Below are 53,649 nucleotides of genomic sequence, written 5' to 3'. Positions count from 1 at the left end.
CGGCGACGCGAGTCCCTCACATGCCGCATCGCTTCGTGACGCTCTGCCACCGCCGGAAGCGCGCGAACGCCGCCGTCCGGCCGCCGATGGTCACGGACCGCAGCCTGCCGTCTCACAATTCGGAAACATGCTGATCGGTTCGTCGAAATAGGCGAACAAGCACCCAGCGCGACCGTTCGGGCACGGTCCGCGACCCGGCCGACGAAAACATCAGGTCAACGCCGAATGGGCCCAACTCCGGCACTCGTCCGAATGGCCGCAGAGAGGCGTCCGAACGGCACTGAGAGTGATCAACTCGTCGGCCGTAGATACCTTGCCCGGTAGGGCCGTTCCGCCCTACGGGCTGGATAGAACGCGGGAGAGATGAAAGACTCCCGAGCGGTGCTAGAAAGAGTGCAGCCCCGGGGGATCTGCGACCTGGCCGGAGAAAGACCCCAGCAAGATCAGACTCGAGCGGGCATCGCGAGAGCCTCAGGCGCGGATGGTGGTGGTGGCGGTGAGTGGCACGGTATTCGTGCGCCCCGGCGCCCCGGCGCGGCCCGCGTTCACAGCCGGTGAAACCCCTTCGCGGATGCGCGCTCCGCGCCCGTGGGCGGCAGCGCTGCCCCGGCCCGCGGCCCGGATCCTGCTCGCCGGCGGGCTGACGCTGGCCGGCTGGCTGCTCGGCGCCGCACTGGCCGGCAACACCGCTTCCGCCGCCGAGACGACGACGTCGTCCTGCCCGCACTCTTCGGTGTCCCGCTCTTCGGAGTCCACTGTGGAGCACGGCAAGCACGGCCACCACCGCACGAGCCGCCGGGACAACGGCGCCGCCACCTGCGCGCAGCAGCCGAAGTCCGACGACGGCACGAAGACCGACGACACAACGCAGACGGACGAAACGCCGGCCGCGGAGACGAAGCAGTCGGTTCAGCAGCAGTCGGTCGAGAAGCAGTCGGTCAAGCAGCAGAGCCTGGCGAAGGTCAGCGCGAAGCAACAGTCCACGAAGGACGTCCAGACCGACGAAGCGCCTTCGGCCAAGAAGACCACGACGGCCACGTCCGGCGGCCTGCTCGGCGGGCTCGTCGGTGGCGTCCTCAACGTCGTCGGCGGGACGCTCACCACCGTCACGGACACCGTCGGCGCGGTCACGCACACCGTCGCCGCCGTCACCGACACGCTCAGCCACACGGTGCTCGCGCCGCTCACCCAGCCGTCTGCGAACAACCCGGACGCGCCAGTGCTGCTCCCGCTCGACGACATCCTGGACCCGGTCCTCAACGGCGGGTCGAACGCGGGTGGCGTCACGGCGACGGTGCCCGACGCCGTGAGCGGCGTCGTCACGCAGGTGACGACCCCCGCCACCGAGACCACGTCCGTCGCGACGCCGACGTCGACGCCGGTCGCCGCGACGGAAGAAACCCAGACCCGCACCGCGGTGGTTCACCTGGTCGAGGTGCAGAACACGCTGCCCGCCGTCCACCAGGAGCAGCCGCGCGACTCCGGCGTCCACGCCACGGGCGGCGGCGACTCCACCCCCGGTCTTCCCGGCCTCCCCGGCGGGACGTCGGCGCCGAGCGCGCCGGCCAGCAGCGCCGCCCCGGGCCACGACGGCCCCGGCGGCGCCCGCCCGCAGTTCGCGGTGCACTCCGACGACGTGACCACCACGCAGCTGAAGCTCATCGGAGCCAGCCGCGACCACGACGTCGACGGCGCGGGGCGCGAAGCCGCCCTGCCCACCACCTCCCCCGACTGACCCGACCGGGTAACCGGGGAGAACTGCGTCCAAAACAAGATCATCTTGCCGGACGTCCACGCTGATAACGCGTAGTGTTTTCCCTGCTCAAGTACGTAATCCGTGACTCTTTCACGTCTCGTGACGCGTAACCGCGTCCGACGTACCCCAGGGGCCTTCCATGCGCACCACCCACAGTCTTTCCGACCGGCCGACCGCGCCCGGCCGGGTCGGATCCCGGTCCCGGCGTCGCACTGCCCCTGCGACGCCGGGACCCACACCGGGCGTGCTCCGGGAGTTCCTGCTCACCGCGCCGAGCAGGGACTCGCTTTACCGAGAGCCCGCCTGAGCCGCCGGCTTCCCGGCACGTCGAGGGGCTGTGCCGGGAAGCCGCGGTACCCGCAGCGGAGTCACGTACCGCTGCGGGTGGTGGAAACAGACCGGTGCGCCGGATGCACACGAACGCCGCCCATCCCTGGGAGCAGGCTCGCATCCGGCGCACCGGTTTGTTCTTTCAGGAGATCGGGACGTCCAGGGAACGCGGGGTGCCCTGGACCGCGGCCGCCGCGGCGCTCAGCCGCCGGACGGCTTCGTCGATCCGCTCCGGCGGCAGTGAGAACGGCAGCCGGATCCAGCGCTCCAGGCCGCCGTGGACGCCGAAGCGCGAGCCCGGCGCGATCTGGATGCCGTGCCCCGCGGCCGCCACCGCCAGCCGGGAGCTCACCGGCTCCGGCATCCGGCACCACAGCGACAGCCCGCCATCGGGCAGGCTGAACGTCCACTCCGGCAGGTGCGTGTGCACCGCCGAAACCAGGGCGTCGCGGTTGCCGCGCAGCTCCGTGCGACGGCGGCCCAGCGCGGCCCAGCCCTCGTCGCCCAGCAGCTCCGTGAACACCACCTGCTCGAACACCGGCGACCCCAGGTCCACCGCGTAGCGCGCCGAAACCAGGCGGCCGAGCAGGTCCTCCGACGCGCGGATCCAGCCGATCCGCAGCCCGCCCCAGTGCGACTTCGACGCCGAGCCGACGCAGATCGCCAGGTCGCCGGCGAACGCGCCCAGCGGCGGCGGGCCGTCCAGCGGATCACCCTCGAGGTCCAGTTCCACCAGCGTCTCGTCCACCACCACCGGCGTCCGCGCGCGGGTGAGGACGGCGCCGAGCCGTTCGCGCCCTTCGGCGTCCAGGCGCAGGCCGGTCGGGTTCTGGAAGTCGACGACGAGGTAGGCGAACCGCGGGGCCGCCTGGCGCAGCGCCGCGTCGACGCCGGCGATGTCCCAGCCGCGCGCGCCGGTCGGGTCGAGCGCCACCGGCACCGGGATCGCGTGCGCGGCGCGGATCGCCTCCAGCGCGTTCGGGTACGTCGGCTGCTCGACCAGCACCCGGTCGCCCGGGCCCGCGAGCATGCGCAGGGCCAGCACGAACGCGTGGTGCGCGCCGTTGGTGACCATGACCTGCGCGGCCGTCGTCGGGAGCCCGCGCTCGGTGTAGCGCTGAGCGATCTTCTCGCGCAGGCCGAGCAGGCCACGCTCCTGGTAGCCGTGGTCCCCCAGGTGGCCGAGGAGCTCGCGGCGGGCCACGTCGACCGCGCCGATCATGCCCGGGATGGCCGGCGAGGACGCGTGGGTGAAGTCGATCAGGTCGTCGCCGGCCGCGGCGAGCGGCTCGCGGCGCCGCCGCCCCGGCGCGGCGATCCACGACCCCGCGCCCCGGCGGCTGGCGACGAACCCATTGTCCCGCAACCGGTCCAGCGCGCCGCCGATGAGCGTCCGGCTGGCGCCGAGCGCGTCGGCCAGCTCGCGCTCGGCTGGCAGCCGGGTGCCGAGCGGGAGCTGACCGTCGAGCACCTGCAGCTCGATGGCCGCGGCGAGGTCGGCCGCGCCCTGCCGGGAGCCTTGCCGCCACGAGCCCAGCATGACGGCCAGTCGCGGACCGGAGATGCGTCCACCCAGTGGGAGCGTGGGTTCCATCAGACCAATATCCTGGAATTGGCTATGGTTTACAAGGCCACTTGACGTCGATAGTGGTGACGTGGCTCAGATCGATCTCCGGCCCGTCCGGATCTCCCGTGACCCCGCCCGCCGCAGCTTCCAGCTGTTCGCGGGCCTCGCCCTCTACGGCGCCAGCGTCGCCCTGGTCACCCGGGCCCGCCTGGGCCTCGAACCGTGGAGCGTGCTGGCCGAAGGCGTCATGAAACGCACCGGTCTCACGTTCGGCACCGTGACCGGCGTGGTCTCGGTGGCCGTGCTCCTGCTGTGGATCCCGCTGCGCCAGCGGCCCGGGATCGGCACCATCGCGAACGTCGTGGTCATCTCGGTGGTGGTCGACCTGGTCCGGGCGGTGCTCCCGGACCAGCACGACCTCGGCTGGCAGATCGCGCTCCTGGTCGGCGGGGTCCTGCTGAACGCCGTCGCGACCGCCACCTACGTCGGCGCCCGGCTCGGCCCGGGCCCCCGCGACGGCCTGATGACCGGGCTCGCCGGGCGCACCGGCTGGTCGGTCCGGCTGGTCCGGACCGGCATCGAGATCACCGTGGTCGGCGCGGGGTTCCTGCTCGGCGGGACCGTCGGGGTCGGCACCGTGCTCTACGCCCTCGCGATCGGTCCGCTGACCCAGGTCCTGCTGCCCCTGGTCGTGTGGCGCGAACCGCAACGCGAAGAGCAGGAGCCCGTTCACTAGGCGCTCTTGCGCTGCTGCACGGTCCGCCGCAGCGTGATGTAGTCGGCGCCGCGGCGGGCGAGGACGTCGTCGGTGCCGCGCTGCTGGGCCAGCGCCAGCAGGATGTGCTCCTGCCCCAGGTGCTTGTCCCCCAGCCGGACGGCTTCCTTGAGACTCAGCTCGAGCGTCTTCTTCGACTGGGCGGTGAACGGGATGTGCCCGCGCCTGGCCTTGCCGAGCCGGCCGGCGAGGGCGCCCGCGCCGTAGGTCTGCTCGACGCGTTCCACGATCTGCTCGACGTCGATGCCGAACTCGGTGAGCGCTTCGGCGTCGGTGTCGCTGACCCCGCCGCGGCGCCGGGTGCGCTCCAGTTCCGCGGTGACGTCTTCGGTGGAGACGCCCAGCTCGGCGAGCAACGGGACGTCGGCCTTCAGCAGCCCGGCGAGCAGGTGCGGTGGCGCGATCTCCACCGACCCGGACTCCCGCGCCACGATCTGCGCCTCGATGACCGCCATCCGCGCGTCTTCGGTGAACCTCTCGAACATCAGTGCCTCCCGTACTTCTTGTGCACGGCCTGCCGGCTGACCCCCAGCTCGGCGGCGATCTCCTGCCACGACCACCCGTGCATCCGCGCACTGCGGACCTGCACGGTCTCCAGTTGTTCCACCAGCCGCCGGAGCGCGGCGACCGCTCGCAGTCCCACTCGGGGATCGCGGTCGCCGGCCCGGGCGGCCAGGTCCGTCGCTTCCGTCATGATGTCAACCTACGTTGACGTCTCGACCTTGTCAACCTGAGTTGACGTCGTCAGCGCGAGGAACCCGCCCTGGAGCCGTACAGTCGGGTGATGCCCGAGATCGTGATCGCCGAGCGGGCCGGGGTGGGCGCCGACGGCCACCCCCGCCCGACCGAAGACCACGTCGTCGTGCTGGACAACGCGGTTCTGCTCCTCGACGGCGCCACCTCGTCGGACCCCTCGCTGCCCCCGGGCGGCTGGTACGCGGAACGGCTGGCCCGGCGGCTCGCCGACGACCTGCGCACCACGCCCGAAGCCGACCTCACCGACGTCCTGACCACCGCGATCGCCGTCGTCACGGCGGAGAACGAGCTGCGCCCCCAGCGCTCGCCGTCGAGCACCGTCGCGGCCGTGCGCTGGCTCGACGACCGCGTCGACGCACTGGTGCTGGCCGACAGCCCGGTGATCGGCTTCGGCGACTCCAGGGACTTCGGCACCCAGGGCGTCGACGTCGTCTCGGACGACCGGCTCGCGGGCCTGCGGCGACGCGGGATGCTGCAGACCGGCGCCGACGTCCGGCGCCGGCGCAACGCCCACGACGGCTTCTGGGTCGCCGAAGCCGATCCGGGCGCCGCCGCGCACTCGGTCCGGCGCAGCTGGCCGCGGGCCGACGTCGACGCCGTCCTGCTCGCGAGCGACGGCGTGTCCATCGGCGTCGACCAGTACACGCTGTTCGACTGGCGCGAAGTCCTGGCGACCACCCGCGCCAAGGGGCCGGACGCGGTGCTCGACGCCGTCCGCACAGCGGAGAAGCAGGACCCGGACGGCGACCGCTGGCCGCGCCCGAAACGCCACGACGACCAGGCGCTCGTCCTCGTCGACTTCGCGGCCTGTTCCAGAGTCTGATTCCGGGGTCTGATCCAGGGGTCTGATCCAGGGGTTATTCAGGGTCTTCCCGGATCACCGCCGTCCGGTTCTTCGGGACCCTGGACGGCATGGGGACGGAACAGGGGAAACGCACCCGCCCGTGGCGGCTCGTCGCGGTGTGCGCGATCGGCTGGGGGCTGTTCACGGCCGTGGTGCTGCACATCATCAGCTCGCACGACCCGGTGTACGACACGTTGTCGAGCTACACCGTCACGGACCGGGGTGAGGGCATGCTCGCGGCGAGCGTGCTGTCGCTGGCCGTCGGCTCGCTGGCGGTGCTCGGCGCGCTGCACGTCGCGGGTGTGCCGCTGTCGCGGACCACGCGGCTGCTGCTCGCGCTCTGGTCGCTCGGGATGGCCGCCGCCGCGGTGTTCCCGGCGAGCTACCCGGAGGCGCCGAACCCGCTGAGCGGCGAGGTCCACCTCTACGCGTGCCTGGTCGCGTTCTGCAGCCTCCCGGGGGCGGCGTTCACGTTGCTGGAGCCGCTGAAGGGGCGGCCGGAGCGCGTCTTCGTCGTCCGCGCGCTCCGGCTGAGCGCGGTCGCGTTCGGCCTCTTCGCCCTGAGCTTCGTGTTCGTGCGGCTGAGCGAAGCCGGCGTCGAACCGTTCCACGCGGTATCGGACGTGGTGCCGATCGGCGTCACGCAGCGGGCGCTGCTGCTCGCGGACGTCGTGCTGCTGTTCACCTTGCTGCGGGTGGCGACCCGGCTGGAGTCAGCGTTCGACGGCCGCCGCGAATTCGGGCGCGTAGCCGTACAGGCCGGGCATGCCGCCGGTGTGCAGGAACACCACGTGGTCGTCCGGGGCGAAGTGCCCCGCCCACTCGATCAGCGCGGCGGCCACCTTGCCGGTGTAGACCGGGTCGAGCACGACACCTTCCGTGCGCCCGAACAGCCTTAGCGCGTCCCAGACCGCGTCGGTCGGGATGCCGTAGCCGGGGCCGAGCGTGGCGTCACCCAGCCGGACGTGGTCGAGCGACGGCGGTTCGACGCCGAGCAGCTTCGCCGCGCCGGAGGTGAGTTCGCGCAGGTTCTCGGTCGCCTCGTCGAGCGGGTGGCTGACGCAGGCGACGCCGACGCCGAGGCCGCCGAGCAGCCCGGCGGCCAGGGCCACGCCGGCCGCCGTGCCGCCGCTGGCGTGCGGGACGACGAGGTGGGCGCGCTCGATACCGCGTTCGGCGAGCTGGGTCGCGAGTTCGTGGGTGGCGCGGACGTAGCCGAGCGCGCCGAGGTCGTTCGAGCCGCCGACCGGGACCATGGCGATCTTCCGGCCTTCCTGCGCGGCTTCGGCGACGAGCCGGTCGTACGTCCGGCCGGTCTCCTCGCCGTCGGCGCAGACGTGGACGGTCGCGCCGAAGAGCCAGTCGAGCGGGATGTTGCCGGAGTGCTCGTACGCGTCGCCGTCGCGCGGGACCTTCGCGGTGAGGACGAGTTCGCAACGCAGGCCGAGCTTCGCGCAGGCCGCGGCGGTCTGGCGGCCGTGGTTGGTCTGCAGCGCGCCGAAGGTGATGACGGTGTCCGCGCCGGCCTCGAGGGCCGCGCCGAGGTGGTACTCCAGCTTGCGGAGTTTGTTGCCGCCCGCGCCGAGCGGGTGGACGTCGTCGCGCTTGAGCAGGAGGTTCGGCAGGCCGAGGGCTTCGCCGAGCCGGGGCGCTTCGTGCAGCGGCGTCGGCCAACCACCCAGGTCGACGCGGGGCACGGCGTCCAGCGCGGCGGTCGGGAATCGGTCGAAGTCGAACGTCATCGGCCCTCCAGGCTCGGTTGTCCGCCCACAGTAAAGCGGGAGTGGCCGGAGACCGTCGGTATCCGGTAACGTTCGTTCGAACGAACGAGAACCCCGGGGGCAGCCATGACCGCGACACCGAAGACCGGGCTCGACTTCACCGGGCTCGCCGCGCAGGCCGCCCAGCTCGCCGCGGGCGAGGTCACCGCGGCGGAACTGACCGCGGCCGCGCTCGGCCGGGCGCACGCGAGCCAGCCCACGCTCAACGCCTTCCGCTACCTCCGCGACGACGACGCCCGGGCCGACGCCGCCGCGGCCGACCGGCGGCTCGCGGCCGGTGAACGCGGGCCGCTGCTCGGGGTGCCCGTCGCGATCAAGGACGACGTCGACCTCGCCGGCCTGCCCACCGCGTTCGGCTGTGCCGGCACCTTCCCCGCCGCCACCCGGGACGCGCCCGCCGTCGCGCTCCTGCGCGAGGCCGGCGCCGTGATCATCGGCAAGACGAACACGCCCGAGCTGGGCCAATGGCCGTTCACCGAAGGGCCGGCCTTCGGGACCACACGCAACCCCTGGGACCTCGGGCACACGCCCGGCGGTTCCTCGGGCGGGAGCGCGGCCGCGGTGGCGTCGGGGGTCATCGCGGCCGCGCTCGGCTCGGACGGCGCCGGCTCGGTGCGGATCCCCGCCGCGTGGACCGGGCTCGTCGGCATCAAGCCCCAGCGCGGCCGCGTCCCCACCGACGGCGAGCTGTTCCACGGCCTGACCGTGCTCGGCCCGCTCGCCCGCACCGTCGAAGACGCCGCCCTGCTGCTCGACACCACCGCGGGCACCGGGCGGACGTTCCAGACGGCCGCGGCCCGCGAGCCCGGGCGGCTGCGGATCGGGCTGTCGACGCGGATCCCGTTCACCGCCACCAGGACCCGGCTCGACCCGGTCGTCGAAGCCGCCGTGCGCCGCCTCGCCGAGTCGCTCGCCGGGCTGGGTCACGAGATCGTCGAGATCGAGCCGGACTACGGGCTGATCGGCCTGACGTTCCTGCCGCGCTCGCTCACCGGCGTCCGCGACTGGACGCTGCGGGTGCCCGACCGCGCCGGGCTCGACCCGCGCACCCGCAGCAACGCCGGTCAGGGCCGACTGCTCGCCGGGCCCGCGCTGCGGCTCGCCCGCGCGCTCGAGCCGGGGCTGCACCGCCGGATCGGCTCGGTCTTCGGCCGCGTCGACGTCCTGCTGACGCCGACGACCGCGACCCCACCGCCGCCGATCGGCACCTTCGACGGCCTCTCCGCCTGGGAGACCGACCAGGCCATGATCGCCGCCTGCCCGTACGCTTGGCCGTGGAACGTGCTGGGCTGGCCGGGGGTCGGTGTCCCGGCCGGGCGCACGGCAGGCGGGCTCCCGCTCGGGGCCCAGCTGCTCGGCCCGTCGCACGCCGAGGAGCGGCTGATTTCGCTTGCCGCGCAACTGGAAGAGGTCGAGCGGTGGCCGGAGCGGCATCCCGAGACAAGCTGGTAAGCACCCGGGAAGCCATCCTGCGCGGCGCGCTGACCGTCGTCGGCGAGCACGGCGTCGGCGGCCTCACGAACCGCCGGATCGTCGCCGCGGCCGGGGTTTCGCTCGGCACGCTCACCTACCACTTCCCCAGCCAGACGGCGCTCCTGCGCGAGGCGATGCTGCTGTTCGTCGAGGAGGAGACCACCAAGCTCGGCGCGATCGTCGACGGCCACCGGTCGGACGGCCTCAGCCTCGAGCAGGCGGCGACGATCGTCGAGCACGTGATCGCGCAGCTGCCGTTCGGCGCCGACGAGCTCGGCGCGCACGAGCTGTACCTCCAGTCCGCGCGCGACCCGGAGCTGCGCGAAGCGTCTTCGCGCTGCTTCGCGGCGTACGACGAACTCGCCGTGACGATCCTCGAAGCGTTGGCCGTGCCGGATCCGCGCCGGCTGGCCGGGCCGGTCGTCGCGCTGATCGCCGGGCTGCAGCTGCGCCGCCTGGCCACCGGCGACACCGCGACGCCGATCGCCGAGCCGTTGATGATGCTGATCCGCGGCGCTTGATGGCCCGGCCGATCGTGCGCGGGACAGCCGCGTGGAAGTACTTCGGCGACTTCCGCGACGGGCTGCTGGCCGGGCAGGTCCTGGTGCTGCAGGTGGCGCACCCGGTCGTCGCGGCCGGCGTGCGCGATCACTCGAACTACACGGAAGACCCGTGGACGCGGCTGATGCGCACCGTCGCGTCGCTCGCGATCTACGTCTACGGCGGCGACGCGGGCGCGCGTGTCGAAGCCGAGCGGCTGCGTTCCCTGCACCGCGGCTTCACCGGCGTCTCCGACAGACATCGGTACAGCGCGCTGAACCCGGCCGCGTACGCCTGGGTGCACGCCACGCTCGTGAAGGCTCCCGTTGACGCGCAACGGTTCTTCGGCCGTCCACTGTCCACTTCGGAGCTGGACGAGTACTACGCGCAGATGTGCGACATCGGCCGGCTGCTCGGCGTACGCGAGCAGGACCTGCCGCCGGACTGGGCCGCGTTCGAGCGTTACTACGACGGGATGGTCGCGGGTTTCGAGCCGAACGCGACGCTCGAGACGCTCTTCGAGACGTTCCGGACGGTCCGGAAGCCGGTCTCGTGGCTGCCGGACTCGTGGTGGCGGCGGCACGTCCGCGGCCAGCTGTTCCTGATCAGCGCGACGCTGCCGCCGGCGGTCCGGGCCCGCCTCGGTCTACAGTGGACGGACCGCGACCAGCGACGGTTCACGTGGTTCGCGGGCCTCGTGCGGCTGGCCTGCACGCCGATCCCGGCGTGGCTGCGGACGGCGCCGATGCGCTGGGTCGGGAAGCTGAACGTCTGGTTCCGCGCCCACCCCCGCGCCTACCGGCTGCTGGTGCGCCACGACGACGGCCCCGGCGCGGTCGTGAGTGGTAATTAGGGTTCTAACCCTCTTTACCACTCACGACCCCTTGGTGACCCGGGCGTAGTGGGCGCGGGCTTTCGCGCGGTTTCCGCAGCGGGACATCGAGCACCACTGGCGGTTGCGTCGCGGCGAGGCGTCGCTGAAGCGCAGGCCGCAGTCGTCGGCCGCGCAGACGCGGACCGCGGCGTCGCCGGTCGCCAGATCGATCGCGTCCGCCGCCAGTGCCGCGAACGCCGTGGCCACCGGGTCCTTCGGCGGCGGGACCTCGCGCCGCGCGCGACCGTCGACGAAAGCCAGCCGCGGCGGGGGCGCCGGAGCCGCGGCGGCCGCGTTGTTCACCAGGTCGACGTCCATCTCCGCGGGCACCTCGGCGAGCAGCACGCGGTCGATCGCCTCGCGCAACGCCTTCGCCGCCAGGACGTTCCCGGCCGTGACCGCGCCCGCTGTGAAGCCGGCCAGGCCGAGCCACTCGGCCAGCGCGTCCGGACCGGTCAGCAGCTCGACGCCCTCGGTGTGCCGGGAGCGTCGCGTGTTGACGAGGTCGAGGCACGAGCGGCCGCCGTCGAAGACCCATTCCATGCCGCCATCCTAACCCTTGAATGCGGTTAGAACTCTGCGTACCGTCTAACCCCCTGAACCGGTTAGAGAGCATGGCGACAGTGAACGACCTGCGGATGCACTACCTGCGCGCCGGCGACGGCCCGCCGCTGTTCCTGCTGCACGGCTGGCCGCAGACGTCGCACTGCTGGCACCAGGTCATGGCACCGCTGGCCGAGACGCACACCGTGATCGCCCCCGACCTACGTGGTTACGGCCGCACCGACAAGCCGAAGTCGGGCTACGACAAGCGCACCATGGCCGCCGACGTCGCCGCGCTGGCCGAGCACCTCGGTTTCGAGCGGGTCGCCGTCGCCGGGCACGACCGCGGCGGCCGCGTCGCACATCGCTGGGCGCTGGACCGCCCGGACCAGGTCGAACGCCTCGCCGTGCTCGACATCGCGCCGACCCGCGCGATGTGGCAGCGCCTCGACACCGGCGTCGCGAAGGCCTACTGGCACTGGCTCTTCCACCTCCAGCCCGACCTGCCGGAGCTGCTGGCCGGCCAGAACATCGCCGGCTACCTCGGCTACTTCTACGAACGCTGGACCTACCAGCGCCACACCCTCGACCCGGACGCCGTCGCCGAGTACGTCCGCGCGTTCTCCCAGCCCGGCGCGCTGCGGGCCGGCTTCGACGACTACCGCGCGTCCTTCCCGGACGACGCCGGGCTCGACGACGCCGACTTCGCCGCCGGAAAGCGGCTCACCCAGCCGGTTCTCGCGCTCTGGGGCGCGAACGGCCTGCTCGGCACGCTGCCGACGCTGGAGATCTGGCGGGAGTACGCGACCGACGTCATCGGCGTCGCGCTCGCGGAGTGCGGCCACTTCCTGCCCGAGGAGCAGCCCGGCGAAGTCGTCTCCCACCTGCGGAAATTCCTGAACCCCTGAGACCTCCGGGGGTCCGGGTCCCCCGGGGAGGGGACCGAGGTTCCCTCGCCGCCGTGACGCCCGCCACCCCGCGGCGTCGCTAGGTTCAGACCACGATGGGGACCACACCTAAAGCGACTTTGCTGCTCCTGCTGGCCTTGCTGGGGATCACGCTCGGCACGGGGACCGCGCACGCCGACGGCGCACCGACCGGCGCCGACGTCCAGGTGGCGCAGACGCTCGGCGCGCGCGAGCTGACCGTGATCATCCGGCGGGTCGACACGACGCCGTCGCCGCTGCGGGTCGACGTCGTGACGCACCGGGGCACCGCGCCCGGCACGCTGCACCTGGCCGTCGCGGCCGACGGCGTCGTGACGTCGCGGGGTGACGTCGTCCTCGGCGCCGAGCCGGGCGTGTACCCGGGGACGCTGGAGGTCGGCAAGCCCGGGCCGTGGCTGCTTTCGCTGAGCGACGGCACCGGGCCGGCCGCGACGATCCCGTTCCTCGTGCCCGCGCGCGTCGTGCCGCCGTGGGAGAGGGCGACCTACGGCGGGTTCGTCGCGGCGGGGGTGTTCCTGCTGCTCGCGCTGGTCGTCGGGGTCCGGGCGCGGCGGACGGCGTTCGCGCTGATCCCGGCCGGCGGCATGGTCGCCGCCCTCGCCGTCGCGGTCACCGGCGCGCTGCTGTCGGCGAGCACTCCCCCGCCACCCGCGCCCGGCAGCCAGCTCGATCCGACGTTCGACAACGTCACCGACCCGTACGCGAACGCCCAGTTGTCCACAGTGGACTACTCACGGCCGCCGGTGAACCTCGCGGTGCGCGTCGAAGCCGGTGACCTGCGGCTGGCCTTCACCGACGGCGCCACCGGGCTGCCGGTCGACGATCTGCTCATCCACGACAACGCGCTGGTGCACCTGGTCGTCGTCTCGCCGTCGGGGCGGATGAGCCACCTGCACCCGGTGCGCGTCGGCCCCGGCGACTACCGCGTCCGGCTGGCCGATCCGGAGGCGGGCACGTACGCCGTGGCCGCGGAACTCGTCCGGCGCGGCGGCGGTGTCCAGCTGGCCCGGTCCACAGTGGACGTTCGGGGCACCGCCGCGCCCACGCCCGAACCACCCGGCGCCGGCCCGCGCACGGTCGACGGCACCCCGGTCGACCTCACGATCTCCCCCGGCACGCCGACCACCGTCACCGCGCACTTCCCCACCGGCGACCTCCAGCCGTGGCTGGGCATGCTGGGCCACCTCATCGTCGCCGGGCCGATCACCGGGCCGGACGTCGGCGCGGCCGCGGCGAAAGCCCCGACGTGGGCACACGTCCACGCCATGATCCCGCCGGTCGCGGGCCAGCTCGACCGGCCCGACGAGACGGTCGCGGCGTACGGCCCGGACGTCAGCTTCACCTACACCTTCGCCGCACCCGGCCGGTACCGGATCTGGCTGCAGGCCGAACGCGGCTACCGCGTGCTCACCATCCCCGCGGTGGTCGACGTCCCGACGACAGGAGCCGCCCGATGAAACGCCCGACGTTGCTGATCACCGTGGTCGCGCTGGTCGTCGCGGCCGGGGCCGCCTGGCTGCTGTGGGGTGGCAGCGGCGCGAAACCCACTACGCAGCAAGCGACTTCCGGCCCCTACACCGTGCAGTTCTCCGCGGACCAGCCGCGCATCGGCGGTAACACGTTCGCGGTGGCGGTGACCGGGCCGGCGCCCGAAGCCGTCACCGTCGCGCCGGTCATGGCGCAGATGGGGCACGCGCTCGCACCCGTGGCCGCCGGGCCGGACGGGCCCGGCCGCTTCCGCGCCGCGGACGTCGGGCTGCCGATGTCCGGGCAGTGGGAGATCACCGTTTCGCTGCGCGGCCCCGGCGGGCCCGCGCAGGTCGTCTTTCCGTTGCTGGTCAAATAAGAAAGGTCGGGGGAAATGGATCTCACCGCATCCGGCGTGCACACCACGTCGGTGGCGAAACAGGCGCGAACGGGGTTGCTGCCGGCGAACGTCGTGCTCGGCGGTTCGCTGTTGTCGCTGGTCGGGCTGACCTGGGACATCCAGTGGCACAGCGACGTCGGGCCGGACACGTTCTTCACGCTGCCGCACCTGTTCCTGTACGCGGGCAGCGCGGTCGTCGGCCTGGCGAGCCTCGCCGTCGTGCTGCTGACGACGGCGGCGCGGCGCGCGGGCCGGCCGGTCGACCCGCGGGTCGGCGGGCGCGTGGTCAACGTGTTCGGCAGGACCTTCGCGGCCCCGATCGGTTACCTGGTCTCGGGCGTCGGCGCCGCGACGTTCCTGGTGTACGGCCTCTGGGACCAGTGGTGGCACGGCCTCTACGGCTTCGACGCGGTGATCGACTCGCCGCCGCACATCGGCCTGCTGCTGTCGATCACGGTGTCGCTGATCGGCACGACCGCGGTGTTCGCCGCGGCCCGCGAACACCGCTGGGGCCGGGTCGGCACGCTGGCGTCGCTCACCGTGCTGCTCACCTTCGGGCCGGTGCTGGCGCTGGGGTTGCAGCAGGTGCCGGACGACTACGCCGACGCCGTCTCGATCGGCTGCTCGATGATGGCGGTGCTGCTGGTCGCGGTCGGCGCGGGATTCCTGCGCCGACCGGGTGGGGCGCTCGGCACCGCGGCGATGGTCGCGGTCGTGCAGGCGGTCTTCTGGTGGTTCTCGCCGTGGGCGGCGCAGGCTTACGCCGACCTCGTCGGCCTGCCGATGCGGGACGCGATCTCCGGCGTGCCGGAGATGCCGGCGCTGACGCCGATGGCGTTGCTGCCGGTCGCCGCGCTGATGGAGCTGGGTTACCTGCTCGGCCGGCGTCGCGGCTGGCCCGTGGGCCGCGTTTCGGTGGTCGTCGGCGGGGTCGCCGGGCTGCTGATCGGCCTGAGCCTGCCGCTGCAGCGCGCGATGCTCTACACCGGCGCGCACGTGCCGCCGGTCTGGTACCTGACGACGACCGCCGTGCTCAGCGCGGCACTGGGGCTGCTCGGCGGGTTCGCCGGGTGGCGGTTCGGCGGGATGCTCTGCCTGCTGGCGCCCGCGAAGAAGGGGGAAACCGCTGATGCGTAAGGCACTTCTGGCCTTGGCCGCCGTGGCCGGGCTGCTGTTCGCCACCGAGGCACCGGCGAACGCGTACGAGCCCGTCAACATCGTGCACACCGAGCACGTGCAGGCCGGCCCGTACGGGATGACCATCGGCTTCAGCACCTGGCCGCTGCGCGCGGAACAGTCGCTGGACTTCACCTTCATCCCCGACGGCGGGATCGCGGACAAGTCCGGCACGCTCACGATGATCAACCCGGAGGGCGGGAAGAACCGGATCCAGGCGCTGGTCCGGCACCCACGCAAGCGCGAGGTCTGGGGGCTCGACGTCCGCTCGATGCCGCGGCCGGGCGACTGGACGTTCCGCTTCGTGGTGAACGGGCCGGCCGGGCCCGGCACCGGCGACCTGCGCGCGCTGCCGGTGCTCGAACAGCCGGGGCCGCCGATGGGCCTGAGCTGGGCGATCAGCACGCTCCCGCTGATCGGGCTCGTGGTGATCGTCGTGCTGGCGTGGCGCCGGACCCGTGGCCGGTTGCGGGGAGGGGAGCTCCCGGCAATCGGGTGAGATATCGGTCACATACGGCAGTCACCCGTATCCACGCCGTCGCGAAGGCCTCCTTCTCCGTAGAGGGGAAGGGGGCCTTCGTCACTTTCTTACACGGTCGGGTGATCATCATCACCCAGTCAAGGGATACGTCAGGCGGGCAGGTCGAACTGCCCCGCCTTCACGGCGACGAGGAACGCTTCCCACTCGGCGGAGTCGAACACGAAGACCGGACTGGTCGAGAGCTTGGTGTCCCGGACCCCGATCAGGCCTTCCCGACCCAGGTTGACCTCGACACAGCTGCCGCCGTTGGGCTCGCTGGCGAACGACTTCTCCCACGCGGCCTCTTCGAACAGGGACACGGCCGTGCTCGGATCGTAATCCGCGAACGACGGATAATCCGCCATGGGTCGTACCTCCGTGGATCGATGGGGGGCGCGGCCGCAACCTGGTCGAAGGTACCCGCTCCCGGCTACTCAGTGTCTCAATGGAGCAGAGTGCAGGGCCAAGCGGGTGATCAACTAGCTCCGGCCTCGACATGAAGATTATTCCAGGAGTAGGATTAATCGCATCGGCCGGGGGCGGCGCTGTCGGTGAACGACAACCCGCATGCGGCGGGCGGCACGATCGCCGCGCCGGCCGCGCACAGCACACCATCCACCATCGCAGTACCTCATGGGGGAGGACCAGCGTGATCGTCGAGGACAGTGCGCCACCAGGCGTCGTCGTCGTGGGCAGGCTCGCCAAGGGAACCGCCGGTGAAGCCCGCCGGGTGGTCCACGTCTTCGGCGTGGAGGCCACCGCGGCCACGAGTGCGCTGGTCCGTACCAAGTGCGGGGAAGCGCTTTCCCGCACCGATGTCGAATGGCTGACCCCCGGGGTCGGCATGCCTTGTGAACCCTGTCTCGGACTGACCGCCGGCGAACCCGCCAGGTCACCGCGACGAGAGCTGGGGGTGTAGACGATGGCCGTCCGGTTGAACTCGCTCTTACGACGTGAAGAAGAACACCGCGGCCGCCGCGGGATCGCGGCCGAACTGCGGAACCGCTTCGGTTTCAGCCTGATCCAGGCGCCGCTGCGCAAGACCACCACCTGGGCCACGGACCTCGACGTCCCGGCCCGGCACTCCGACGGCGTGCGCACGACGCGCCCGCTGGAGACCGCGATCGACCTGGCCCCGCTGCTGCGCGGCCGGATCGGCTCGCGCGCCTGACTGCGCTCCACCACCACATCATGAAGGAGCCCCGGTTCACGACGAACCGGGGCTCTCGCCGTTCCCGGGCCTGAAAGCCGTGAAGGCCTCCTTCCCGGCCATAAGAGCCGGTAAGGAGGCCTTCACGGCTTTTCGCCGTTGCGGGCCTACGGTTTCCGCAGCAGAAGGGCGCCGCGGCGGAACCGCTCGCCTTCGCCGGGCACGCGGTAGACGCGACCCGTTTCGACAAGGCCCGCGTCCCGGGCCAGCCCGGCCAGTTCGTCCAGGGGCCACCGGTAGGCCGGGGTGACCGCGTGGTCGAACACCGTCAGCGGCTCGCCGTCGGATTCGAAGCAGCCCAACAGAACGTGACCACCCGGCGCCAACGTCCGGGTGAATTCGGCGAAGTACCCCGGCACCTCTTCGGGCGGCGTGTGGATCATCGAGTACCACGTCAGGATCCCGGCGAGCGAGGCGTCCGGGACGTCCAGCGCCGCCATCGACCCGACCTCGAACCGCAGATCGGGCGCGGCCGCCCGGGCCAGCTCGATCATCGCCGGCGACAGGTCGACGCCGAAGACGTCCACGCCGCTGTCCCGGAGGTGCGCCGTGAGGTGGCCGGGCCCGCAGCCGAGGTCGGCGACGAGCCCGGCGCCACGCACGTGGTCGACGAACGCGGCCAGGGCGGCGTTGTCCAACGGCGAAGCGTCCCAGACCTCACGGACGAACTCGGCGTACCGGACGGCCATCGCGTCGTAGGCGGCGGCCGTCACGCTCACGGCTTGCGGCCGAGGCCGCAGATGTGACCGCTGAACGCCGGGTCGTTCGCGAGCTTCTTCGTCGCCCGGGACTCGATCTCCTCCGGGTGCCACTCCGGCAGGTAGACGATGCCCGGCTCGACGAGCTCCAAGCCGTCGAAGAACGTCGTGAACTCCGCCTTGCTGCGCAGGTACAGCGGGGTGCTCGACTTGTTGTACTGCTCCACGATCGACGCCCGGCTGTCCGAGTCAGCCAGCGCGTCGAGGCCTTCGGTGGTCAGGTGCGAGGACAGGAAGTACGAGCCGGACGGCAGCAGCGACAGGTACTTCTGGATGGTCTCGGCCACCGGCTCGTCCTTGCCGAGGAAGTACAGGACGCCGACGATGATCAGCCCGATCGGCCGGTTCGGGTCGAGGACGCCGGTGTCGAGCGCGCGCTTCCAGATGTCGGCCGGGTCGCGCAGGTCGCCCTGCAGCACCGCGTGCCGGCTCGCGACGCCTTCCTTCTCCAGCAGGATCTGCGAGTGGGCGACGGCGACCGGCTCGTTGTCGACGTACACGCACCGCGCGTCCGGGTTCACCTCGGCCGCGACCTCGTGCACGTTGCCGACCGTCGGGACGCCGGAGCCGAGGTCGAGGAACTGGTCGATCCCGTTGCGCGCCAGGTAGCGCACGCCGCGGCCGAGGAAGTCCCGGCCGACGCGGGCGACCGTCCGGATCATCGGGAAGGTCTTGACCGCCTGCTCACCGAACTGCCGGTCGATGGCCCAGTTGGCGTCGCCGCCGAGGAACCAGTCGTAGATCCGGGCCGCGTTCGGCCGGTCGAGGTCGACGCCTTCGGGGGCTTCGGGATCCTGCGTCGTCATGCGTTCCGTCCTCCAGGCTTGCGGCCGACACCGCCGACCACGCTCGCGAGGGGGACCGTGGCGGCGCCGGGGTCAGGGCGCCACTCTCCCACAGGCACGATTCCCGGCTCGACCACGTCGAAGGTACCGAAGAACGCGGCGATCTCGTCGAGCGAGCGGGAAACCGCGGGCGAGCTCGACCGCTCCGACAGCTTCACGAGCCGCCTGATCTGTTCCAGCTCCGTGCCGCCGACGCCGGATTCGGTCGCGTGCGACAGCACGTACGCCGATCCCGGCGCGAGCAGCCTCCGGTAGTCGCGGATCGCCTCGCGCACGCCGCCGGCGTCGGGCAGGAAGTGCAGCACGGCCACGCTGAGCAGGCAGATCGGCTCGTCCGGGTCGAGCACGCCGGTGGCCAGCGCGGCCGCCCAGACGTCCTGCGCGTCCCGCAGGTCGGCGTGCAGGACGGCGTGGCGGCCGACGTCACCGGCCTCCTCCAGCAGGATCCGCCCGTGCGCGACGGCCACCGGCTCGTTGTCGACGTACACGCACCGGCTGTCGTCGACGTGGTCGTCGGCCACCTCGTGCACGTTGCCCGCGGTCGGGATGCCGGAGCCGAGGTCCAGGAACTGCGTGATGCCCCGGGAAAGGCAGTAGCGGACGGCGCGGCCGAGGAAGTCGCGGTTGCCCCGCGCGAGGGCGCGCGCCAGCGGGAACGCCTGCAGGGCCAGCTCGCCGTACTGCCGGTCGACCGCCCAGTTGGCGGTGCCGCCGAGCGCCCAGTCGTAGATCCTCGCCACGTTCGGCCGTTCCAGGTCGACGGCGTCGGGGAGGAAGTCGGGGTCCACGATGTCCCCTTCGGATGACGCAGCCGGTGGTGGGTTCGGGCGCAACAGCAGCACTCTACCGAAAGTTGTTCACCACTTGGCCGCCTCGCGGGGCCGTTCGCCCTATTGGCTCTGCTGCATCTGCGCGCGGTAACCCTCAGCGAGCTCCTTGAGGAACTGCCTGGTCTCCTGCCGCTCCAGCGCGGCTCCGCGCAGCCTGTCCCACGAGTCGACGAAGATGTTGAAGTCCTTGACGTCGTCGAGGTACAGCCCGCCCGCGGAGTGCTCGATGTAGACGAAGTCCCGGGTGCGGTCCGGGAAGCGCATGATCGTGAAGTCGTTGGGCACCGCGGCCAGCCGCGCGCCGAAGGGCAGCACGTGGACGTAGACCCGCGGGTGCCGCTCGAGCGAGAGCAGGTGCTCGACCTGGTCCAGCATCACCGCGGGCGCGGACCCGCCGGGCGCCCGGCGCAGCGCGCCTTCGCTGATGATGAACCGGTAGTACGGCGGCTGCTGCTGTTCGAACACGGCTTTGCGGTCGAGCCGGTTGCGCACCAGCGACGTCACGTCGGTGGCGCCGAACTCGGTGAACTGCTTGAGCATGTAGTGCTCGGACTGCAGCGGGCCGGGGATGCGCTCGCCGTGCCAGGTGAGGATCTCCGCGGCGGCGGGTTCCAGGTCCGTGAAGGTGCGGAACCAGTGCGGCACCACGGAGCGGTAGCCGGACCAGTGGCCGCGCTGCCCGGCGGCCGCACGCGCCAGGTTCATCAGCGTGTCGGCCTCTTCGCCGTTGATCCCGAACGCGTTCAGCATCGATCGCACATCCCCGAGCTTGACCCCGACGGCACCGGACTCGATCTTGTTGACCTTGCCCTGGGTGCAGCCGAGAACCTCGGCAACCTGCTGCTGTGTCATCCGCGCCGCGGTGCGGGCGTGCCGGAGCTCGTTCCCGAGCTGCTTCCGGCGCGAGGTGACGGTGCTGGCCATCGCCCTGCTCTCCCGGACCACTATCAAGCGATGACGGCCCGTATCCGGAGCCGTCATCACACGCGAACTATCGAACCCACCCAGGTTAGTGCTTGCCCTGCGGATCTCGATGATGACATCGCGCAGCGTTCCAGGAAATGTCGCGGAACGCCAGCCACCTGGGTTGTCACTCGCCTGGACCAGTGAAATTCCGAATTATTCCGCCAACCGGCGGAGCCGGGTCTCGGGCAGACTGGTGCGCGTGACCGATCGTTCTCCCGCCGCTGCCGCCGTCACCCGGCTGGCCGACCAGGTCCACGGGTACGTCCAGCCGGACGGCTCCTGGTACATCAACAACTGCGGGTTCGTCGCGGCCGGTGACCACACCGTGCTGATCGACACCTGCTCGACCGAGCGCCGCACGCGCGCGCTGCTCGCCGCCGTCGAGGACGCCACCGGCCGCCCGGTGACGACGCTGGTGAACACCCACCACCACGGCGACCACACCAACGGCAACTACCTGGTCGAGGGCGCCACGGTCATCGGGCACCGCAAGACCCGCGAGCTGATGGTCGCCGAGGGCATCCAGACGTTCGACGGCATCTTCACCGGCAACGACTGGGGCGAGCTGCGGTCGCGCCCGCCCGAGGTCGTGTTCGACGACCGGCTGACCGTGCACGCCGGCGACGTCACGATCGAGCTGATCCACCCCGGCCACGCGGCCCACACGACGAACGACGTGCTCGTCTGGCTGCCCGAGCAGCGCGTGCTCTACGCCGGTGACCTGGTGTTCAACGGCGGCAGCCCGTTCGCGCTGATGGGCTCGGTGGCCGGCTGGCGCAAGGCCCTCGACGTCATCCGCGAGCTGGAACCCGAAGTGATCCTGCCCGGCCACGGCCCGGCGTGCGGCCTGGACGTCGTGGACACAGTGGACGGCTACCTGGCCTTCGTCCAGCGGACGGCCGAGCGCGGGAAGGCCGCCGGGCTGGGGCCGCTGGAGCTGGCCAAGGACACCGACCTCGGCGAGTTCGCGTCGCTGACCGAGCAGGAGCGGCTGCCGGGCAACCTGCACCGGGCGTACGCCGAGCTGGACGGCGCCGAGTGGGGCGCGCAGATCGACCTCGTCGCGGCCGTGATGGACATGGTCGCGTTCAACGGCGAGCCGATCCGGTGTTTTTCCTGAACTGAGTGAGCTGCTCCTCCGTGGCCTTCCTTGAGCGCACGTTCGGACTAGGGTCTGAATCGAGAGAGTCTTCGGAAGGATGCGGATGAGCAAGAAGGCGAGCATCGGGGTCACCGGCCTGGCGGTCATGGGCCGCAACCTGGCCCGGAACCTGGCGCGGCACGGCCACACGGTGGCCCTGCACAACCGGTCCGAGGAGCGGACCCGCACGCTGGTGGACCAGTTCGGCGACGAGGGCGACTTCATCCCGGCGTACTCCGCGCAGGAGTTCGTCGACGCGCTGGAGCGGCCCCGGCAGGTCGTGATCATGGTCAAGGCGGGCGGCCCGACCGACGCCGTCATCGACGAGTTCGCGCCGCTGCTGGAAGACGGCGACGTGATCATCGACGCCGGCAACGCGCACTTCGCCGACACCCGACGTCGTGAGAAGGCCCTGCGCGAGCGCGGGCTGCACTTCGTCGGCAGCGGCGTCTCCGGCGGCGAAGAAGGCGCGCTGCACGGGCCGAGCATCATGCCCGGCGGCTCGAAGGAGTCCTACGAGTCCCTCGGCCCGCTGTTCGAGGACATCTCGGCGAAGGTCGACGGCGAGCCGTGCTGCACGCACATCGGTGCCGACGGCGCCGGCCACTTCGTGAAGATGGTGCACAACGGCATCGAGTACGCCGACATGCAGCTGATCGCGGAGTCGTTCGAACTGCTGCGCGGCGCTGGCGGCTACTCCCCCGCGGAGATCGCCGACGTGTTCCGGACCTGGAACACCGGCCGGCTCGACTCGTACCTGATCGAGATCACCGCCCAGGTGCTGGCGCACGTCGACAAGTCGTCCGGCAAGCCGTTCGTCGACGTCGTCGCGGACGCCGCCGAGCAGAAGGGCACCGGCCGCTGGACCGTGCAGATCGGCCTCGACCTGGGCGTCCCGATCTCGGGCATCGCCGAAGCCGTCTTCGCGCGTTCGCTGTCCGGCTCGACGTCGCTGCGCTCGGCCGCTCGCGGCCTGGGCGGCCCGGCGCGATCGCCGCTGACCGGCTCGTCGCTGGAGCGCTTCGCCGACGACGTCGAGCAGGCGCTGTACGCGTCGAAGGTCGTCGCGTACGCGCAGGGCTTCAACCAGATCCAGGCCGGCGCGACCGAGTACGGCTGGGACATCGACCTCGGCAAGGTCGCCTCGATCTGGCGCGGCGGCTGCATCATCCGCGCGAAGTTCCTCAACGACATCACCGCGGCCTACGCCGAAGAGCCGGGCCTGCCGACCCTGCTGACCTCCGGCGGCTTCCGCAAGGCCGTCGAGGACGCGCAGGACTCGTGGCGCTCGGTGATCTCGACGGCGGTCAAGCTGGGTATCCCGACGCCGGGCTTCTCGACGGCGCTGGCGTACTACGACGGCCTGCGCGCCGACCGCCTCCCGGCGGCCCTGGTGCAGGGCCAGCGCGACTTCTTCGGGGCGCACACGTACCGCCGCGTCGACCGCGACGGCTCGTTCCACACCGCGTGGGCCGAGGACGGCCGCCCGGAGTCAGACGCCTGAGTTCAAGTCCGTGAATGCCACATTGAGGGACGCTATGTCCCTCAATGTGGCATTCACGGACTTTCGGGGTGCCTGAGCGGGAAGACCCCCTGGTCCATCCCGATCAGAGCAGCGTCACCAAGGCCAGCGCGAGCAGTGCGGCCAGCACGAGCAGCGTCACTGGCCTCGCGCGGCGAGGATCTCCGTCAGGACTGCGACGATCTTCGCCTCCGCCTTGTCCTTCTTGATCCCCAGGCCGTCGAGCACCTGGAAGCCGACGCCTTCGCCCTGCTCCAGCAGCGCCAGCAGGATGTGCTCGGTGCCGATGTAGTTGTGCCCCAGCCGCAGCCCTTCGCGCAGGGTCAGTTCCAGGGCCTTCTTCCCGCCGGGGCTGAACGGCATCGGGCTGGGCACCTCGCCGGCCGGCTCGGGCAGCTGGGCTTCGGCCGTCTCCTGGACGGTCTCCAGCGTGACGCCCTGGGCGAGGATCGCGCCCGCCGCGAGCGCCGCGGGCTCGGTGAGCAGGCCCAGCACGAGGTGCACGGTGTCGATCGCCGGGCTGCGGTGGTCGATGGCCGCCTTCTGCGCGGCGACGATCACGTGCCGCGCGCGGTCGGTGTAGCGGCCGTAGACGCGCTCGATCGCGCCGGAGACGTCACCACCCGGGTCCACCTTCGGCACGAACCGCTTCTGCGCGGCCTGCTTGGTGACGCCCATGCTCTTGCCGATCTCGGTCCAGGACGCGCCGGAGCGGCGGGCCTGGTCGACGAAGTGGCCGATGAGGTGGTCGGCGACGTCGCCGAGGTGCTCGCCCATGTAGACGGCGTCGGAGAGCTGGGCGAGGGCGTCCTGGTCGTTGTTGCTCTTGATGGCGGTGATGAGGTCGTCGAGTTTGACGGAGTAGTCAGGCAGGTTCATGCCGTCAACTGTAGGTTGACGCACTGGGTGCGTCAACCACGAGTTGACGATCTCAGGCGACGCGCGCCTTCAGGTGCACCTTCAGGTCGAACCCGCTCGCTTCGAGGTCCGCGTACGCCGGGCGCGGGTCGGCGGTGAACAGCCGTCGCGCGGCGATGTGGTCCGCCGGGCGGTTCACCGACTCGACCGCGATGAGGACGTCGTCGCGGAAGGACAGCACCGAGAACTTGCCCGCCTCGCGATCACCCGCGACCACCGTCCGGTCGGCGCGGTCGAGGATCCCGGCGATCTGCAGCTTCGCGCCCGACTGGTCGGTCCAGAACCACGGCAGGCTCGCGTACGGCTCGTCGGTGCCGGTCAGCGCCGCGGCCACGCACCGGGCCTGGTCGACGGCGTTCTGCACCGACTCCAGCCGGGTCGCTGCGCCCGCCTGCACGCACGGGAAGTTCGCGCAGTCGCCGATCGCGAAGATCCGCGGGTCGGCCGTGCGCAGGTGCGCGTCGACGACCACGCCGTTCGCGATGTCCAGCCCGGCGGCCTCGGCGAGCGCGGTTTCCGGCACGACACCGACGGCGATCACGACGAGGTCGGCGGGCAGCCGCGTGCCGTCGGACAGCTCGACCTCACGCACCCGCGAGTCGCCGTGCAGCGCGGAAACCCCTTGGCCGAGCAGGACCGTGTGCCCGGCCTCGCGGTGCAGTTCGGCGAAGTACCCGGAGATCTCGGGCGACGCGACGCGGTTGAGCAGCCGGTCCTGCGCCTCGACGACCGTCACCGGCCGGCCGGCGTGGGACGCGAACTCGAGCCCGATGAAGCCACCGCCGACCACGACGACGTCCTGCGCGTCGGACAGCGACGCGCGGAGCCGGTCAGCGTCGTCGCGCGTGCGCAGGGCCAGCACGCCCGGCAGGTCCGCGCCGGGCACCGGCAAGGCCCGGTTGCGCGCGCCGGTGGCCAGGACGAGGTGGTCGTAGGCCAGCTCCTCGTCGTCGTCGAAGTGGACGCGGTTCGCGGCCCGGTCGATCGACTTGACGCGCGCGTCGACGAGTTCGATGCCCTTCTCGGCGAAGAAGTCCTCGCCGCGCAGGTGCAGCTGCTCGAGCCCGGCGGTCCCGGCCAGGTAGGCCTTCGACAGCGGCGGCCGCTGGTACGGCACGCCGGGTTCGTCCCCGACCAGCACGACCCGGCCGTCGAAGCCCCGGTCGCGCAGCGACGCCGCGGCCTGGAACCCGCTCTGCCCGGCGCCGACGACCAGAACCGTGCCCACTCCCTGCTCACCCATGGTTTCATCTGAGCACAACCCGCTCGGCTCGTCGAGGAGTCGATCAGTGGGGTTCGCCGCTGGTCCGCAGCGCGCGCGGGGCACCGAGGACCCGCGAGATCCCCCGCGCCGCCGCGCGCACCGCCGGGACCAGCGTTCTCGGGTCGGTGCCCTCCGCCGGCACGACCACCGAAATCGCCGCCGCCACCTCGTCGTCGGCGCCGAAGACCGGGGCCGCCACCGAGAGGGCGATCAGCTCGATCTGGCCGTCGCTGATGGCGTACCCGTTGCGCCGGACGTCCGCGAGCACGCGACGCAGCTCACCTTCCGAGCTGATCGTCTTGGGCGTGAACACCTTCAGCGGACTCTCGACGACCTCTGCCTGGACGTCGGCCGGCGCGTGCGCGAGCAGCACCTGCCCGACGCCGGTCGCGTGCGCCGGCAGCCGCCCGCCGACCCGAGTCAGGACGTTGACCGCGCCGCGGCCGGAGATGCGTTCGACGTAGACGACCTCCGGCCCGTCGAGCACCGCGAGCTGCACGTTCTGGTGCGTGGCCTCGTAAAGGTCCTCCAGGAACGGCATCGCGCTCTCGCGGAGTTCGGCCCCGTGCGGCGCGAGGGAGGCGACCTCCCACAGCCAAAGCCCGACGCGGTACGCCCCGGCGTCATCCCGGACGAGCGCACCACGCCGGGTCAGCTCCCCGGCCAGCCGATGCGTGGTGGACAACGGCAGTCCGACGCGGCGGCTCAGCTCGGACAGCGTGAGTTGCGGCCGCTCGGCGGAGAACGCGCCGAGCAGGTCGAGAACACGATCAACCACCGACGGCGGCCGCTGCGCGCTGTGTCGCACGTCAGAGGTCGTCGTCCGGGAGCAGTGGCCGCATGAACGATCGGCGGTACCGCACCACGCAACCGCTTTCCTCGCGGATCTTGTCCGCCTCGATGAAGTCCGGGTCGACGCCGAACAGCGTTCGGTACTGTTCGTACGCGGCGAAGCTCTCGAAGCTGAACAACGCGCGCGCTTCGTCGCTCGCGCCTTCCGACGGCAGGAAGTAGCCGTGGTGGACGCCGCCTTCTCGCTGTACCAACCGCATCCAGGCGGCGGCGAACCGTTCGAAGTCGGGCAGTTTCGCGGGGTCGATGACGTAGTCGACGACGCAGGTGATCATCAGTGGCCACCCCAGACGCGGTCGGCCGTCTTCACGATCAGCTCCAGCTTCCGCAGCTGGTCGTCCACGGTGAGGTCGTTGCCCTCCTCCGTCGAAGAGAACCCGCACTGTCCCGACAGGCAGAGCCGGTCGACGTCGACGTACCGCGACGCCTCCTCGATCCGCCGCACCAGGACGTCCGGGTCCTCCAGCTCCGGCCGTTTGGTGGTGACCAGGCCGAGCACGACCTTCTTGTCCTTCGGCACGAACCGCAGCGGCTCGAAACCACCGGAGCGTTCGTCGTCGTACTCCAGGAAGAACCCGTCGACGGCCAGCTCGCCGAACACGGCTTCCGCGACGAACTCGTAGCTCCCGGAAGCGGCCCACGAGGAGCGGAAGTTCCCGCGGCACAAGTGAGTTGTCACCGCCAGGTCGTCCGGCCGGCCCTCCAGCGCCGCGTTGATCGTCGCGATGTTGCGCAGGTGCTGGGTGTCCGGGTCACCGCCCATCCGCTGGACGAGCTCGCGCTGCGCCGGGTCGTTCAGGTACGCGAGGCTCGTGTCGTCGAGCTGCAGGTAGCGGCAGCCGAGACCGGCCATCGCGGTGACCTGCGCGGAGTACGCCGCGCTGAGGTCGGTGAAGAACTCTTCCAGCTCCGGGTAGACGGTCTCGCTGACCGCCGCCCGGCCGCCGCGGTAGTAGACCATGCTCGGCGACGGGATGGTCAGCTTCGGCGTCACGCCGGCGTCCACATGGGACTGCAGGAACCGGAAGTGGTCGGCGAAGATCGGCTCCTCGAGCCGGACCTTGCCGTCGACCTGCAGGCCCGGCGGGCTGAACTCGAGGTCGCCCGCCAGGTTGTGGAACTTGACGTGCAGCCGTTCGTCGCTCTTGGAGATGCCGCCGAGTGCGTAGATGAAGTCCATGTGCCACGAGGCCCGGCGGAACTCGCCGTCGGTGGCCGAGCTCAGCCCGGCCGCTCGCTGCATCTTGATCACGTCACGGATCGCGTCGTCTTCGACCGCGCGGAGCTGCTCCGCACCGATCTCACCGCTTTCGTGCCGCCGTCGCGCGTCGCGCAGCACCGGGGGCCGCAGGAGGCTCCCGACGTGATCGGCGCGAAACGGCGGGCCCACCTGGGAAATACCGCCCGATGTCATGCACCGATGGTCACACATCGCGGCCCGATCCGCCGCACCCCGGAAACACGATCATCACGGCGGCGTCTTGCTACCGTCATCCGAAGCGCGTTGGCTGGCACGGCGAAAAGGGGGCTGTTGATGACGAAACCCGAGGTCCACCCGGTAGACCAGGGCCTGCCCGCCGGCCGCTTGGCGCTGCTCGGCCTGCAGCACATGTCGATCATGTACGCCGGCGCCGTCGCGGTGCCGCTGATCGTCGGCAGCGCGCTCAAGCTCGACGCGGCGACGATCGGGCTGCTGGTGAACGCCGACCTGCTGGTCGCGGGCATCGCCACGCTGATCCAGTCGATCGGCATCGGGAAGCTCCTCGGCATCCGGCTGCCGGTGGTGGCGGGCGCGACGTTCAGCGTCGTCAACCCGATGATCCTCATCGCGTCGCAGTACGGCCTGCCCGCGGTCTACGGCGCCATGATGGCGTCCGGCGTGTTCGGACTGCTCATCGCGAAACCGTTCGCGAAGCTGATCCGGTTCTTCCCGCCGCTGGTCACCGGGACGCTGCTGCTCGTCATCGGCGTCTCGCTGCTCGGCCCGGGCGCCGGGCTGATCGCGGGCAACGACCCGACCGCGCCGGACTACGCGGCCCTGTCGCACATCCTGCTCGCGTTCGGCGTGCTCGCGCTGCTCGTGCTGTTCACGCGCGTGCTGCGCGGCTTCGCCAACCAGATCGGGCCACTGCTGGCCCTGGCGATCGGACTGGTCGTCGCGATCCCGCTGGGGCTGGTGCACTGGGACGGGCTGAGCGCGGCCGGCTGGTTCGGGCTCGCGGCGCCGTTCCACTTCGGCGCGCCGACGTTCCCGGTCGCCGCGGTCCTGTCGATGTGCGTGGTCATGCTGGTGACGTTCACCGAGTCGACGGCCGACATGATCGCCGTCGGCGAGATCACCGGGCGGCCGCCGACGGACTCCGACCTCGCCCGCGGCCTGGCCACCGACGGCTTCTCGGCCGTGCTCGGCGGCGTGATGAACTCCTTCCCCGACACGGCTTTCGCGCAGAACGTCGGGCTGGTGCGGATGACCGGCGTGCGCAGCCGCTGGGTGGTCGCGGTGACCGGCGGGATCCTGGTGCTGATGGGCCTGGTCCCGAAGATCGGCGCGTTCATCGCGGCGATCCCGCAGCCGGTGGTCGGCGGGGTCGCGGTGGTGATGTTCGCGATGGTCGCCGCGGTCGGCGCGCAGAACCTCCGCACGGTGGAGTTCTCCGGCAACCACAACACTTTCGTCGTGGCGGTGGCGCTGGGCGTCGGCCTGCTGCCGGCGTTCGCGCCGAAGATCTTCCAGCACTTCCCGGCCTGGCTGCAGACGATCGGCGGCAGCTCGATCACGGTGACGGCGGTGCTGGCCTTCGTGTTGAACCTGCTCTTCAACCACCTCGGCCGGCGCGAGGAACCTGGTAACCTCCCCGACGTCGGATAACCCAGAGTGCCCGGTCGGAGACACTGTGAAGTCAGAGGAGCCGGACGCGGTCACGTACGGCGGCTTGCTCGAGGACCTCAACCCGCTCGGCACCGGCGGCGGGTTCGAGTATTCCGTCGAAACCCTGCATGACCTGGCCGGACAGTGGCGGCAACTGGCCCAGGACTACCGGGACGACCGGCTCGACGCGGAGCGCATCGCGCAGACCGAGGGACCCGGGCTCGAATACGCGAGCCAGGGCAACGCCGAGCTGATCCAAGCATCCGGCCAGGCTTTGATGCAGTCGCTTTCAGCGCGCGCGAACCACTGCGACGCGATGGCCGACAAGTTCCTCGCGGCTCTCGGCAAATACGCCACAACCGAAGAACAACATGCTGCAGAGCTCGAGAAACCGGAAGGCCTCGCCTGATGCGCCGCGTTCTGCCCATCGCCGGCGTCGCGGTACTCATGCTCACCGGATGCACCGGTACCACTCGCGGCAACCCGCGGCCGTCGAGCGAATCACCAGGTCAGACCGCGACCCCGGACACCGCGGATCAGGTGCCCGGTCCCGGAGTACCGAAGGTCGAGACGCCGGTCGACCTCACGCGATTCCGCCAGTTTCCCTGCGAAGCACTCTCGGAGAGTCAAGCGGGAGAACTGATCGGACCCGAAGTGCAGACAAGGCCGGACCTCGAATCGCCGGCCGGACCCGCTTGCTCGTGGAATCCGCCCGATGCCAGCCGCCCGCTGGTCCGCGTGATTTTCGACAGGGCCGCTACGGCCGGCCTGACCAGCTTCTACAAGGACAAAAGCGTCAAGTACGCGCTGTTCACGCCGTTGCAGCCCATCAACGGCTATCCCGTTGTCGCGTATGGCGTCTACGACGCGAGGGACACCGAAGGCGTTTGTTCTGTCGCCGTCGGAACCAGTGATCAGGAGGTGTTCGACGTCGGCTTGACGCTGTCGCAAGCCAATGTCGGCAAGAAAGACCCGTGCGATGTAGCTCGCGAAGGGGCGATCAGAGCACTGACCACCATCCGAGGCACCAGCTGAGGCCTGCTCACAGGGTCTTGAGCAACCGTTCGACGAATTCGGCGCCGACGCCCGGCTCGACCGGGAGCCGGAACAGGACGCGTAGGTACAGCGGGGCCAGGACGTGGTCGAGGACGTCCTGCACCGACGGCACCGCCTCGCCGCGTGCGGCGGCCGCGTCGAGGGCCTGCTGCAGGTCGTCGCCGCGGGCCCGGAGGTACTCGATCGGCTCCCGTTCCGGGGCCATCGTCGCGACGAGCGCACGCAGCAGGATCTGGCCGTGCCGGTCGCGCATCGCGCGTTCGACACCGGCCGCCCAGCCCGTCAAGTCTCCGTGCAGCGAGCCGGTGTCCGGGATCGGCGACGTCTCGCGCAGGCGCGTCACGGCGGCGTCGAGGAGCAGGTTGTCGAGGTTGCCCCAGCGGCGGTAGATGCTGGTCGGGTTGACGCCCGCCCGCTCGGCGATCTTCGGGACCGTGGCGTCGGTCTCCCCCGCGGCGAGCAGCTCGACGACGGCGTCGTGCACCGCGTCGCGGACGCGGGCGCTGCGGCCGCCGGGTCGGGTCATGATCTCACTCTAAAGCAAAGGTACTTGCTTTAGCGAGTCGCGTCTGCGTACCTTTAAGGCAAATCGAATCGCCTTAAGGAGCGAGACCATGGCCCGCAAGATGACCCGTGAAGAGCGGGAAGCGTTCCTCGCCGAGCCGCGCGTCGGCGTGCTGAGCGTCGCCGCCGAACCCGGACGCGCGCCGCTGACCACGCCGATCTGGTACCGCTACGAGCCGGGCGGCGACGTCATGGTGATGACGTCACCCGGACTGCGCAAGACCCGGCTGATCGAGGAAGCCGGCCGGTTCGCGCTGTGCGTGCAGGAGCAGGACGGCGTCTACAAGTACGTCTCGGTCGAGGGCCCGGTCGTCAAGACGTGGCCGATGACCAAGGCGGAACGGCACGGGGTGGCGGCCCGCTACCTGCCGCCCGGCATGAGCGAGGCGTACACGGACGCGACCGACGCCAGCCACGGCAACAACATCGCCATCGTGATGCGCCCGGAACGCTGGAACACGTCCGACTTCAGCGACCTCGGCGAGCAGCTCGGCTGATCACCAGCAGATGATCAGGATGCACGTGACCTGGTGCGGCGGCGAAGTCGACGTCGTGGGCGGTGGCGGCGGCTGCTGACCACCGGCCGGGGTCGTCGTCGTGGCCGGGGCGGTCGTGGAGCCCGGCGCGCCGGCGGTCGGCACGGTGGTCGCCGTCGCGGATTCGGTGCTGCTCTCGGCGTCCGACGGCCGGCCCGGCACCTCGGTGACGGTGCCCTCGTGCGTGCCGGGGATGACGACGTCGCCGCCGGTGCCGCCGCCGACCCCGCCGTCGTTCGGCGAGTCCGTCGCCTGGCCCGCACCGCCGAGGCCGGTGGTGCGCTGCGGCATCGGGACGACCTGGATCTGGTCGACCGGCGCGGCGTCCTGGCGCACCTGACCGCTGCTGAACGCGACCAGCACCGCGGCGGCCCCGCAGCCGATGACGACGGCGAGCATCACCGCGACCACCCGCCACCGAGACTGCACCGGCCGGTCGCCCCAGCCCTCGCGCACGAGCAGCTCGGCGACCGATACCTCGTCGTTCACGGCCGTATTTTTACCGCACAAAGCACCCGAACGGGTGAGGTACCGGCAAAAATTCGTTACGTGCTGTGTGATCTGACGGTCAGTGACTATCCACAGGGGTTTCACAGCTGCGGTTGGGGAGAATCCCAGCATGCCCGGCGAAGCTGAAACCATGCTGCTGAAAGCCGAACCGCGGGTCCTCGACCTCGCGGGTCCGGCACGGCGCAACTGGCGGCAGTTCGTCCGGTTCATCCCGAACCCGCGAGCGACGCCGTTCACCTTCGGCTATCTCGTCCTCCTGCTCGGCACGACCCTGCTGCTGCGGTTCGCCGACACGGACCTGACCGACCGGCTCCTCCGGCTGTCCAGCACCGACGCCCACAACCTGTGGCGGCGGCCGCTGACCTCGCTGCTGACCAGCGCGCTCTGGCTGGCGGACGAAGGCTGGCTCGTCTACGTCCTCATCTTCGCGATCGCCGTCGCGCCACTGGAACGCCGGTTCGGCATCCGCCGCGTGGCCACCGTGTTCTTCTCCGGCCACGTGCTCGCCACGCTCGTCACCGAGCTGCCGGTGATGGCTTTGATCAGCGCGCACGTCCTGCCGAGCTCGGCCGGGCACTGGCTCGACATCGGCGTCAGCTACGGCTTCTTCACCACGGCCGGCGCCCTGGTTTTCCTGCTCCGCGGCCGCACCCGGCTCCTCGCGCTGGCCGCGATGGAGGCGTTCGTCGCGGTGATCTACCTCAGCGACGACCCCACGACCCTCGACTCGGTCGTCACGCTGCTCGGCCACGCCGTCGCCGCGCACTTCGGGCTGCTGTTCTGGGGCCCGCGGTTACGCCGCGCATCCGCAGGCCGGACGCGTATTCCGGCGGGTATGCACGGGCCGGAGTCGGTGGTGTAATCGACGGGCCACAGCCGAGCAGCATGGGGGACGGACGCACATGGAGGCAGACTCCCTCGCCGAGCTGGTCGAGCTGAGTCCGGACGCGATCTGCGTCCACGAGAACGGCGTCGTCACCTACGCCAACCGTGCCGCTCTGGACGCGTTCGCCGCCTGCTCCGCCGACGAGGTCGTCGGCCGTCCGTTCACGGACTTCGTCGCCGAGGACTCCCGGCCGGTGCTGCTGGAGAAACTCGCGTTGCTGAGCGGGCCCGGCGCCGCCACCGAGCCCGTCGAAGCCCTGATGTCCCGGCTGGACGGCAGCAAGTTCGCCGTCGAGGCGCAGACCGTGCGCACGGCCGGGCCCGGCTACCAGGTCGTCATGCGTGACATCACCGCGAAGAAGGCGGCCGCCGACGCCCTCCGCTACCAGGCCGCGCTCGTGTCGCACGTCAGCGACGCCTTGATCGCGACCACCGGCGAAGGTGTCGTGACCAGCTGGAACCCGGCCGCCGAGACGGTGTACGGGTGGACCGCGGCCGAAGCCGTCGGACGCCGGGCGAGCGAGCTGGTCGGCGCGCCGCTGGAGCTGCGCCGCGGTGGCGTCGCCGAAGCCGTCCACCGGCGACGCGACGGAGCGCCGCTGACGGTTCGCGTTTCGGCAGCTGAGATGAACGACGGCTGGGTGCTCGTCTGCGCCGACGAAACCGCGCGGCGGCGGGCCGAGCAGAACTACCGCACGGTCGTCGCGTCGCTCGACGAAGGCGTGCTGCTCATGGGGCCGACCGGGCTCGTCGAAGCGGCGAACCCGGCGGCGTGCCGGATCCTCGGCGCCGCCGAAGCCGACCTCATCGGCGTCCCGTGCCACTCGCTCGTGCTGTTCACCGAGTCCGGGCAGTGGATCCCGCCGGACGAGATGCCGTCGGTGCGGACCCGGCGGACCGGGGTCAGCTACAACGGCCTCGTCGTGCGCCTGCGCCGGCCGGACGGCCGCGACGTCTGGGTGTCGCTGACCTCCCGGCTGCTCGACCCGGACGACCCGACGGCGGCCGCAGTCGTCACGTCGTTCACCGACATCAGCGAGACCCGCGCGATCAGCGCCCGGCTCGCGCACGACGCCACCCACGACCCGCTGACCCGGCTGGCGAACCGGACGCTGGTGCTCGACCGCCTCGACGTCCGGGGCCGCCGCGGCCCGGCGACCGTGCTGTTCCTCGACCTGGACAAGTTCAAGGTCATCAACGACTCCCTCGGGCACTCGGTCGGCGACCAGGTGCTGCGGATCGTCGGCGAGCGGCTGCGGCGCTCGTCGGGCCGCGCCGACCTGGTCGGGCGGCTCGGCGGCGACGAGTTCGTCATCGTGACCGACGAGGTCACCGAACCCGGCGAGGTCCGCGCGCTGGCCGAGCACCTGCGAGCCGCGCTGGCCGAGCCGATCGGCGTGCTCGGCCGGCAGCTGCACCTCGACGCCAGCATCGGCGTCGTGCTCGTCGACGGCGCCGACCAGCGCAGCGCCGAGGACCTGCTGCGCGACGCGGATGTCGCGATGTACCAAGCGAAAACGCTCGGCCGGGGCCGGCACCACTTCTTCGACGTCGGCCTGCGCGAGCGGATGCAACGCCGGCTGCGGATGGAACAGGACCTGCGCGACGCGGTCCACGAAGGTCAGCTCTGGCCCGCCTACCAGCCGGTGGTCGACCTGAAGACCGGCGAAATGGTGGCGGTAGAAGCGTTGCTGCGCTGGACACATCCCCGGCTCGGCCCGATCTCCCCGGCGGAGTTCATCCCGCTGGCCGAGGAGAGCGACCTGATCAACGTGATCGGCAAGGAGATGCTGCGCGCCACCACCCGCGAGCTCGCCTGGCGCCGCACCAACCAGGGCTTGGACCTGACGCTGAAGGTGAACCTTTCGACGCGGCAGCTCGACGACCCGCACCTGGTGCCCGCGGTCCAGGACGCGCTCGCGAGCACCGGGCTGCCCGCGGGCGCGCTCTGCCTGGAAGTCACCGAAAGCGCGTTGATGCGCGACCAGGAAGCGGCCGGGGAAGTGTTGGCAGCACTGCGATCCCTGGGCGTGCTGCTGGCGATCGACGACTTCGGCACCGGCTATTCGTCGCTCGCGCAGCTGCGCCGGCTGACGCTGGACACGCTCAAGATCGACCGCTCGTTCATCACCGGCATCGCCGAGTCACACGACGCCGAGGCGATCGTCACGAGCATCATCGCGATGGCCCACGCGGTCGACCTGACCGTGATCGCCGAAGGCGTCGAAACCGCGGAGCAGCTGGAGCTGCTCCGCCGCCTCGGCTGCGACCAGGCGCAGGGATTCCACCTGGGCCGGCCGATCCCGGCGGACGAACTGTTCGGCAGCCGGTAGCCGCTAGAGGTCAACCCTCGTGGATCACCTCGCGCACCTCGACGGCGGTGTACTGCGCGTCCGGGATCTTCCCGGCCAGCTCGACAGCCCGCTCCTCACTCTCGACGTCGACGACGTAGTAGCCGCAGAGGAAGGAGGCGGACTCGACGAAGGTGCCGTTCTCGACGCGCGGCACACCGTTCTCGACCCGGACGGTCCTGGTACCGGCGGGATCGACGAGCGCCTTGGTCTCGACCATCTCACCGGAGTCGGTGACGAGCTTGATGAAGTCGCCGTGGCCTGCGTAGACGCCGTTCTTCTGGTCGTCGCTCAAGGTGCTCCAGAGGGCGGGGTTCATGTGCAGCGTGAGCAGGTATCGCATATCGGCTCCCCGTAATGGGTGGCGGCCCGTTCTCGGGCTGCCTTCGCCGATGGGTCGACGCCGTTCGCCGCGTCCGGACATGGACGTTCGGGGTTCACTCGTTCGGCCCAAGCCGCCATCCCGGGTTCTTCGGCTTGATCAACGATCTGAGCCGAGCCGGTCGGCTCACCTCGGAGCAGGAAGAGTTCCGCCGCACCAACCACGCTTGGTACGAAGCGCACTACACGAACCCCACGACCGTCGATCCGACCGTGTACGACCCCGCGGTCAACCCGGGTGCGACCGCCTGGTTCAAGCAGTCGGCCCGGCAACTGGTCGATCGGGCCGCCGGCTACCTCGGAATCCTCGACACCCACGGCGTCCGGTGCGAACGACTGGTTTCCCGGCAACCGCCGGGGCGGATCGTCTACGAGGACGCTGATCAGATCGTGGTCGTGCCGCGCTGATCGTCTCCGGCAGAATCGGGCCGTGGACACCGCTCCGTTCCCGTTCCGCGGCCGCGTCGTGTGGCTGACGCCCGAGCAAGGCGGGCGCACCTCCGGCCCGCCGCGCGCCGATGGCCGGTACGCCGCGAACGCCTTCGTGCCGCCGGAAACTGCTGACACCGGGCTCGCGTCGTTCGTGGTGCGAGGCGTCCCCACCGGCGAACTGACCTGGGCGGCCGAGGGACGCTGGCTGATCGTCGAGAACACCGGGCCCCAGCGGATCCGGCCAGGCACGGTGGTCGTGATCACCGAAGGGCCCAAGCCCGTCGGGTACTTCCACGTGGAGGAAGCCGGGTAACGAAAAAACCGCCTCGACTGAGTCGAGACGGTCTTCGTGAGCGGTGGCCAGGGCCGGGGTCGAACCGGCGACCTTCCGCTTTTCAGTTCTACGCATGCCCGTTCACGACCGGTCACGGGCGTGTGAATTGCCCGGTCTACATGCATCTACGTTCGGGTCCGAACGGGCCTGAACAGCGGTGGACTGAGACGGCGATTGAGACGGCCGACCGCGTCGACAGCTGTCGCACATACCCCGCCGCCAAAGCGAATGTGACGCCTGCTACATTTGGTTCGACGGTGTCCGGTAGTGACCGGCCGCGGCCCACGCTCGCGTGGGTGTAAGTGACTCCAGCCGCTGGTTTGGGGAGCTTCAAGCGCGGTTCAGTACTCTCGGCCCGCCACGAAGGAACTCGACCCGCTGGGTCGGGACCTGAAGGGCGTCGACTCCAACGTGTCGGCCCCTCAACGGGCCGACAGCTCCATCCCCCGTGTTGAAGCGGTGGAGCAAGCTTGGAGTACGAGATGACTTTTCCTGAAGTTCCCCCGGAGTTCGAAGACCTCGGCATCAAGCCGCTGGTCCACGGCATCCCGGAACTGCCCAAGGCCACCCAGACCACGGCCCTGGCCCGCAAGATCAAGCGCGACGGCATCACCGCGCACGACGGCACCGAGGTCGCCCAGTTCGACGACGCGGGCGCTGAACTGCTCGCGTACCCCTGGGCCTACCCGGCCCAGATCATGGGACAGCTGGCCGCCCCGCAGTCGGTGTCGGTGCAGGCCGGCACCCTGTACTTCGTCACCGGGCTCGCCCTGGTCACCCGCACGATGCCGGCCTACCACAACTCCCGGGTCCGGTCGAAGCTGCCGATCCCGGCCGCCGACGGCGACGGGCACGTCGACGTCCCCTGGCTCGTGCGGGACGTGCAGCCGGACCCCAAGCGGGAGCACCAGCTGCTGATCACCGCCCAGGACATCGACGCCCTCACCACCGCGGCCGACAACACCGCCACCCAGGTCGAGGCCATGCAGAAGACCCTCAAGGAAGCCCTCGGCCGCGAGGGCATCGAAGAGCAGATCCTACTGACCCCGGCCCGCTTCCGCCTGGTCAACGGCGGCCTCACGACCGACACCTCGTGGATCGCCTCCGACGGCGGCAGCCGCGTCACCATCGCCCAGGGCTACCTGGCCGACGCGGTCGACCACATCCTGCAGTACAAGAGCCTGTCCCCGAAGCGGCGCGCCGGGCTGGAAAGCCTCGGCGTGTACCTGCGCGGCCGGGTCGCCGGGCTGCTGGTCCGCGACTCGGTCGCCGAGCGGGACCTGCGCGACGAGCTCGTGCGCCTCCTCGACGAACCCGCCGCGAAGCTGATCTCCAGCAACATCTACGCCGGCCAGCGCAACCTGGCGGTCCCCGCGCGCGCCCTGGTGGCGTTCAAGCCGCACCGCGGGACGGTGCTGGATGCGACCCAGCAGCTGATCGGCAACGCGCACAAGCGCGGCCCCAAGCAGTGGGACACCGCCGCCACCGCCGTCGACACGCGCGATGAAGTGCTGCGCAAGCTCGACGACGACGGGCTGCTGGCCGAGGAAGAGAAGTACCTGCTCGGCCCGGCCTACGAGGAGGCCTACCGCCGCTTCGATGTCCCCTCCAACCCGGACTACCGGATCGGTGAGCTGGTCCGGTTCTTCCACGAAGGGCACCCCGAGAGCGACGCGGTCCGCAAGGCCACCCGTGAGGTGCTGCGCCTGGGCCGGCTGATGCCCACGCAGCGTGCGAAGGTCATCAGCGGCGCCATCCTGGAGCAGGTGCACGAAGCCGACCCCAAGCGGCGCCAGAGCATCGAGAGCGCCCTCGACGAGCTGCTCGCGCACCAGCCGTTCTACAACGCCCCCGTGGCGTGGCCCAGCCGCGACCCCGAGGTCGACGAGCTGCTCGCCGAAACGCGGAAGGAGCTGGACGGCGAAGACGGCGAGCCCGGGCCGGCGACGGTCGAGCTGATGATCAAGGGCGGCATCGCGCTCGCGATCCTCGGGCCGCTGCAGCGGATCTATGGCGAGAAGGACGCCGCCCAGCGCACCTACAACCTCCTGACGCGGATGGTCGAGGAGCCCCTCGGCCAGGAGCTGCTGGCCGAGGCCATCCGCACGCTGCGCGAGGGCGGGGACCACATCGCCGAACGCGACCCCGAGACGCACGAGCCGGTGTGGACAGGCAAGGGCGTCTCCGCGCCCATGGACACGGAGAACCTGCGCGCGCTGTTCCCCACGACGGCCAGCAAGGCCCGCGAGCGCCAGCGGACCGAGCCGAAGATCGTCGAGTCGATCGTCGGCCGGCTCAGGAACGTCTCCGACGACCTCGAAATGCTGGAAGATCTGCCGAAGGTCCGCCAGCAGGGCACCACGCCCACCGAGAAGCTGCAGGAAGCCGCCGAGCTGCTCGGCAGCCACCGCGACCGCCTCATGTTCCTGCAGCGCAAGCACGAGGAGTACTACCGCGAGCTGGCTGAGATCCCGGAGGACGACGGCGAGCCCGAGGACGTGGCCGAGGACGGGGAAGGCCTGACCTGGTGAACCCCAACCTCTACATGGCGGCCTGGGGAGCCACGGGACGGCACGCGGCGGCCCCGGTCGCCCGCGCGTTCCACCTCTCCCGCGGCCTCCAGACCATCCTGCCCCCGGCCCGCAACGCGATCTACGTCGCCTGCACCCGCGACGGCGTGATCGACTACGTCGGGAGCACCAGGCGCACCGCGCACACCCGGGCGGGTGAGCACGTCCGCAAGCCCGCCCGCGGCAAGACCTGGGACACCCTCTGGGTCATCCCGCTGCGGGAGAGCACGCCGGAGGGCATCGTCCGGCAGCTCGAAGGCCGCGTCGGCAGGCTGCTCCGCCCGGTGAACAACCGCCGGCTCCCGCGCAGCTGAACCCCAGCCACTCTGGCGCCCGCGGCATGGCGTTACGCCGTGCCGCGGGCGCTACCGGGGAGGTGACTTGGGCTATCCCGTGCAGGTCTAGCAGCCCTTGAGCCACAGCTTCCCCGAAACTTCTTCGATCGCCTCCTCGCTAGGGAAGTGGAACTCGCCGAAGTGCTCGGCACGTTCCATGGTCAGCTCGACGAAGCTGAACTCGGAGTTCGGGAAGAGCTTCTCAACCGCGGTCTTCCGGCCCTGCTGGCGCCGCTCCGCGCGCTGCTGGTCAGCGACCTTGTACTTGGGGTTGATCACGAAGATGCTGAGGATGTTCTGGCCGGCCCAGCCGTCGGTACGGAAGTTGGCATCCGCCAGCGGGTGCACCTTGACGTTCACCCCGCGCTCGCGGAGGGCGACGGCGGTGTACATCTCCCTCATGAACCCGTAGTACGCGTTGCCGACCCGCCAGTCGAGCGAGGCCTTCGCAAGGCGCCTCGCCTCGGACTCCGGGTCCTTCCCGGCCGGGGGCCTTGCCCTCAGCCGTCTTAGCTCTGCGGTGAAGATCCGGTTCTCCAGCTCCTCGCGCTCGGTCCCGAACATGTTCATCCCCGTCTCCGTCTCGCAGACGAAGCGGTCGAACTCGCTCCACAGCGGCGGCCGGTTCAGGTGTTCGAGCAGCAGATGGAACAGGTGGACGAACGCGAACCGCGGGTTCCAATCGCGTGCCCAGGCGATGTGCTCGATGTCCTTTTTCCTGACGGTGCCCAGCGGGTGAGTGTGGTGGGCTTTGATCCATTTGAAGTCGTCTAGGGTGCAGTCGTAGATTGCCTTGGTGGTGTGATCGCGCATCGTTGACACCACCTCCGCCCGCCTCGGGTTGTTCTCCCACCGGTAGTAGGTGTCCTTGGCTTCCTGTGTCACCAGGAAGGTGCTGCGTACCTCGTCCGCGCTGGTCTCCATCGCTACCGCCCCTCGCCGCTGCGAAGCCAGTCGTGCGGCAAAGTAACGCGGTCCACCGACAAAATCTTCCGATTTACCGGGAGAAGGACCTACCAGAGTCACCGCCGCGCAGGTCAACCAGCCGGCCTCGCCCCGGGCACCTGCGGTGCCGGCTGGACGCGATCCAGCGAGCGGTTACGCCTGTGAGCCGGCGCGCTGCTCGACGAGGTCGCGCAGCTCGGCGGGGGTCAGCCACTGGCTGCCGCGGTGGATCACGCGGTGGCAGTTCGCGCAGAGCACGGCGAGATCGGCGAGACGGGTGGTGGTCGGCCCGGTGACGTGCAGCGGGACGACGTGATGGACTTCCGCGTACCGGGCGCCGCGCTCGCCGTAGGTCTGCTCGAAGTCGAACCCGCAGACCTCGCAGGCCAGGCACCCGCGGGCAGTGAGGACCTGGTCGAGCTTCTTTGCCCGCAGCTTCGGGTTCCGTTCCCGCCGCAGGTGCAGCAGGACCAGGGCCCGGCCTTCGGCAATCGCTTCCTCTTCGTCGAGGTCGAAAGCGGCGGGAAGTGTGGTCAGCGTGCCGGAGGTGATGCTGGCACGGATCGCGTCGGCCTGAGCGTGCATCTCGTCAGGGCGATCGAGGAACGCCTTCAGGATCTCTCTGTCGAGCTTGCCGCCCCGGGTGGGTTTCCCCTGGTAGCCCGGGTGCTGGGTAGCGATGTCTGCGATCTTGCGATGCACGCTGTTGATGTTGCGGAAGGTCATCCCGCGGGTCTCTGGCGGGTGCAGCGGCAGGAGCTGCAGCAGCCGGGACACCTCGGCGACGTGAGGGTCGTGGGTGCGCAGCACACGCCAGCCGTTGCCGGCAACGAGGTCGCAGGCCAGCACGAGCTCGGCTTCGAGCCAAGCGGGACTGCGCTGGGCACGGACCTCGAACTCGCGGTCGCGCAGCAGCTTGACCACGGTTTCCAGCCCGCCGGAGAAGTCGGCAGCCGTGAGCGCGTCCCTGCCGTCGAGGTAGCCGTGGGCGACTCCGACGATCGCTTTGGAGTCGTACTCCTGGCCCTCATGGACCAGCATGTAGGTGCGGGCCGGGCCGAATCCGTGGTCCTGGAGAAACGTCTCGGGGTTGCGGTCGTGCTCGGCGATGGCCTGCAGGATGGCGTCGCGGGTGACGTCGCTGATACTCACAGCTGATGACGCTAACCGGCGAGGACGCCGCCGGACTAAGCCGTAGACCAAGACGAGCTGCGACACGTCAACTACGAACGGATTCGCCACTTGCCGACCTTGAACACGGAACTCTGACCTACACGTCCACGGCCCAAGAAGTCCATGTACCTCTGAGCTCAACGGAAGACGTAGTGTCTGCGACAGTCCGCCGCTTTGTGCTCGACTCCAATGCCATTGACCCGATAGCCGACACGGCAGGGGCTTACGAGACCACCGGGTTATCAAATGTCACATTTCGTAGCACCGAACCGACTATGGTGGTGTGCACGAGACGCAACCTTCACCCATGCTGACCGATCTGACGGAGTTTGAGCGACAGGTGGTCAACACCGCCCGCCGTGGAGCAGTTGCCGTTGCCGCCACGACGATGACGGTAGAGGAGTTGGCGGCCACGGACGAACCCGAACTGCGGATACGAGCCGATCTGCTACGCGATCTGCTCCGCGGCCTGCACGGCGACCTCGACCCCCGCGGAATCCAGATAGCGGGCGTACGGGTCGCCGGAAAGCTCGACCTCGATTACGTCACCGCTGTCACCGGTCTGGCCCTGTACCAGTGTGCGCTGCCGGACGGCATCGTTTGCCGAGAAACGCACCTTCGCTACCTGCACCTGAGCGGTTGCCTGCTCACCTACCTGCATGCAGACGGCCTCCGCACCGACGACAGCCTTGTCCTGCTGGACGCCACCATTACTAGCGCCGACCTAGACGGAGCGATCCGGCTGCTCGGCGCCCACATCGGCGGCCAACTTATCCTCGATCGAGCCACCATCGCCAACACCACCGGCCCTGCACTGAATGCCGACGCACTCCGCACCGACAGCAGCCTTTTCCTACGGGACGCCACCATTACCGGTACCGGAGGAGACGGAGCAATCCGGCTGCTCGGCGCCCACATCGGCGGCCAACTTATCCTCAATCGAGCCACCATCGCCAACACCACCGGCCCTGCACTGAGCGCTGACGACCTCCGCACCGACGGCCACCTTTTCCTGCAGGACGCCACCATTACCGGTACCGGAGAAGGCGGAACGATCCGGCTGCTCGGTGCCCACATCGGCGGCCAAGCCGTGCTGCCGACGTTCAGGCTGGACAACGGTTCAGGTCCGCTCTTGGTATTGCATGAGGCGCAGATCAACGGCGCTTTGCTGCTCCCGCCGACAGTGGTGTGCTCAGCCGGCCGAGAGGGGATGAGCCGCCGTGGCTGCCCTGACAGCGACCGCACCATCACCGCTCACGGATTGACCTACCCCATGCTGCGCGAGATCTCGTGGCGTCAATGGCTGCACCTGCTAGTCCACCACACCGAGACCTACTGGCCGCAGCCCTTCCAGCAACTCGCTGCGACCGAACGCGCCGCCGGCCACGACAACAACGCCCGCGAAATACTGATCACCCAGCAACACGACCTCCGCCGCCGCACCCCTCAGGCTCTGGGCAACCGGCTCGCACGCGCGCGACATTCGCTGTGGGGCTGGCTCGGCCGCTACGGCTACCGCGCCCACCGCCTCGTCACCGCCCTCGCCGTCGTCCTCACCCTCGCCGCCGCACTCAGCCTGCTCGCCGGACACGTCACCACCCACCCCGGCCACCATGCCGCCGAACGCGTCCCGCCCACCACCGCGAAACCGGACGCTCCCGGCACACCCTGCTCCCCCGTGGAACTCATCGGCCTCGGCATCGACCGCGGCCTCCCCCTCGGCACCACCGGCATTCGCGCCCACTGCGACCTCGACACCACCACCGGCTGGGGCCAAACCTTTACCGCCATCCTCTGGGCACTCCAAGCTCTCCTCTGGGGCCTGGCCACCCTCGCCATCGCCGCCTACACCGGCCTCGTCCGCAGACTCACCTAACCACCGCCGCCTGACTAAAACGAGATCTCAACGCGGCGGTCTCCAATGCACACAGCGTCCGAGGACAGACTGTAAACCAGTTGGCTTATGCCTACGGGGGTTCGAATCCCTCACCCGCCACCCAGCGGAAAAGCCCCGTGACCTCGACGCAAGTCGGGCACGGGGCTTCTTCGTGTGTGCAGCTAGATGCGACGGTATGCGGCCATGTTCGGGCGTCCGTGGGCTATCCGTGGGCAGCGTGGGCCGTGCCAGGAGTACGTCTGGTGGCGAGAGGAAGCGGCTGAAACAGCGGTGGGTAGGAGCGGGTCCCCCCTGCTGTTCCAGCCGCTTTCGCTGCTTAGAGACTAGAGAGACATAGGATTAGAGTGGAAGACGAGCTGTCACCGTTGGTGTCACTCACCTGTCACAGCTAAACCCGCAGGTCAGAGCAGGGTGAGTGACAGAGTGACAGGTGTGACACCTTCAACACCCCGCCCGTGTCACACTCCGCTCGTCCCGACGGCCGGGCCAACATGCACGGGCCCAACGTCCACTCTCACGCCAAGTAGGCCAGCAGCTGCTAGCACCAGCGCTACCATGACACCAACGAAGATCAGGGCCTGAATCAAGGCCCCCGGGGCCGACAGGACCCGGCCAGCGAAGTCGAGCAGCATGTGCCGCTCGTCTACCGCTTGTCCACTAGAGCTGACGACCTCGTTGTGTCGCCCGCTCCGCGACTGCCGTCCGGCGTCTCCCGGGGGCTGGTCGTCGTCCGGTCGTGGCGACTGGTCGAGATCACGCCTTATGGTCATGGTGTTGCCCTTCGGTGACAGATAGGGCCGCCGCCGGGCGACTGCTGATCAGGTCAATGCTCGGCTGGCGGTTCGATTGCTAGGCATGGAGCCGAAGGGCGACCGCTGGTGCATCCGCGACGTGCGCGGAAGGACCGGCGTACCGGGCGGTGCGTTAACGTGCGCCGAGACCGGCTTGGGCGGCCTCCTCATGCCAGAGAAGGCCGCCCAAGTTCGTTCTTCAGTCCTCTGCCTCAGCTCACGCTAGACAGCCCGAGCCTGTAGTGGCACGCCTCTGAGCAGCCGTTCGGCCACGTGTCCTCGTTCGACGGTAAGCGCACCGAGGTACTTCGGCCGGACCGATTTCGCGCATCCCGCTTGGCGACAACCAGGCTAGATGAGCCACTGGCCACCCTGTGGCCAGTCGCGCACTTTTTTGACCAGTCTGTGGCCAGTTCCAACTTCCTCACATCGCGACAAGCTACGCAGACAGCGACTGGGCCTTGATCTTCGCCACGCAGGCAGGGCAGAGGATCCCGCCAGGGCCGGCGGGCGCCTCGCCACACTTCGAACAGATCTTGGTCTCGCTCATGCCCCAATCGAATCATCTCGTCGAGCCCCTTTGCGCCAACTCGGGGATTGCGTGTCTCGAACGCATGTTCTAGCGTGTGTCGCGTCGGGCGAGACGGGGAAGGTCCCGCCCGACGCGACCAGCGGGCATGCCGCACCGGTCGCGCGCAGGAACTATCGAACACGCCTACCTCTTGCGCGCGGCCGGGCGGCGTTCGCCTCGCCTAGGGAGTTCGCTGTCGACCCGCAATGCGTCGCCCGCCACCGCGTCACTCGCGAGAAACGCGTCTGGCGCGACCGCGACACGTGCGTCCATTGGTTCCAGTTCGGCAAGCACGGCCTCAACATCGCCGACTGGGACCTCGCGGATGAGTGGATTCCCTTCTGGGGCAGCGGCATGCCCCACCCGAAGGAAGACGGCACGGACGGGCTCGGGCCGCTCTACGACACCGCGGACCATCAGCCCGCCGACGGCAGCACCAGGCCGGCTCGACGGTAGCCGCCGGGGTCGGCGAAACCGCTCGACGACATCCGCGACATATATCATACTTGTCCTATGAAGATGACTCACGCGCTGGTGCAACTCGCCGCCGTGCTGATGAGCGCACCCCGCGACAAACACTGGGGCTATGGCCTCTCGAAGAAGTCCGGCGTCCGCTCCGGCGCCATGTACCCCCGACTCAAGCAGATGCTCGACGAAGGCTGGCTCACCGACGGCTGGGAAATTGGCGTCGAAGGCCGGCCACCACGCCGGTACTACGAAGTCACCGACGACGGGCTTCGCGAACTCGGCGCGCTCCTGAACCGTGCCGCGCTCGACAGCCGCTTCCAAGGCCTGAACCTGGGACTCGCGTGATGGGCGACGTGCTCGCGGACGTCGCGACCTACGGCTTCAGTAGCCTGCTCCTCACGGCCGTGCTGTGCGGATTCTTCCCCGTGTTCGTCCTGCGACTCCTGCTGCTCCTGTACCCGGCCGCGCACGAGCGCCGGACGGAGTGGCTGACGGAGATCGCACATGTGCCGTACCGCGAGCGGCTCATCTGGGTGATGGCACTCATCCCAACAGCGTTCTTCGAAGCAATTCCTGAGAGAGTGCGACAGCGGCGAACAGCTAAGCAAAACAACAACCTTGATGCGGATCGGATAGAGCTAGAGGCGGCCATTGCCGACCTGGACGAAGTCACTCGTCAATACGTGCAGGAAGTGGAGTCGAATAAGCGCGCTTACATGCAGTGGTCCGAGGTGGACGAAGACAAGTCCACTAACGCGCTTCTCACGTTTTTCGTCCTGGGGTCAAAGGGCTTGAAAGACAAAACAAACTGGTGGTGGTCCTGAGGTTACTTCTTCGATCGCTGCTTCCCGCGCAGCTTCCCGGTTCGCCTTGAGGCGCTTGTCCCGCGTGCCACTCTTCTTCGGCTTGCCGACCATCAGAAGTCACCGGTGTCACGACCTTCGAGCACCCGAATATGGGTCTCTGAGTTCCAGCCCGGCTCGCCGCTGACCCGGGAGACTGGTGCTCAAGCAGCACGAACAGCGGAACGCGCCGCCGATGCGAGTTTAGTTTGCTTCACCATCAGCGTTTCCGCGTTCAGCTGCGTACGGTGCTCTCAGTCTGTGAGTTCCAAGCCATTGCGACGGCTGAGAGCCCCACGACCACGTCAGCTACAACCGCGCAAGGTTACTACCGCGAGCCTTGCGCGTGAGCGCCACCGGACGTTTAGAGTTGCACTATGGTGCAGCAACCGCCTCCCACGACCATCGTCGTCAGCCCCACTTCCCCTGACGTGGTCGTCAATCTTCCTTCGTCGCCGTCGACTATCCAGACGATCGTCACACTCGTCCTTCCAGTCGTCGCGGCCATTCTCGCTGCTCTGGCGACGCACTTCTTCGCCCAGCAGAGAGCCAAGGCCGACACGATCGAGGCGCGCCGAAGAGACGAACTCGGTCACGCGGCCACAATGCTTGCAGCTGCGATTCCATGGGTTAGGTCCGCTGAGTACTATATCCGGTACTCTGGGTTGGCAATCCCGGACAAAGAATTATCGGAACTTCTGGACCGCACCGCTGAAAAGCTCAACGCCGCGGATAAGGATTTTCTCTTCGCGCGAACGGCCGCAAATCTGATCGTTCGCGATCCCGTGGTCAAGGACTACATCAAGCAGGTCAAGGACAGCTACGACAGCTTCCCTGAGCGGTTCGAAAAGGCACGCAACAAACTCGCCATAGAGGAGAGCGTCGCCGAGTGCAGACGCTTTCGCGAACTGACCGACGCGATGAACGACGCAGTCGTGGTCGCCTACACCTCCCTGCCGAATGACGTCGTCAACGTCAAGGCCGAGTAACAAGTCCGCCCCCCTTTCAAACGGCTGGCCAGACAGCCCTACAGGCACTTCGTGAACCCGGTGGCCTGGTAGCCGCCACCCCCACCCGCTGCAAGTTCGAGCTGGAAGATCCCCAGCGAGGCCGGTCCTGCGGTCGGTGGGTCGATCGCGAGCGTGCACGCGTCCACCCGGAGCCACTTCCCGCTCGGGCCGTACTCGGTGGCCGAACCAGGCAGCGACAGCAGCGCGGCGTTCTCGTACGCAACCCAGTTGGGCACCTGCCGGGACAGCGCGTCCACGGCGTGCTCGCACGTGTCGACCCCGTGCGCGGCGGCGAAGTCGCGCCCGGCCGGCGGGGTGAGGATCCCGCACGCGATGGTCGGCTGGCGCTCTGCAATGGACTTGATCATTGCTTGGACGAACGAGCCGCTGCTGTGCGGCATGATCCGGCTGAACGCCTCCTGGTGCGCCTGGTCCAGCTCCGCCTGCCGGCGGTCAGCGAGTTCCGCAGCCGCCAGCTGCTGCCCCACGATCCCCGCCGCCAGCACCAGCGCGCCGACCGCGGCGGCGCTCACCGCGTGAAAGCGGCGGACTGGCCGGCCACGCCACCCGGGCAGGCCCGGACGGGACGTGATCCGGGGAATGGGCATGGTCTGCTCCCCCGGTCCCGCCGTCGGCACCCGCGCGAGCGGCTGAGCCGGCCGCAGAGCAGGCAAGCTGCCCTCCGCAGCCAGGCCGAACGGGCGGCCGCGGTAGCGCATCCACGTCCACCACGCGGCCAAAGCGAGCAGCGCCCCGCCCATGACCAGGCACCAACCCCACCAGGGCACCGACAACAGCCACCACACATCCGCCGCCGCCAAGCCGGCGGCCAGCGCCCCCGGCCGTCGCGCGCCGACGAGCGCGGACAGCAGCAGTACCCCCAGCGCAAGCAGCCACGGCCAAGGGCTGTCCAGCAGCTGCCACAGCAGCAGCGCGAGTCCACCAGCCATGACGACGGCCAGCCATTCCATCCGCCGCCCGTTGACCGATGGCCTAGCCGCGGGTCCCCTCCCCGTGATCATCATGCATCCACGGTAACCCCAGTTTGCGCAGGTCAACCGAAGTTCGGGGCAGTCGGGCCGGGGTCAGCCGTGCTCGACGGCGTTCGGCGGCCGTTCCCCCCTCAGGAACGCGGCGATCTGCTGCGCCGCAACCTTGTAGCAGAGCCGGTTGGTCCCAGGCACCGTACGGGCAGAATGCGGGCTAATCACCGCTCCCTTTTGCGACCACAGCGGGTGATCGATCGGAAGAGGTTCAGGGTCGGTCACGTCGAGCGCCGCACGCAAACGGCCTGACGCCAACTCAGGAAGCAAGGCTTCCGTGTCGACGATCTGGCCACGGCCGGCGTTGACCAGGATGGCGTTGTCATCCATCCGTTTCAGAAACTCTGAGCCGACCAAACCCCGCGTCTTCTCCGTTAGCGGGGCCGTAATGACCACAATAGAATGACCCGACACAATTTCGGTCAGCGCGTCCGGTCCAAAAACATCATCTCGGGCGCGCGACGCGACCAGCGTGGAGTACGCACCAAAAACGTCGAGACGCCGCGCAACCTCTCTGCCAATCGCGCCAGCGCCGACAATAAGGGCACGTTTGCCCGCCAAGGTGTCTGCTTCAAACTTACGGTGCGCCCACACGCCTTTGTCCTGAAATCGCACCAATGTCGGCCACTGACGAAGCTGCGTTAGCACCGCCGACAGAACCCATTCGGAGACGGGTCCGGCATGCGCACCCCGTGCAGTAGCCAGGGTAATTGCACTAGGCACATCCGCTGCCCACTCGTCCGCCCCCGCAGACAGGAGTTGCACCATTCCAAGCGATCCGAGTTGCTCAAGCAGTCGAATAGGTCGGTGACTACTGCGGTATGGCGGCAGCAAAACGGCGGCGGCCGATTGATGCGCGGTCAACTCCTCAACGTCCGGGTCATACGGGACCACCTCGACGTTCCGGAGATCGTTAAGCACGTCATGGCCGACGAGGTCGTCAGCCTCACTACTTACAAGAATCTTCACCACAGCAGCAGTCATTATTTCCCTTTGCCGTCTGATGTAAGCCGGTCAATAAGTTGCCGCGCCTGCCCTGACATAACATCACCAGAAACAGAGTTGTCGATTACAACATGCGAGACCGGCGGACGAAAGTCGACATTGACACCCTTTACGTATTGCTCCCAGTCGGCAAGCTTAGTGGCATCGCGCGGCGCATCTCGGTGGCGCACGTACGTATGCATCGTATCCGCGTCACAGTAAACCCAGACGATCGTCAGGTGGGCACCCAGGTTGCGACACAGCAATTCGCGCTGCCTGATCCAACTTTCGTCCGCAAATTCCCGAATGAATGGAGCCGTAACGATCGCATTGTTTCCACATTGCAGGTTCTCGGCCATAGCCTCAAGTAGCGAGTCGTACTCGGCAGGCCTGATTTTCGCCAGATACGTCTCCGACTCGCGGTCATTTCGCGACAGTCCTTGCATCTCAAGGGCAGCCTCGACCACGAAGCGAGTCAGGGTGTCCTTATCAAGCATCGGCCACCCCGTCTCGCGCGCCAGGATGCGCCCCAACTCCGTCTTTCCACTGCCGGCATAGCCGCCGATCATGACCACCTGCGGAGCCACGGGGCGAATCTCGCCGCGGGCATCCTGATCTGGGGCATTCACAGTGCGAGCCGCCCTCGGCTTGCTCACCACCAGCCCCTTCTTGACGAGCAGATCCATAGCTTCGTTGATCGTAAAGACGCTCACGTCCCACTCTCGCGCCAGCTCCCGGGACGACGGCAGGCGCTGGCCGTGCCGAAGACGTCCCGCTTGGATGTCGTTCTCGACGTTCCGCGCGATCTGCTGCGCTAGCGGCTCCGACCTGGCCACAGGCGACCTCGGGCGCGACATGCGGACTCCTCGCCGGGCTCTCGCCCATCGGTTCAACTGAACGGTCACCGTATCAGAACCTATCAGTTGATTTCGATGTTCCCGCAGGTCGTGACACGTATTTGACCGATCTTCCGCCTAGCAGTTGACCTGCTGACCATTCAACTGTTAGCTTCTTGGTGGTCCGGGTCACACGGGTCGGACCGCGAGGACTCACCACCAGACGGGGAGGCAGTGATGGCGAAGAAGCAGCAGGGATTTCCGGTCTTGAAGGCCGGAACGGGGTTCGGACGGAAGGTCGTCGGGCTGGTGCTGCTGGCCGCGGCGCTGGTGTTCGTCGTGTCGTCGCCACTGGAGGCGGCCGGGCACGTCCGGCACGTCGTGCACAGCCTGACGACGTTCTTCAGCTCGCTCTGATCACCCGCTGACCAGCAAATTTTCTCGAAGGGACCTCAGATGGACACCAACGTCTACCGCCGCCAGATCGATGCTGCCGCGCTGAACACCGACGAGTACGCCGGCGAAGCCGTCTACCCGGACGGCCTGACCGAATCGGCGATCGACGCGCTGCTGGAGGACGTGGACCGCGAGCTGGCCGCTGACGCGTCCGCCGCGGAAGCCGCATACCGCTACGACTTCAACGACCAGCGCCGGGTGAGCCGATCCCGGCGCCGCGCCGGCCGCGAGCTGTTGCGCTCGCACTTTCTGATCGCCGGCGTTCAGAGCCAGGGCGCCGCGGCGCTGTCGCTGCTGCTCGATGACGAGGCCGCGTGATGGCCGCCCGGACGGTGCGCGGGCTGGCGTTGTTCGCCGCGTTGCAGGCGACGTTCGCCGACATTCACCCCCTGTGCGACCAGTGGTTGCAGTCCAGCGACGACGCCGCAGGCAAGGGCAAGCCGGGCCGCGAAGGCGCGAAGCACTGCGCCCGCCACGTCGCGAGCTACACCGCCGGCCAGGTCACCGCCGCGGTCGCGGTGACGCAAGTTCTCGGGTTCCGGGTGCCGCTACGGGCGCTGGTCGCCGGCGCTGCGGTGAACGCGGTGACGCACTTCGTGATCGACCGCCGGGAGCCGCTCAAGGCCATGGCGCGGTTGACCGGCCACCAGGGCTACATCGAGCACGCCACGGTCCAGCGCCGGGACGGCGTGGTCGACATCGCTGGACCGGGGACGGCGCTGACCGAGCTGGACCAGGCCGCGCACCGCGCGATCGGCGTGCTGGCCTCGCTCACCACCACCTTGCTTGCGCTGCGGGCCGGTGGTTCCCGATGACCATTCGCCTGAAGTTTCACCCCGACGCGGCGGCCCCTTCCGGCAAGAACGCGCCGACCGCGCCGGGTTCCACCGACCAGTCACATAACCGCACGGAGGAACCCCGAATGGTAGACACCACCAGCCCGGTCCGCGAGGTCTCCGCCGTGGCCTACACCCCGGCGCAGCTGAATCGCCTGATCTCTCGCGAGATCGCCGGCCGCCTGCACGAGGTCGGCGAGACGCTGCTGACCAACGTCGCGTTCCTGATGGCCAACGACGCCGTGCCGGCCGCCGCCAAGCAGGTCCGCACCCGCACCTACCTCGACGTCGTCGCGCAGCTGTGGCTGCTGGCCGCCGGCGAGCTGGACAGCGTGACCGGCGAGCAGGTGACCCGGTGAACCCCCGTAACCGCCGCCAGACGGTGACCACGGTGTTCGACGGCCGTACCCACCACGTCGCCCTGTGCCGCGGGGAGCAGGACGGGCTGCCGGTGTTCGGGTGGGGCGAGGCCCCCTCGACCCTGCTCACCCGCTCGCAGCTGCGAGCGGTCGGACTCCGCCCGAACGGGCAGGACCCGGTGGCGTTGCTGGTGTTCCGGCACGTCAAGCCCTACGCCCGGGAGACCACCGCCGAGCTGTTCTCGGTCGAGCTGGCCGCGGCCTACCGGCCGCCGACGCCGGCGCAGCTGACCGCGCTGGACCGCGCGATGGAAGCCCGCCGGACCTGCGTCGACTGCGCCGGGATCCAGGACTACTGCGTGCCGACCAGCACCCGGCAGTGCTGGACCTGCTTCGACCTGGACCAGGCCGACCGGACGGGGGTGGCCGCGTGAGCAGCAACGACTCCGGCGCCTGGCACCGGGAACTGCAGCGCCAGCAGGAAGAGATCGAGCGTCAGCGCCGCGAGGCCGCCAGCAAGGAGGGGTCCCGGTGAACACCTTCGAGGTGTTGCAGCGCCACGGAACGCTCGCCCTGATCCGGTTCGCCGGCACGGTCTGCCTGTTCCTGACCCTGCACCTGCTGCGCATCCCGCTGGTCATCTGCGAACGCGTCCTCGCCGGCGTGCTGGTCCGCCTGGACCGGGCCGCCGCGGTGCAGGCCTCCCGCCCGCCGCGCCGGCGCGTCAACCAGTTCTTCCCCCTCGACTTCCCCACCGGGCAGGAGGTGCCCCGATGAACGTCACCCGCGAGAAGCAGACCCGCCTGGAGCACGCGATGGAGTGGGCCGTCTGGCACTTCGGTGAGCTCGCCGGCGTCCTCGGACCGCTGGTGCTGGCCGTGGTGTTCACGCCGTGGTTCGCGCTGCTGTCCGTCTTGGTCGCCGCCGGGTGGGCCGTGCACGAGATCCGCGACCACCGCGAGCAGACCCGCCTGCGGGCCGGCGCCCTCGAACGTAAGCAGCTGCCGGCGTGGCCGGCCACCGACACCGACACCCCGGTGGCGGGCCGTGACGAGAGCCGGGAGGACGCGCGATGACCAGCTGGGCAGAGGAACGGCGCGCCAACCGCGCCGCCGACGCAGAGCAGAACCGCCAGAACGCCGACGCCGCCATCGCCCGGAAGCTGCGGGAGCAGGCCGCACGGGCGGAGCAGGCCCGCACCAACGCCGCCGCCGCGGCGAAGCTCGCCGACAAGCAGCGCGAAACCCGCCGCGCCGCCCGCGTCGCGATGCTCGCCCGGGTCACCGGGTGGCTGTCGACCAACCGGGTCCGCCTGCCGATTTACCTGCTCGCGCTGGTCTCCGCCGGGATGGCGGTACCCGCGATGGCGGGCTACGGGCTCGACACCTACGGGGACGTGACAGGCGCCGCGCTGCCGGCGCTGTCGGAGCTGGGCATGTGGGCCTTCGCCCTCGCGGTCGAGGTGTCGCGACACCGACACCCGGACCGGCCGGTGTGGGCGCTGCAGCTCGGGACGTGGGTGTTCGCCGGCGTCGGATTCACCTTGAACCTGCTGCACGGCTGGCACCGCGGCTGGGACGCCGCCTTGGTGATGGGCATCGTGTCGATCGCCGGGGTCATCGCCCACCAGCTCGCGGTCGCGTCCCCGCCGCGGTCGCCGGCGGAGCGGGCCGCCTGCCGGATCGAGCGCAAGGCTCTGCGGAAGGTCGCGAAGGTCCGGGCCGCCGCGGTCCGGACCGCGGTCGCCGAAATTGACGCCACCGGCACCGCTCGGCTGGTGTTCACCCCGGGCCGCTACACCCTCGACGGGCGTCGGCTCGCCGCGGTCATCGAGCCGGACCGGCACGCTGGGGACGTCCTTGCTGATGAGGTGTCCGCGTTCCTGGCCGACCAGGTCCGACCCGCCCACGGGGTTGACGACGGCCCGATCGTCGATGCCCCGGTGCTGACCCTCGACCGGCCCGCTGACCAGCGGGAGTCGACCCCGCCGCGGCGGACGATCCCGGCGCCGAAGGCACGCACGATCGACCAGCTGCGCACCGAGTTCTCGGCGGCGATCGAGGACCCCGACGTGGCGATCAACCCGGCGTCGGCGGAGTCGATCCGCAAGACGTTGCACTGCGCGATCAAGGCCGCGCGGCAGCTGCGTGACGAGCACAAGAACCCGAACCGCAAGTGAGCCGGAGGGACACGACCATGGACACCACCGAGAAGCCCGACGCCGGCGAGCTGGCGACGGTGCACCACCTGCCGATCCAGCCCGAGCAGGGTGAGGTGATCGAAGGCGAGATCGTCACCGACGAGGAGTACGCCCGGCTCACCTCGCAGCGGACCCGGGCGCTGGCCCGGTACGAGGGCTACCGCAGGGACGTGACAGTCGTCGTCGGCGCCGCCCGCAAGGCCGCGACCCACGAGAAGACGAAGGTCGCGCTGCACCACAGCCTGACCGTCGTGCAGGGCCTCGACTCGTGGCGCGGCCGGCTCTGGGACGCCTCCACGATGGGCGTCTACCGCCGCCAGATCAAGGCCGCCGAAGCCATGGGCGACCAGACGCTGGTCG

Annotated in this window: 61 protein-coding genes and 1 pseudogene (1 of these 62 cut by a window edge); 39 read left to right on the top strand and 23 right to left on the bottom strand. The window is 69.8% G+C overall.

Going from position 1 to position 53,649, the window contains the following annotated elements; all coding sequences use genetic code 11:
* Window positions 1–571 precede the first annotated feature (571 nt).
* Window positions 572–1,735 (top strand): hypothetical protein, encoded by a 1,164-nt coding sequence (locus tag OG439_RS40920; protein WP_326945833.1) that lies wholly within the window; start codon window positions 572–574, stop codon window positions 1,733–1,735.
* 493 nt (window positions 1,736–2,228) lie between these two features.
* Here OG439_RS40920 and yczR read toward each other — a convergent pair whose 3' ends face one another.
* Window positions 2,229–3,680 (bottom strand): MocR-like transcription factor YczR, encoded by a 1,452-nt coding sequence (gene yczR / locus OG439_RS40915; protein ID WP_326945832.1) that lies wholly within the window; start codon window positions 3,678–3,680, stop codon window positions 2,229–2,231.
* Between the two features lie 61 nt (window positions 3,681–3,741).
* On the opposite strand from yczR, the gene yczE reads away from it, so the two are divergent.
* The gene (yczE, locus tag OG439_RS40910) at window positions 3,742–4,389 is read left to right on the top strand and encodes a membrane protein YczE (RefSeq protein ID WP_326945831.1); all 648 of its coding nucleotides are present in this window, start codon (window positions 3,742–3,744) and stop codon (window positions 4,387–4,389) included.
* Here the strand turns inward: yczE and OG439_RS40905 are convergent.
* Window positions 4,386–4,913: a Clp protease N-terminal domain-containing protein gene (locus OG439_RS40905; protein WP_326945830.1), complete on the bottom strand. Its 528-nt coding sequence runs from the start codon at window positions 4,911–4,913 to the stop codon at window positions 4,386–4,388. The genes yczE and OG439_RS40905 overlap by 4 nt on opposite strands.
* The gene (locus tag OG439_RS40900) at window positions 4,913–5,122 is read right to left on the bottom strand and encodes an ECF-type sigma factor (RefSeq protein WP_326945829.1); all 210 of its coding nucleotides are present in this window, start codon (window positions 5,120–5,122) and stop codon (window positions 4,913–4,915) included. Before OG439_RS40900 ends, OG439_RS40905 begins: the two co-directional genes overlap by 1 nt.
* Before the next feature lie 90 nt (window positions 5,123–5,212).
* Between OG439_RS40900 and OG439_RS40895 the strand changes: the two genes are divergently transcribed.
* Window positions 5,213–6,007 (top strand): hypothetical protein, encoded by a 795-nt coding sequence (locus tag OG439_RS40895; RefSeq protein WP_326945828.1) that lies wholly within the window; start codon window positions 5,213–5,215, stop codon window positions 6,005–6,007.
* An 89-nt stretch (window positions 6,008–6,096) separates the two neighbouring features.
* Window positions 6,097–6,660: pseudogene (locus tag OG439_RS40890) on the top strand (DUF998 domain-containing protein); the annotation flags it as partial.
* Between the two features lie 81 nt (window positions 6,661–6,741).
* On the opposite strand, the gene OG439_RS40885 reads toward OG439_RS40890, so the two are convergent.
* Window positions 6,742–7,770: a D-cysteine desulfhydrase family protein gene (locus OG439_RS40885; protein WP_326945827.1), complete on the bottom strand. Its 1,029-nt coding sequence runs from the start codon at window positions 7,768–7,770 to the stop codon at window positions 6,742–6,744.
* A 105-nt stretch (window positions 7,771–7,875) separates the two neighbouring features.
* On the opposite strand from OG439_RS40885, the gene OG439_RS40880 reads away from it, so the two are divergent.
* The 3 genes from OG439_RS40880 to OG439_RS40870 are packed head-to-tail and all read left to right on the top strand — an operon-like array spanning window position 7,876 to window position 10,675.
* On the top strand, window positions 7,876–9,261 hold the full coding sequence (locus tag OG439_RS40880) for an amidase (RefSeq protein WP_326945826.1): 1,386 nt from the start codon (window positions 7,876–7,878) through the stop codon (window positions 9,259–9,261).
* Window positions 9,228–9,803: a TetR/AcrR family transcriptional regulator gene (locus OG439_RS40875; RefSeq protein ID WP_326945825.1), complete on the top strand. Its 576-nt coding sequence runs from the start codon at window positions 9,228–9,230 to the stop codon at window positions 9,801–9,803. Before OG439_RS40880 ends, OG439_RS40875 begins: the two co-directional genes overlap by 34 nt.
* Entirely contained in the window at window positions 9,803–10,675 is an 873-nt protein-coding gene (locus tag OG439_RS40870; RefSeq protein ID WP_326945824.1) for an oxygenase MpaB family protein, read from the top strand. The genes OG439_RS40875 and OG439_RS40870 overlap by 1 nt, the downstream gene beginning before the upstream one ends.
* Window positions 10,676–10,696: 21 nt before the next feature.
* On the opposite strand, the gene OG439_RS40865 is transcribed toward OG439_RS40870, so the two are convergent.
* Window positions 10,697–11,239, bottom strand: coding sequence for a CGNR zinc finger domain-containing protein (locus tag OG439_RS40865; protein WP_326945823.1), 543 nt, complete (start codon window positions 11,237–11,239; stop codon window positions 10,697–10,699).
* A gap of 71 nt (window positions 11,240–11,310) precedes the next feature.
* Here OG439_RS40865 and OG439_RS40860 point away from each other — a divergent pair, with 71 nt between their 5' ends.
* The 5 genes from OG439_RS40860 (at window position 11,311) to OG439_RS40840 (ending at window position 15,728) form a co-directional block, all read left to right on the top strand.
* Window positions 11,311–12,147 (top strand): alpha/beta fold hydrolase, encoded by an 837-nt coding sequence (locus OG439_RS40860; protein WP_326945822.1) that lies wholly within the window; start codon window positions 11,311–11,313, stop codon window positions 12,145–12,147.
* A gap of 95 nt (window positions 12,148–12,242) precedes the next feature.
* Window positions 12,243–13,643: a hypothetical protein gene (locus OG439_RS40855; RefSeq protein ID WP_326945821.1), complete on the top strand. Its 1,401-nt coding sequence runs from the start codon at window positions 12,243–12,245 to the stop codon at window positions 13,641–13,643.
* On the top strand, window positions 13,640–14,032 hold the full coding sequence (locus OG439_RS40850; protein ID WP_326945820.1) for a FixH family protein: 393 nt from the start codon (window positions 13,640–13,642) through the stop codon (window positions 14,030–14,032). Before OG439_RS40855 ends, OG439_RS40850 begins: the two co-directional genes overlap by 4 nt.
* Window positions 14,033–14,047: 15 nt before the next feature.
* Window positions 14,048–15,190, top strand: coding sequence for a hypothetical protein (locus OG439_RS40845; RefSeq protein WP_326945819.1), 1,143 nt, complete (start codon window positions 14,048–14,050; stop codon window positions 15,188–15,190).
* Entirely contained in the window at window positions 15,183–15,728 is a 546-nt protein-coding gene (locus tag OG439_RS40840) for a hypothetical protein (RefSeq protein WP_326945818.1), read from the top strand. Before OG439_RS40845 ends, OG439_RS40840 begins: the two co-directional genes overlap by 8 nt.
* Before the next feature lie 131 nt (window positions 15,729–15,859).
* Here the strand turns inward: OG439_RS40840 and OG439_RS40835 are convergent, their stop codons facing one another.
* Complete coding sequence (locus OG439_RS40835) at window positions 15,860–16,114, bottom strand: DUF397 domain-containing protein (protein WP_247060194.1); 255 nt, start codon at window positions 16,112–16,114, stop codon at window positions 15,860–15,862.
* Window positions 16,115–16,398: 284 nt separating this feature from the next.
* Here OG439_RS40835 and OG439_RS40830 point away from each other — a divergent pair, with 284 nt between their 5' ends.
* Window positions 16,399–16,668 (top strand): hypothetical protein, encoded by a 270-nt coding sequence (locus OG439_RS40830; RefSeq protein WP_326945817.1) that lies wholly within the window; start codon window positions 16,399–16,401, stop codon window positions 16,666–16,668.
* A 3-nt stretch (window positions 16,669–16,671) separates the two neighbouring features.
* Complete coding sequence (locus OG439_RS40825; RefSeq protein ID WP_326945816.1) at window positions 16,672–16,920, top strand: hypothetical protein; 249 nt, start codon at window positions 16,672–16,674, stop codon at window positions 16,918–16,920.
* Window positions 16,921–17,066: 146 nt separating this feature from the next.
* Here OG439_RS40825 and OG439_RS40820 read toward each other — a convergent pair whose 3' ends face one another.
* From OG439_RS40820 to OG439_RS40805, 4 genes are all read right to left on the bottom strand, one after another.
* Window positions 17,067–17,672, bottom strand: a complete 606-nt coding sequence (locus tag OG439_RS40820) for a class I SAM-dependent DNA methyltransferase (protein ID WP_326951741.1) — start codon at window positions 17,670–17,672, stop codon at window positions 17,067–17,069.
* Window positions 17,673–17,674: 2 nt separating this feature from the next.
* Window positions 17,675–18,523 carry an SAM-dependent methyltransferase gene (locus OG439_RS40815; protein WP_371827616.1) on the bottom strand — a complete coding sequence of 283 codons (849 nt, stop codon included), beginning with the start codon at window positions 18,521–18,523 and terminating at the stop codon, window positions 17,675–17,677.
* Entirely contained in the window at window positions 18,520–19,350 is an 831-nt protein-coding gene (locus OG439_RS40810) for an SAM-dependent methyltransferase (protein ID WP_442792249.1), read from the bottom strand. The genes OG439_RS40815 and OG439_RS40810 overlap by 4 nt, the downstream gene beginning before the upstream one ends.
* A 102-nt stretch (window positions 19,351–19,452) precedes the next feature.
* Complete coding sequence (locus OG439_RS40805) at window positions 19,453–20,316, bottom strand: helix-turn-helix domain-containing protein (protein ID WP_247060191.1); 864 nt, start codon at window positions 20,314–20,316, stop codon at window positions 19,453–19,455.
* Window positions 20,317–20,557: 241 nt separating this feature from the next.
* Here OG439_RS40805 and OG439_RS40800 point away from each other — a divergent pair, with 241 nt between their 5' ends.
* Window positions 20,558–21,478, top strand: coding sequence for an MBL fold metallo-hydrolase (locus OG439_RS40800; RefSeq protein WP_326945814.1), 921 nt, complete (start codon window positions 20,558–20,560; stop codon window positions 21,476–21,478).
* A gap of 85 nt (window positions 21,479–21,563) precedes the next feature.
* Window positions 21,564–23,003, top strand: a complete 1,440-nt coding sequence (gene gndA / locus OG439_RS40795) for an NADP-dependent phosphogluconate dehydrogenase (protein ID WP_326945812.1) — start codon at window positions 21,564–21,566, stop codon at window positions 23,001–23,003.
* Between the two features lie 156 nt (window positions 23,004–23,159).
* On the opposite strand, the gene OG439_RS40790 is transcribed toward gndA, so the two are convergent.
* From OG439_RS40790 to OG439_RS40770, 5 genes are read right to left on the bottom strand one after another with little or no spacing between them, the layout of a single operon-like run.
* Window positions 23,160–23,900: a Clp protease N-terminal domain-containing protein gene (locus OG439_RS40790; RefSeq protein ID WP_326945811.1), complete on the bottom strand. Its 741-nt coding sequence runs from the start codon at window positions 23,898–23,900 to the stop codon at window positions 23,160–23,162.
* A 52-nt stretch (window positions 23,901–23,952) separates the two neighbouring features.
* Complete coding sequence (locus OG439_RS40785) at window positions 23,953–25,167, bottom strand: NAD(P)/FAD-dependent oxidoreductase (protein WP_326951740.1); 1,215 nt, start codon at window positions 25,165–25,167, stop codon at window positions 23,953–23,955.
* A gap of 58 nt (window positions 25,168–25,225) precedes the next feature.
* Window positions 25,226–26,011, bottom strand: coding sequence for an IclR family transcriptional regulator (locus OG439_RS40780; protein ID WP_326945810.1), 786 nt, complete (start codon window positions 26,009–26,011; stop codon window positions 25,226–25,228).
* 1 nt (window position 26,012) lies between these two features.
* The gene (locus tag OG439_RS40775) at window positions 26,013–26,330 is read right to left on the bottom strand and encodes an NIPSNAP family protein (protein WP_247060184.1); all 318 of its coding nucleotides are present in this window, start codon (window positions 26,328–26,330) and stop codon (window positions 26,013–26,015) included.
* On the bottom strand, window positions 26,330–27,469 hold the full coding sequence (locus OG439_RS40770; RefSeq protein WP_326945809.1) for a 5-methyltetrahydropteroyltriglutamate--homocysteine S-methyltransferase: 1,140 nt from the start codon (window positions 27,467–27,469) through the stop codon (window positions 26,330–26,332). The genes OG439_RS40775 and OG439_RS40770 overlap by 1 nt, the downstream gene beginning before the upstream one ends.
* Before the next feature lie 120 nt (window positions 27,470–27,589).
* Here OG439_RS40770 and OG439_RS40765 point away from each other — a divergent pair, with 120 nt between their 5' ends.
* From OG439_RS40765 to OG439_RS40755, 3 genes are read left to right on the top strand one after another with little or no spacing between them, the layout of a single operon-like run.
* Entirely contained in the window at window positions 27,590–28,924 is a 1,335-nt protein-coding gene (locus tag OG439_RS40765; protein ID WP_326945808.1) for a nucleobase:cation symporter-2 family protein, read from the top strand.
* A gap of 25 nt (window positions 28,925–28,949) precedes the next feature.
* Window positions 28,950–29,333, top strand: coding sequence for a hypothetical protein (locus OG439_RS40760; protein WP_326945807.1), 384 nt, complete (start codon window positions 28,950–28,952; stop codon window positions 29,331–29,333).
* Complete coding sequence (locus OG439_RS40755) at window positions 29,333–29,959, top strand: DUF3558 domain-containing protein (protein ID WP_326945806.1); 627 nt, start codon at window positions 29,333–29,335, stop codon at window positions 29,957–29,959. Before OG439_RS40760 ends, OG439_RS40755 begins: the two co-directional genes overlap by 1 nt.
* 7 nt (window positions 29,960–29,966) lie before the next feature.
* On the opposite strand, the gene OG439_RS40750 is transcribed toward OG439_RS40755, so the two are convergent.
* Complete coding sequence (locus tag OG439_RS40750) at window positions 29,967–30,506, bottom strand: TetR/AcrR family transcriptional regulator (protein WP_326945805.1); 540 nt, start codon at window positions 30,504–30,506, stop codon at window positions 29,967–29,969.
* Between the two features lie 88 nt (window positions 30,507–30,594).
* Here OG439_RS40750 and OG439_RS40745 point away from each other — a divergent pair, with 88 nt between their 5' ends.
* Entirely contained in the window at window positions 30,595–31,041 is a 447-nt protein-coding gene (locus OG439_RS40745; protein WP_326945804.1) for a pyridoxamine 5'-phosphate oxidase family protein, read from the top strand.
* On the opposite strand, the gene OG439_RS40740 is transcribed toward OG439_RS40745, so the two are convergent.
* On the bottom strand, window positions 31,042–31,569 hold the full coding sequence (locus tag OG439_RS40740) for a hypothetical protein (protein ID WP_326945803.1): 528 nt from the start codon (window positions 31,567–31,569) through the stop codon (window positions 31,042–31,044).
* A gap of 130 nt (window positions 31,570–31,699) precedes the next feature.
* On the opposite strand from OG439_RS40740, the gene OG439_RS40735 reads away from it, so the two are divergent.
* A complete protein-coding gene (locus tag OG439_RS40735) occupies window positions 31,700–32,452 on the top strand; it encodes a rhomboid-like protein (RefSeq protein ID WP_326945802.1) in 753 nt (250 codons plus the stop codon).
* A 40-nt stretch (window positions 32,453–32,492) separates the two neighbouring features.
* A complete protein-coding gene (locus OG439_RS40730) occupies window positions 32,493–34,808 on the top strand; it encodes a sensor domain-containing protein (protein ID WP_326945801.1) in 2,316 nt (771 codons plus the stop codon).
* 10 nt (window positions 34,809–34,818) lie between these two features.
* Here the strand turns inward: OG439_RS40730 and OG439_RS40725 are convergent, their stop codons facing one another.
* Window positions 34,819–35,169, bottom strand: coding sequence for a YciI family protein (locus tag OG439_RS40725; RefSeq protein WP_326945800.1), 351 nt, complete (start codon window positions 35,167–35,169; stop codon window positions 34,819–34,821).
* A 14-nt stretch (window positions 35,170–35,183) separates the two neighbouring features.
* On the opposite strand from OG439_RS40725, the gene OG439_RS40720 reads away from it, so the two are divergent.
* From OG439_RS40720 to OG439_RS40705, 4 genes are all read left to right on the top strand, one after another.
* Window positions 35,184–35,615 (top strand): hypothetical protein, encoded by a 432-nt coding sequence (locus OG439_RS40720; protein ID WP_326945799.1) that lies wholly within the window; start codon window positions 35,184–35,186, stop codon window positions 35,613–35,615.
* A gap of 22 nt (window positions 35,616–35,637) precedes the next feature.
* Window positions 35,638–35,952, top strand: coding sequence for a hypothetical protein (locus OG439_RS40715; protein ID WP_326945798.1), 315 nt, complete (start codon window positions 35,638–35,640; stop codon window positions 35,950–35,952).
* A gap of 503 nt (window positions 35,953–36,455) precedes the next feature.
* Window positions 36,456–38,504 (top strand): hypothetical protein, encoded by a 2,049-nt coding sequence (locus OG439_RS40710; protein ID WP_326945797.1) that lies wholly within the window; start codon window positions 36,456–36,458, stop codon window positions 38,502–38,504.
* A complete protein-coding gene (locus tag OG439_RS40705) occupies window positions 38,501–38,857 on the top strand; it encodes a hypothetical protein (RefSeq protein WP_326945796.1) in 357 nt (118 codons plus the stop codon). The genes OG439_RS40710 and OG439_RS40705 overlap by 4 nt, the downstream gene beginning before the upstream one ends.
* Window positions 38,858–38,944: 87 nt before the next feature.
* Here OG439_RS40705 and OG439_RS40700 read toward each other — a convergent pair whose 3' ends face one another.
* Together OG439_RS40700 and OG439_RS40695 are read right to left on the bottom strand one after the other, a co-directional pair.
* Window positions 38,945–39,802 (bottom strand): hypothetical protein, encoded by an 858-nt coding sequence (locus tag OG439_RS40700; protein ID WP_326945795.1) that lies wholly within the window; start codon window positions 39,800–39,802, stop codon window positions 38,945–38,947.
* A 174-nt stretch (window positions 39,803–39,976) separates the two neighbouring features.
* Window positions 39,977–40,975, bottom strand: coding sequence for an HNH endonuclease (locus tag OG439_RS40695; protein ID WP_326945794.1), 999 nt, complete (start codon window positions 40,973–40,975; stop codon window positions 39,977–39,979).
* A gap of 328 nt (window positions 40,976–41,303) precedes the next feature.
* On the opposite strand from OG439_RS40695, the gene OG439_RS40690 reads away from it, so the two are divergent.
* From OG439_RS40690 to OG439_RS40675, 4 genes are all read left to right on the top strand, one after another.
* The gene (locus OG439_RS40690) at window positions 41,304–42,872 is read left to right on the top strand and encodes a hypothetical protein (protein WP_326945793.1); all 1,569 of its coding nucleotides are present in this window, start codon (window positions 41,304–41,306) and stop codon (window positions 42,870–42,872) included.
* Between the two features lie 1,896 nt (window positions 42,873–44,768).
* The gene (locus tag OG439_RS40685) at window positions 44,769–45,068 is read left to right on the top strand and encodes a PadR family transcriptional regulator (RefSeq protein ID WP_326945792.1); all 300 of its coding nucleotides are present in this window, start codon (window positions 44,769–44,771) and stop codon (window positions 45,066–45,068) included.
* The gene (locus OG439_RS40680) at window positions 45,068–45,547 is read left to right on the top strand and encodes a hypothetical protein (protein ID WP_326945791.1); all 480 of its coding nucleotides are present in this window, start codon (window positions 45,068–45,070) and stop codon (window positions 45,545–45,547) included. Before OG439_RS40685 ends, OG439_RS40680 begins: the two co-directional genes overlap by 1 nt.
* A gap of 395 nt (window positions 45,548–45,942) precedes the next feature.
* Window positions 45,943–46,554: a hypothetical protein gene (locus tag OG439_RS40675; protein ID WP_326945790.1), complete on the top strand. Its 612-nt coding sequence runs from the start codon at window positions 45,943–45,945 to the stop codon at window positions 46,552–46,554.
* Between the two features lie 38 nt (window positions 46,555–46,592).
* Here OG439_RS40675 and OG439_RS40670 read toward each other — a convergent pair whose 3' ends face one another.
* The 3 genes from OG439_RS40670 to OG439_RS40660 all read right to left on the bottom strand — a co-directional run bounded on the left by OG439_RS40670 (window position 46,593) and on the right by OG439_RS40660 (window position 49,459).
* Window positions 46,593–47,546 (bottom strand): hypothetical protein, encoded by a 954-nt coding sequence (locus OG439_RS40670; RefSeq protein WP_326945789.1) that lies wholly within the window; start codon window positions 47,544–47,546, stop codon window positions 46,593–46,595.
* A 114-nt stretch (window positions 47,547–47,660) separates the two neighbouring features.
* Window positions 47,661–48,602 (bottom strand): NAD(P)-dependent oxidoreductase, encoded by a 942-nt coding sequence (locus tag OG439_RS40665; RefSeq protein ID WP_326945788.1) that lies wholly within the window; start codon window positions 48,600–48,602, stop codon window positions 47,661–47,663.
* Window positions 48,602–49,459, bottom strand: a complete 858-nt coding sequence (locus OG439_RS40660) for an AAA family ATPase (RefSeq protein WP_326945787.1) — start codon at window positions 49,457–49,459, stop codon at window positions 48,602–48,604. Before OG439_RS40660 ends, OG439_RS40665 begins: the two co-directional genes overlap by 1 nt.
* A gap of 216 nt (window positions 49,460–49,675) precedes the next feature.
* Between OG439_RS40660 and OG439_RS40655 the strand changes: the two genes are divergently transcribed.
* From OG439_RS40655 to OG439_RS40615, 9 genes are all read left to right on the top strand, one after another.
* The gene (locus OG439_RS40655; RefSeq protein ID WP_326945786.1) at window positions 49,676–49,855 is read left to right on the top strand and encodes a hypothetical protein; all 180 of its coding nucleotides are present in this window, start codon (window positions 49,676–49,678) and stop codon (window positions 49,853–49,855) included.
* 39 nt (window positions 49,856–49,894) lie between these two features.
* Window positions 49,895–50,212 (top strand): hypothetical protein, encoded by a 318-nt coding sequence (locus tag OG439_RS40650; protein WP_326945785.1) that lies wholly within the window; start codon window positions 49,895–49,897, stop codon window positions 50,210–50,212.
* Window positions 50,212–50,709 (top strand): hypothetical protein, encoded by a 498-nt coding sequence (locus tag OG439_RS40645; RefSeq protein WP_326945784.1) that lies wholly within the window; start codon window positions 50,212–50,214, stop codon window positions 50,707–50,709. The genes OG439_RS40650 and OG439_RS40645 overlap by 1 nt, the downstream gene beginning before the upstream one ends.
* 107 nt (window positions 50,710–50,816) lie before the next feature.
* Entirely contained in the window at window positions 50,817–51,089 is a 273-nt protein-coding gene (locus OG439_RS40640; RefSeq protein ID WP_326945783.1) for a hypothetical protein, read from the top strand.
* A complete protein-coding gene (locus tag OG439_RS40635) occupies window positions 51,086–51,523 on the top strand; it encodes an RRQRL motif-containing zinc-binding protein (protein WP_326945781.1) in 438 nt (145 codons plus the stop codon). Before OG439_RS40640 ends, OG439_RS40635 begins: the two co-directional genes overlap by 4 nt.
* Window positions 51,524–51,620: 97 nt before the next feature.
* Window positions 51,621–51,866: a hypothetical protein gene (locus tag OG439_RS40630; RefSeq protein WP_326945780.1), complete on the top strand. Its 246-nt coding sequence runs from the start codon at window positions 51,621–51,623 to the stop codon at window positions 51,864–51,866.
* Window positions 51,863–52,165 carry a hypothetical protein gene (locus tag OG439_RS40625; RefSeq protein WP_326945779.1) on the top strand — a complete coding sequence of 101 codons (303 nt, stop codon included), beginning with the start codon at window positions 51,863–51,865 and terminating at the stop codon, window positions 52,163–52,165. Before OG439_RS40630 ends, OG439_RS40625 begins: the two co-directional genes overlap by 4 nt.
* Entirely contained in the window at window positions 52,162–53,268 is a 1,107-nt protein-coding gene (locus OG439_RS40620; protein WP_326945778.1) for a hypothetical protein, read from the top strand. The genes OG439_RS40625 and OG439_RS40620 overlap by 4 nt, the downstream gene beginning before the upstream one ends.
* Window positions 53,269–53,285: 17 nt before the next feature.
* Window positions 53,286–53,649, top strand: the 5' end (the start) of a protein-coding gene (locus OG439_RS40615) for a cell division protein FtsK (RefSeq protein ID WP_326945777.1). 1,805 nt of this gene lie beyond the right edge of the window; the window shows 364 of its 2,169 coding nt (coding positions 1–364); it begins with the start codon at window positions 53,286–53,288; its stop codon lies beyond the right edge, outside the window.

This window comes from Amycolatopsis sp. NBC_01307 (genome assembly GCF_035975215.1).
GTDB lineage: Bacteria > Actinomycetota > Actinomycetes > Mycobacteriales > Pseudonocardiaceae > Amycolatopsis.
Note: the sequence above shows the minus strand (reverse complement) of the source record. Positions and strands in the feature narration are given on the sequence as shown.

Excerpts from the sequence above, each read along its gene's own strand:
- OG439_RS40710 (WP_326945797.1), top strand. The coding sequence starts at position 36,456 with ATGACTTTTCCTGAAGTTCCCCCGGAGTTCGAAGACCTCGGCATCAAG.
- OG439_RS40670 (WP_326945789.1), bottom strand. The coding sequence starts at position 47,546 with ATGGAATGGCTGGCCGTCGTCATGGCTGGTGGACTCGCGCTGCTGCTG.
- OG439_RS40720 (WP_326945799.1), top strand. The coding sequence starts at position 35,184 with ATGGGTGGCGGCCCGTTCTCGGGCTGCCTTCGCCGATGGGTCGACGCC.
- OG439_RS40850 (WP_326945820.1), top strand. The coding sequence starts at position 13,640 with ATGAAACGCCCGACGTTGCTGATCACCGTGGTCGCGCTGGTCGTCGCG.
- yczR (WP_326945832.1), bottom strand. The coding sequence starts at position 3,680 with ATGGAACCCACGCTCCCACTGGGTGGACGCATCTCCGGTCCGCGACTG.
- OG439_RS40645 (WP_326945784.1), top strand. The coding sequence starts at position 50,212 with ATGGCCGCCCGGACGGTGCGCGGGCTGGCGTTGTTCGCCGCGTTGCAG.
- OG439_RS40775 (WP_247060184.1), bottom strand. The coding sequence starts at position 26,330 with ATGATCACCTGCGTCGTCGACTACGTCATCGACCCCGCGAAACTGCCC.
- gndA (WP_326945812.1), top strand. The coding sequence starts at position 21,564 with ATGAGCAAGAAGGCGAGCATCGGGGTCACCGGCCTGGCGGTCATGGGC.
- OG439_RS40730 (WP_326945801.1), top strand. The coding sequence starts at position 32,493 with ATGGAGGCAGACTCCCTCGCCGAGCTGGTCGAGCTGAGTCCGGACGCG.
- OG439_RS40885 (WP_326945827.1), bottom strand. The coding sequence starts at position 7,770 with ATGACGTTCGACTTCGACCGATTCCCGACCGCCGCGCTGGACGCCGTG.
- OG439_RS40660 (WP_326945787.1), bottom strand. The coding sequence starts at position 49,459 with ATGTCGCGCCCGAGGTCGCCTGTGGCCAGGTCGGAGCCGCTAGCGCAG.
- OG439_RS40680 (WP_326945791.1), top strand. The coding sequence starts at position 45,068 with ATGGGCGACGTGCTCGCGGACGTCGCGACCTACGGCTTCAGTAGCCTG.
- OG439_RS40840 (WP_326945818.1), top strand. The coding sequence starts at position 15,183 with ATGCGTAAGGCACTTCTGGCCTTGGCCGCCGTGGCCGGGCTGCTGTTC.
- OG439_RS40815 (WP_371827616.1), bottom strand. The coding sequence starts at position 18,523 with ATGACGACGCAGGATCCCGAAGCCCCCGAAGGCGTCGACCTCGACCGG.
- OG439_RS40700 (WP_326945795.1), bottom strand. The coding sequence starts at position 39,802 with ATGGAGACCAGCGCGGACGAGGTACGCAGCACCTTCCTGGTGACACAG.
- OG439_RS40750 (WP_326945805.1), bottom strand. The coding sequence starts at position 30,506 with ATGACCCGACCCGGCGGCCGCAGCGCCCGCGTCCGCGACGCGGTGCAC.
- OG439_RS40755 (WP_326945806.1), top strand. The coding sequence starts at position 29,333 with ATGCGCCGCGTTCTGCCCATCGCCGGCGTCGCGGTACTCATGCTCACC.
- OG439_RS40860 (WP_326945822.1), top strand. The coding sequence starts at position 11,311 with ATGGCGACAGTGAACGACCTGCGGATGCACTACCTGCGCGCCGGCGAC.
- OG439_RS40675 (WP_326945790.1), top strand. The coding sequence starts at position 45,943 with ATGGTGCAGCAACCGCCTCCCACGACCATCGTCGTCAGCCCCACTTCC.
- OG439_RS40920 (WP_326945833.1), top strand. The coding sequence starts at position 572 with ATGCGCGCTCCGCGCCCGTGGGCGGCAGCGCTGCCCCGGCCCGCGGCC.
- OG439_RS40835 (WP_247060194.1), bottom strand. The coding sequence starts at position 16,114 with ATGGCGGATTATCCGTCGTTCGCGGATTACGATCCGAGCACGGCCGTG.
- OG439_RS40905 (WP_326945830.1), bottom strand. The coding sequence starts at position 4,913 with ATGTTCGAGAGGTTCACCGAAGACGCGCGGATGGCGGTCATCGAGGCG.
- OG439_RS40735 (WP_326945802.1), top strand. The coding sequence starts at position 31,700 with ATGCCCGGCGAAGCTGAAACCATGCTGCTGAAAGCCGAACCGCGGGTC.
- OG439_RS40880 (WP_326945826.1), top strand. The coding sequence starts at position 7,876 with ATGACCGCGACACCGAAGACCGGGCTCGACTTCACCGGGCTCGCCGCG.
- OG439_RS40770 (WP_326945809.1), bottom strand. The coding sequence starts at position 27,469 with ATGACATCGGGCGGTATTTCCCAGGTGGGCCCGCCGTTTCGCGCCGAT.
- OG439_RS40685 (WP_326945792.1), top strand. The coding sequence starts at position 44,769 with ATGAAGATGACTCACGCGCTGGTGCAACTCGCCGCCGTGCTGATGAGC.
- OG439_RS40690 (WP_326945793.1), top strand. The coding sequence starts at position 41,304 with ATGCTGACCGATCTGACGGAGTTTGAGCGACAGGTGGTCAACACCGCC.
- OG439_RS40625 (WP_326945779.1), top strand. The coding sequence starts at position 51,863 with ATGAACGTCACCCGCGAGAAGCAGACCCGCCTGGAGCACGCGATGGAG.
- OG439_RS40855 (WP_326945821.1), top strand. The coding sequence starts at position 12,243 with ATGGGGACCACACCTAAAGCGACTTTGCTGCTCCTGCTGGCCTTGCTG.
- OG439_RS40665 (WP_326945788.1), bottom strand. The coding sequence starts at position 48,602 with ATGACTGCTGCTGTGGTGAAGATTCTTGTAAGTAGTGAGGCTGACGAC.
- OG439_RS40725 (WP_326945800.1), bottom strand. The coding sequence starts at position 35,169 with ATGCGATACCTGCTCACGCTGCACATGAACCCCGCCCTCTGGAGCACC.
- OG439_RS40640 (WP_326945783.1), top strand. The coding sequence starts at position 50,817 with ATGGTAGACACCACCAGCCCGGTCCGCGAGGTCTCCGCCGTGGCCTAC.
- OG439_RS40825 (WP_326945816.1), top strand. The coding sequence starts at position 16,672 with ATGGCCGTCCGGTTGAACTCGCTCTTACGACGTGAAGAAGAACACCGC.
- OG439_RS40895 (WP_326945828.1), top strand. The coding sequence starts at position 5,213 with ATGCCCGAGATCGTGATCGCCGAGCGGGCCGGGGTGGGCGCCGACGGC.
- OG439_RS40650 (WP_326945785.1), top strand. The coding sequence starts at position 49,895 with ATGGACACCAACGTCTACCGCCGCCAGATCGATGCTGCCGCGCTGAAC.
- OG439_RS40655 (WP_326945786.1), top strand. The coding sequence starts at position 49,676 with ATGGCGAAGAAGCAGCAGGGATTTCCGGTCTTGAAGGCCGGAACGGGG.
- OG439_RS40870 (WP_326945824.1), top strand. The coding sequence starts at position 9,803 with ATGGCCCGGCCGATCGTGCGCGGGACAGCCGCGTGGAAGTACTTCGGC.
- OG439_RS40805 (WP_247060191.1), bottom strand. The coding sequence starts at position 20,316 with ATGGCCAGCACCGTCACCTCGCGCCGGAAGCAGCTCGGGAACGAGCTC.
- OG439_RS40865 (WP_326945823.1), bottom strand. The coding sequence starts at position 11,239 with ATGGAATGGGTCTTCGACGGCGGCCGCTCGTGCCTCGACCTCGTCAAC.
- OG439_RS40790 (WP_326945811.1), bottom strand. The coding sequence starts at position 23,900 with ATGAACCTGCCTGACTACTCCGTCAAACTCGACGACCTCATCACCGCC.
- OG439_RS40745 (WP_326945804.1), top strand. The coding sequence starts at position 30,595 with ATGGCCCGCAAGATGACCCGTGAAGAGCGGGAAGCGTTCCTCGCCGAG.
- OG439_RS40900 (WP_326945829.1), bottom strand. The coding sequence starts at position 5,122 with ATGACGGAAGCGACGGACCTGGCCGCCCGGGCCGGCGACCGCGATCCC.
- OG439_RS40620 (WP_326945778.1), top strand. The coding sequence starts at position 52,162 with ATGACCAGCTGGGCAGAGGAACGGCGCGCCAACCGCGCCGCCGACGCA.
- OG439_RS40765 (WP_326945808.1), top strand. The coding sequence starts at position 27,590 with ATGACGAAACCCGAGGTCCACCCGGTAGACCAGGGCCTGCCCGCCGGC.
- OG439_RS40845 (WP_326945819.1), top strand. The coding sequence starts at position 14,048 with ATGGATCTCACCGCATCCGGCGTGCACACCACGTCGGTGGCGAAACAG.